The organism is Sphaerisporangium sp. B11E5 (assembly GCF_039871875.1).
Taxonomy (GTDB): Bacteria; Actinomycetota; Actinomycetes; order Streptosporangiales; family Streptosporangiaceae; genus Sphaerisporangium.
The window spans coordinates 1-55,549 of sequence record NZ_JBDPMD010000051.1; the positions used below are offsets into that span (position 1 = coordinate 1).

Consider the following 55,549-nt stretch of genomic DNA (forward strand, 5'->3'; position numbering starts at 1 on the left):
CCCACCACGACGTCCCCACCCGCGACCGCCCCCGCCGCCGCGCCCCCGTCGACCGGTTACGCCGCCGCGTCCCCGCCGACCGGCCCCACCGCCGCGTCCGCGCCGACGGGCCCCACCGCCGCGTCCGCGCCAACCGGCCACGTCACCGCGCCGCCGCCGGCCGGCCACACCACCGCACCTTCGGCGGCCGGCCCCGCCGCCTCCCCGCCGTGGGACGGCCACACTGCCGCACCCCCGCCGCTGCCCGGCGATTTCCCCGGCACCACGACCGTCCCCCCCGCGCCCGCGAAGGTGCTGCGGCTGGCCGACTTCATGCCCGATCCGCCCGACGACACCCCGATGCGGGTCTCCGGGATCGGGCTGCTCAGCGGCGAGCGCTACCTCGTCCCCGCCGAGGTCGTCTGGACGAGCGAACCCACGTCCCGCGTCGAACCCACCTTGGTCGGCCTGGTGGCCGCAAGCCGGAACGGCATCTCCGTCGCCATCGCGGACCTCCTGGCACACGACATCGTCACCCGCTGGTGGACGAACCCAAGAATGCCGTTGCTCCGCATGTCCCACCGCGTCCCCAGCATGCTCCCCCCCGGCATGCCCCAAGCACTCGCGATGCTCCGCCTAAGGGTGACCGCCTTCGTACTCCCCGCCCCCGACTTCCCCATCGCGATAGTAGGCGTCAGCGGCGACGGCACCACCATAGCCACAGCCGCCGCCCACTCCATCCACACCGCCGTCCGCGAAGCTTTCCTCCGCGCCATGGCCGCCCGAGCCCAACCCTGGCACACCCTCCCCACCGCCGACTCCCTACGCCGCCTGACCGTCTGGCACCGCGAAGCCGACTACCTGGCCCACCTGGACCGCTCAGCCGTAGACCCCACCCCCACCCCCCTGGACGAATCCGGCCCCCTAGGCTGGGCCGACATAGCCTGCCGAAGATTCGGCCACGAGCCCATCCTCATAGGCCCCAGCCTGAACACCCCCATCAAAGTCATCTGCCCCGGCGCCGCCTGCCACCACACCACCCCCTCCGGCACCTACCTCCCCTGCCCCGTCCCCTGACCCCAGCCGCCCCTCGAAACGGCGCTTTCGGCACTGTCCTTCAGGGCGATCCTCTGCCGGGTTCACACCACTCCATCGCGCAGGCAGTCCTTCGCCGGCGACTTCCCTGCATGCCTTCGCGAGGGCGGGGCCGGACTACGCAGACACCAATTGCTGCCACGTCCGAAGCGCACCTTTCCGACATCTACGTTCGAGTCATGTGCAGATTGTCCCGCACAGTCTTGGTGATGGGGTGGTCGTTGCCCAGCAGCTGTTCGCATTGGGTGAGTGTCTTTTCGTACAGCGGGATGGCCTGTCCCAGGTCGCCTGCCGCTTGGTAGGCACTGGCCAGGTTGTTGCGGGAGGCCAGGGTGTCAGGGTGGTCGTTGCCCAGCACGCGTTCGCGTTGGGTCAGTGTGGTTTCGAACAGCGGGATGGCCCGTCTCAGGTCGCCCGCCACTTGGTAGGCGTAGGCGAGGTTGTCGCGGGAGGCCAGCGTGTCGGGGTGGTCGTTGCCCAGCGCTCGTTCGTATCGGGTGAGTGTGGTTTCGTACAGCGGGATGGCCCGTCCCTGCTCGCCTGCCCTTTGGTAGGCGTAGGCGAGGTTGTTGCGGGAGGTCAGGGTGTGGGGGTGGTCGTCGCCCAGCGCTCGTTCGCATTGGGTGAGTGTGGTTTCGTACAGCGGGATGGCCTGTCCCAGGTCGCCCGCCGCTAGGTAGGCGCCGGCCAGACTGTGGCGGGAGGTCAGGGTGTGGGGGTGGTCATCGCCCAGCACTCGTTCGTATTGGGTGAGTGTGGTTTCGAAGAGCGGGATGGCCTGTCCCAGGTCGCCCGTCGTTTCGTAGGCGCCGGCCAGGTTGTAGCGGGAGGTCAGGGTGTGGGGGTGGTCGTTGCCCAGCACTCGTTCTCGCTGGGTGAGTGTGGTCTCGAACAGCGGGATGGCCCGTCCTAGGTCGCCCGCCACTTGGTAGGCGTAGGCGAGGTTGTCGCGGGAGGCCAGCGTGTCGGGGTGGTCGTTGCCCAGCACCTGTTCGCATTGGGTGAGTGTGGTTTCGTACAGCGGGATGGCCCGTCTCAGGTCGCCCGCCACCTGGTAGGCGTAGGCGAGGTTGTTGCGGGAGGTCAGGGTGTCGGGGTGGTCGTTGCCCAGCGCTCGTTCGCGTTGGCTGAGTGTGGTTTCGTACAGCGGGATGGCCTGGCGTAGGTCGCCCGCCGCTTGGTAAGCGCCGGCGAGGTTGTTGCGGGAGGTCAGGGTGTCGGGGTGGTCGTTGCCCAGCGCTCGTTCGTATTGGGTGAGTGTGGTCTCGTACAGCGGGATGGCCCGTCCTAGGTCGCCCGCCGCTTGGTAGGCGTAGGCGAGGTTGTTGCGGGAGGTCAGGGTGTCGGGGTGGTCGTTGCCCAGCGCTCGTTCGTATTGGGTGAGTGTGGTCTCGAACAGCGGGATGGCCCGTCCTAGGTCGCCCGCCGCTAGGTAGGCGCCGGCGAGGTTGTTGCGGGAGGTCAGGGTGTCGAGGTGGTCGTTGCCCAGCACCCGTTCTCGTTCGGTGAGCGTGGCGATCAGCAACGGGATGGCGCGGCTGAGATCTGCCAGGTCGGTCAGGTACTGTCCACACCACGCGCGCAGGGCCAGGAGGCGTGGGGGGATGCCGGTCGTGGTGGTGAGGGTGTGCAAGGCATCGGTCTGCTCCAGGAGGGTCTCCACCGCGGTGCGAGCGCTCCAGGTGTGGGCTCCGCCAGGGATACGGTTGTTGAACGCCTCCAGTACTTCGATCGCCTGGTCGATCGTGGCGGGTAAGTCGCCGTCGTAGGCGGACCGTTCGCGTATCACGCGTTGGATCAGGCGGTGCATCACTACCGCCGAGCCGTCCTCGCTGAAGCTGATCAGCGAGGTGTCGGCCAGCGTGGCCAGGCTTTCCTGCACGATGGTGACGGCGGACAGATCGGCCACAGGCACTTCGGAGTCGCCGGGGTCGATGCCGCCGGTCAGCAGGACAACGGGGACGCCGACGGGGGACAGCACTGCCAGGACCCGTAGTAGGTCACCGATGCCGTCAAGGGCCTGTTCGGCCTGGACCACCGACAGCAGGATGGCTTGCGCGGTGCCGGCCGGGTAGGGGTCATGCGGAACTCGGGGCAGGTAATCGCTCAACCAGAAGGCGGTCAGCAGTCGCCGGTAGGCGGTGTAGTTCAGGCGCCGGCGGGCGATCAAGGCGGCGGCTTGGGCCAGTGCCAGCGGCAGGTAGCCCAGCTCTTTGGCCAGCGCGTCGGCTTCGGCAGGATCCTCCAGGCCGGTGCGCTCCGCGAGGAAGCGGGCCGCCTGGGTGGGGGTGAAGGTGTCCACCTCGATCGGGGCGTACCGCTGGTGGAACGCCCGGTTGCGGGAGGTGATCACCACGCGGACGGCGCCGGTGGCCGGACACCACGCGGCGACCTGGTCCACATCGGTCGCGTTGTCGAACACCACAAGCCCTACCTGCCCGGCTGCCGACCGTGCCGACAGCCACGCCTTGGCCTTGCCCGCCGCAGTGGTGGCGTCGTCATCGAGGGCGCGCAGTCCCAGGCGGTGCGCCAGGCCGGCCAGGCCGGTGGTGATCTGGTCGTTGCTCTCGGCCGCCACCCACGCCACCACCGGCCAGCCCGCCTGCTGACACGCCCACGCGTAGGACGCCGCCAGCAGGGTCTTGCCCACCCCCGGCGTGCCGGTCACCGCCGAGACCACCGCCGTCCCGGCCGCACCCACCTGCGCATGTAATCGCTGCAGCAACTCCTCACGCAGCTGAAAACCTGGCGGCTGGGCGGGGATGTCACCTTCCACGATCTGCTCGGCGGGCGGACGCGGTTCGGCCTGGGTGATGGTGAGGTTCCCGGCGACGTGCGCGATCTGGAACAGGTCACGGCCCACCGTGGTGTCGGTCACCGACTGCAGTGGCCCCGGATCTGAGGTGTCGCCGGGGCCGCGCGGGGCGTTCACGAGCGTTCGATGGTCACATCGCCGCCCACACCGTCGATCTGCGTGATGGACCCACCCGCCTGCGAGCCACTCACCCGCTGACCGCCACCCGCCGCACCCGCGTCACCGGCCACCGTCCCGGCTGCGGGTGGCCGCATTTCTTGCGGCAGCCCGCCGGGCTCGGCCGGGCCCGGCTCCGAGGCAGGCGCTGACGGTGGCGTCTCCCGTAGCCGGACGTTGCCGGTGATGCCACGCAGCGAGTCGATGTTCCCGCCGGCCGTGCTGTTCTCCACCACCTGACCGGACGAGCCGGCAGTGGGCACTGCGGTACTGGGCGGGGCGTCACCCGGCGGGCGGGTCAGCCAGTAAGCGACCAGCGCGCTCGCCGCGGTCAGCGCCACGGCGATGCCGGTCCACCACCAGCTCCACCTGCCCTCGGTGAGAATCTGGTTGCCGGCCACCGCGACCCCAACGGCGAGTATCACCGAAAGCACACGCAGGACCCACCTGATCCACGCCGCCGTAGTCCGCACCCGTCCACGCATGTCGGCCATCATCGGTCACCTGGCAACATCGCACAACGTATATCCGTAATAACATTGCGAACGTGGCTGTGCCATCCGAGAAGTGGACGTTTCCCGGCGACAGTCCTGTATGACAGATCCCAGGATTTCCACTTGGCCGTCGAGCATCGATATCGGTGACTGGGACGTATTCACACGTCGTCAGGTGTCCCAGGTGGTTCGAGGGCCAGGGCCGCACGGAACTCGGCGACAGATGGCCGGGAGCGCTGGTCGCGAGGTACGGCACGTAGCACCATCTTTCCTGTCTCGATGACGTGCCGGCTGCGATAGGCCGGGGTGAGCGCGACGATCGTCGCCGCTGCTTGGCGTAGGCCCTCGTCGACACCACCTTGGACCACTGTGCACAACGCCCCGTGGAGTTGGATGTTGGCTCGGTACTGGTAGTCCCTGGCCAGCTTGAGCACGTGCTCCCGGGCGGCATCGGCCGCTGACTCGGCGCCGATGGCCGCGTACACCCAACTCTCCGTGAAATACACCCGGGAGGGGCTCCAGAACCCGTAGCGATCCGGGATCATGCCCTTCTCCGCCAGGCTGCGCAGGGTATTCAGTGTCGTCAGAGCCTCGTCGTGCCTGCCGAGCATGGACAGGGCCTTGGCCTGTGTAGTCATCAGGTCCACATCGGATCCGCCGGCGAGTCGCTGGGCTCGCTCCACCAAAGTGAGGACGGTCTCCGGGGCGCGCTGGCCGTACAGGCCATGTCCCGCCTCCTCTGCCCGGACGGCCAGCTCCAGTTCGAGGTCGCCTGCGGCGTCGGCGGCCTGCCGCGCGGTGCGCCACCAACGGATGGCGGCACCGTGGTCCCCCAGGCGGGTCAGCGCATTGGCATGGACGGAGGAGAGTACCGCCAGGAATCGTCGCAGCTCAGTGGTGTCGGCGGGAGTGGCCGTGTCGAGCTGACGGCGGATCGTGAGCAGATCGACAAGCAGGTCGGTGGCGACCTGAGTCGGGGGGCGGGTGCGCAGGGCGTGCATATGGTCGGCGCAACTCAGTTCCCACTCGTCGATGGCGCGGTACGCGTACCCCGTAGCCGCGTCGAGGAGCTGGCGAAGTGGCTCGCCAGTGATGCCGAGGGTGCCTAGTCCGGCGAGGAATTGGAGCGCGGCCCGGCGTTCCATATCGTCGTCTCCATTGCGATATGTGAGGGTCTCCAGCTCCATACCCGGGCGGAGTCGCTCTGATTCGGAGGCGGCCGTGAGGCGGACAAGCGTGCCGTAAAGGGCGGTCAGAATTCCCCGTGCGCGGTAGACCTCGTCCAGCCGGGAGACCATCTCGGGTGGCGGGATGCGTTCACCGCGTTCCCACTTGGCCAGGTTGGAGAAGTCCACGTAAAGATCGGACGCGGCGCGGCGCAGGCCTGTTTTCGGCTCGCTCTCGCGACAGCGACGCATCACGGCACCGAAAAGGTGCCACGTGGAAGCGTGTGGGTCGATCGGGTCTGCGGCCATGGACACCTCTCGTGCACGTGGTCGGTGCGGCCACGAGGGACCACGCCGTTGCGCTTCCACCTCCGTCGATCACTGTCAATGATTGCACTGCTACAGCACGTGGCGTACGGAATCGGCGGGACCCGCAGGCGAGCACAGCGTCTCCGGGTCCCTTGATCAGGAAGGTGGTCCAGACTGTGGCGCAGATCAGACGGCGGCGACGCCTGTTCGGGAGCCGTGGCCCCAATTGGCACGCCCGCCATGCCGTCGGGCAGCCCTATATTCCGGTCGAGCCAGGCAACCCTGACCCGCGTGCCCGTGCCACCGCCGTGCTGCTCGATCGGCTCGAACCAGCCTGGACGATCCTTTACGGGACATGGAGCCGGCGGTTCTACGCCATGGCGCTGTTCGCGGTGCCGTACCCGCTGACCGTGGAGGCCACCAGCGCGCAGGAGCTCACCGAGTTGATGCGCCAGGCCGAGCAGGAAATCCTTAGTGGCGGCACGGAAGAGTCGTCGCGCGTCAACGGATGGCACCGGGTATCCGTGGCGGTTGCAGCGTGACCCGGATCGGCGAGCGGACGGAGACCGCCGCGTTCCCCGCCACCGGGCCGTCCATCAGCGAGGCCCGGCGCTGGCTGGGTGAGCTCCTGGAAGGGCATCCCCGTCTCGACGATGCGGTATTGCTGTTGTCAGAGGCGATGACCAATTCCCTGGTGCACACCGACTCGGCCGCCATCGGTGTCACCATCACGACCGAACTCAACGGCGACGTCCGCATCGAGGTCTCCGACGAAGGTGCTCAAACCCTGCCGGCCCTCCACCCGCATTCCGACGACGAACCGTCCCCCTCCGGCCGGGGAATCCGCCTGATCCGCGCCCTGTCCTCCCGCTGGGGCTTCGCCGAGCAACGCCCTCAGTCCGTCCTCTGGTTCGTCCTTGGCCCACACAGTGAAGAGGAAATTTCCCGCACGCCTCGTGTCATGTCGCCCCCGGCGCTTCGCTGCACTTCAAGTAAATCGTGAACTTGGCCGTATAGCGGTGGGTACGGTGAGCCCGGCAGGCTCGGGGGTGCGGGGGTGTCCCCCGCATAAGAACAGCCCTTGCGCCTGCGCGCGGAGCGCGCTCTCGCAAGGACCTTTCGGCGGGCGTCGCCCACGCTGGGGTTTGACTGTGCGTCGTACGTGCCTGTCGTGGTCAGGCTACACGGTGGTGTCGCGGGCGTGGACGAGGCGCCAGAGGAGGGAGGTGAAGAGGGCGCGTTCGTCGGGGGTGAAGAGGGATGATCCCCCGGAGGTCTACGCTCGCCCGTGGCCTCAAGACCGTCGCGTGCTGTTACACCGCTATTTGTTGTACTGGGGTGCCCCCGACGTGATGTTCCGCCCTGTCGGTCTCTGATGCCCAAGCGGTAGGCCCGGTACGTCCTCGGCCGAGGCCACATGCGTCCGTCGCTCGTTCCCAGTACAGATGATGAGAGTTGCGCCTAGGGTGACGCGCAGTGGTCGTACGGCTTCACCGCGCAGGCCGCCGTGCCTCTGTCCGCGGTGGGAGTGCGTCCTACGTGGCGCGGTCGTGAGACCGGATGCTTTGTCCTTCGTTGATCCTGTTGCGTCAGGGGTTATCGTGGCCGGTGTGCTGAGCAGTTACGCGGAGATCCGGGACCGGATCTATCAGCTGGCTCGTCAGCACGGGCTGCGGGTCGACTGGCCGGAGAAGACGAAGAGCAGGCAATTGCTTCATCTCGTCGACGCCGATCAGGTCGTGGTGGCGATCACCACGGTGCCGGTCCGGGGGATCACCCGCGAGGCGCTGGAGCGCCTGGGCGCGGATTTGGAGCACCTGTTCGGGAAGGACTGGATGGTATGACCGAGCACACGCTGATCTTCAAGGTCATCCGTAGCCGGGCGCTGGACACGGGGACCGACGTGTGGGTGGCGCTGCCCGAGGGTGCCCCGGGCAGCGTCTCGGGTGACACGCTGGCCGAGTTGCTGGAGGAGGCCGAGGCGGTCAAGCATTTCGTGCTCGGGTTGTCCAAGGACGTTCCGGTGCGTGTCGAGTTCGTGTTCGAGGTGCCCGGTGTGCCGGTCGAGACGATCGACTCCTATCGGCAGGCTCGTGCGCGGCTGATCGATCAGCTCCGGCAGGCCGGGTTGTCGGAGCAGGACAGCGCGGAGCTGCTGACCTTGCCGGGCGGGCAGGCGCTGCGGCGGACCGCTTGATCGCCGTATGACGGCCTGTCCCTTGGATCGCTGTATGACCACCTGTCCCTGCCGGCGGGCCCCGCTGCCACGAGGTCGTCTTCTGGGGATCTGCCACTGAGGGGCGAGGACGGTCCCTCGGCGAGTCTCAGACCGCTCCGCGTCGCAGTGGTACGCGGTGAGCCCGGCGTGCGGGGGGCTACGGGGTGGTGTCGCGGGCGTGGACGAGGCGCCAGAGGAGGGAGGTGAACAGGGCGCGTTCGTCGGGGGTGAAGGGGGAGAGGAAGGTGTCGAGGGCTTCGAGGATGGCGGGGGAGAGGTTGTGGCGGACGAGGGTTTGGCCTTTGGGGGTGAGGCCTATGGCGTATTTGCGGCGGTCGTCGGGGTTGCGGGCGCGTTGGACGAGGCCTAGGCGTTCGAGGCCGTCCACGACGCTGACCATGGTGGTGCGGTCGATGCCGTGGGTGCGGGCGAGGTCCTGCTGGGACTGGGGGCCCAGGGCGTCGATGGCGGTGAGGACGATGAAGTCCTTTGAGCGGAGGCCGAAGGGCTCTACGGCGGACTCCAGGATTTCCACGAAGAGGTCGTTGGCCTTGGTCATGAGCAGGCTCGTGGAGCTGTACAGGACGTCCGCGGGGGGGTGATGGGTACTGGGTGAATCAGTGCTCACATCGTCCCCTTAAGTAGGCATATCTCGGTTAATGCGCAATTTGCGCGCGATTCCGCATGCCGCGATATGGACAAGAGTGTCACACGCGGCCATGGGGCACGCAACAGTGCGCGATCGTAAAATCGTCAGTGATACTGATTGACAGAAATGCTGATGGTCTGTGATCCTGATGGAGGCGTAGGGGGCGGTGTAGGGGTCCGGAGAGGGGTGTCCCGCGCCGCCGTACGGAGGGAGTTCGTGGTGGGTGAGGGTCGGGGTGGCGGGGACGCCGGGACAACGTGGGACGGTGTCTGAGGCATGGTGCGGAAGCGGGTGCCGGACGCCGGGGTGGAGCTGCTGGCCGAGTCGACCGGGTGGCTGCTCAACGGGGCGGCCCGGGAGTTGGTGCTGGAGCTGGAGCAGGCGCTCCGGCGGGACGATCTGCGGTGGCGGGACTACGGGGTGCTCGGCACGCTGGAGGCCGCGGGGCCGCTGTCGCAGCAGGAGATCGGGCGGCGGCTCGGGGTGGACCGGTCGACCATGGTGGGGGTCATCGACGTGCTGGAGGGCCGGGGGCTGGTCGCGCGGAGCCGGGACCGGGTGGACCGGCGGGCTTATTCCATAGAGCTGACCGAGGCCGGCCGTGCGTTGCTCGCCGAGGTGCTCCACCCGGTGACGGCCGAAGTGCACGAGCGGGTCATCGGGCGGCTGACCAGCGAGGATCGCGCCAGCCTCAACCGCATCCTGGCCGTGCTGGCTTCCGGCGAGTGATCGGCTGTCCGGTATGGGGTGGTTTACGAATCATCGTGTTCCCTGATAGTTTGTAATTCCACATATCCATGGGAGCCGGATGAGGGCGGATCAAATCCGTGGTCGCCCTGGGTGAGGACATGGCCAGGAGGCGAGCCATGGACGTATCCGTCATCGGCGTCACGGCCGAGGCCGTGGAGGTCTACCGTTATTTCCTCAGGCACCGCGGTGAGGGCGTCGGCTCGGTGCGGCAGGCCCTCGGGCTCGACCCCGATTCCATCGAAGCCGCGGTCGAGTCCCTCGGCCGCCTGTCCCTGCTCGATCTCACCGACAGGCACAAGGTCGTCGCGACCGAGCCCGCCATCGGCATCGAACGCCTCATCGAGCGCCGTCTCAACGAGCTCAACGCCGAGATCCGCCGCGTGTTGTCCGCCCGTGACGCCATCGCGACCCTGGTCGAGGACCAGAAGCACGGCGAGGCTGCGGTGTCCGTCCTTGACATCGAGCGGGTGGAAGGGCTGGACCGGGTACGCCAGCGGCTGGACGACCTCGGGTTCTTCTCCTACAAGGAGACCCTGTGCCTGCACCCGGGTGGCCCGTTGTCGCGCGGCGCCATCGAGACGGCGCTGCCTCTGGACACCCGGTCGCTGCGCCGGGGCCTCGCGGTCAAGGCGGTGTACCACCCCAAGGCTCTCGACGATCCGCTGATGGCGGCCTACCTGCGGGACGTCGTCGGCCTCGGCGGGCAGATCCACATCACCGAGGACCCGATGGACCGCATGGTGATCTTCGACCGCAGCGTGGCGGTCGTGCCGATCCATCCCAAGGAGAGCGCCCGGGGCGCGCTGCTGGTGAGGGAGCCGGGCCTGGTGTCCCAGCTCGTCACCTACTTCGACGGCGTCTGGGACGCCGCCGTCGACCTGCGTGAGTACACCGAGCCGAGCGACGACAAGCCGCACCTGTCGGAGCTGGAGCGGCGGGTGCTGTCGGTGATGGCCACCGCGGACAAGGACGAGATCGCGGCCCGCGAGCTCGACGTGTCGGTCCGCACCTACCGCAGGTACGTCGCCGATCTGATGGCCAGGCTCGGCGCCGTCAACCGCTTCCAGGCGGCTCTGCGCGCCAAGGAGGAGAACTGGATCTGAGAGGCGCCGCCCTTCAGACGACGGCCGGCCGGCCCCGGGTCAGTTCCACTGGGCCCGCTGGCCGTGGCGGCGGGCGGTCACCCAGTAGCCGAGCCGGGGGCCGCGGCCCACGCTGAGGGTGTGGCAGGTCACCAGCCGCCAGTGGCTGACCTCGGGGTTGGCGAGGACGGCGGCCACCTCGGCGCGCACCTCGGCGCTGGTGAGGTCCTCGTCGGTGTGCACCCGGATCACGATGTCGCCGGTGGCCTGCTTCAGGTCCTTGCGCCACCGCGGGGGCAGCAGCGCCAGGATGCGGATGCCGTCGATCGGGGACTGCACCGTCGCGCCGACCTCGGTGCGGCGCAGCGTCAGCTCAAACAACATGGCCGGCCGCTCCTGCCCTGCCTGGGACGGACGTGGTGGCCGCTCCCGCCTCGCGGGGGAGGGGCGTGGTCGCTGGACGCTGGGCCGCGTCCGCCCTGCGAGGGAGGGGCGTGGCCCGGGGGCGGCGCGCGGCTGCTGCCGGGGCGGGGGCGGACGGGGGCCGGGAGAGGCCGGGGGGCGTCACGCGGTGGCCGGGGGTGGGCGCACCGGGGCCCTCGGGGGCCCATTTGCCGGCGGTGGGAATTGAATCGACCGGCGGCATGACCGGGGTCTCCATTTTCTCAATCTCTTTTCCGTGGCGGTGGATTAGTTCTCCCGCGACCAACTTTCCGCTTTCCGTAGGGCCGCGACCAGGGACGGAGCAGGCAGCAAGTTGCCGGTGGGTGACCGCTTCCTGTCACGGACGGGATGCCGCCCCGCGGGGCGGTTCACCGCCGGGGCCGGGACGCTGAAAGCACACTCGGAGATGACACGGTCCGGCCACAGGCTTTTCACTGGGGTGAAATGGAGGTGATCGGATGCTGGTGACTGTGACGGGCGGCACGGGATTCGTCGGCGCCCATTCCGTCGCCGCCATCGTGCGCGCGGGCCACCGGGTCCGGGTCCTCGCCCGCGACCCCGCCCTGCTGGCGCCCGCCCTCGCCCCGTTCGAGGTGCCCCCGGGCGCGGTGGACGTCGCCGCCGGGGACGTCACCGACGAGGCGGCCGTGGCCGCCGCGGTGCGCGGCGCGGACGCCGTGCTGCACGCCGCCTCGGTGTACTCCTTCGACAGCAGGCGCCGCGCCGCGATGCGCGCGGTCAACGAGCGCGGCACCGAGGTCGTGCTGGCCGCCGCCCGGCGCGCGGTGGACGGCCCGGTGGTGCACGTGTCCACCGTCGCGGCGCTGTTCCCGGCCCGGGTGATCGGCACGGACTCCCCGGTGGGCCGGCCGCGCGAGGCGTACATGGCCACCAAGGCGGCGGCCGAGCGCGTCGCCCGGCGGCACCAGGCGGACGGCGCCCCCGTCGTGATCACCTACCCGCCCGCGCTGCTCGGCCCGCACGACCCCAAGCTCGGCGACCAGACGGGCCGGGTCAGGGACGTGCTGCGCGGCCTGATGCCGATCTGGCCGCTCGGCGGCTTCCCGATGGGCGACGTGCGCGACACCGCCGAGCTGCACGCGAGCCTGTTCACCGCCCCGCCCGTCACGCCGGCCCGGTACTTCGCGCCGAACCGCTACCTGACCACGCGGGAGTACCTCGCGGCGCTGCGCGAGGTCACCGGCCGTCCGCTGCCCGCCGTGCACCTGCCGGCCCGGGCCATGTTCCCGGTCGGGTGGTTCGCCGACCTGGCCCAGCACGTGTGGCCGTGGCACATCCCGGCCGAGTACGGCGCCCTGTACACCTGCGCCTGCGCCACCCGCGTGGCGACGCACGCGGACACGCGTGGCCTCGCCCCCCGGCCGTTCGCGGAGACCGCCGCCGACACGGTGCGCTGGCTGCGCGACGCCGGGCACCTGACCGCCCGCCAGGCGGGTGCCGTGGGTGCGGCGCCGTCCCCGGTGGCGGCGCGCTGATGGGGTCACCGCCATGAGCGAGCGGGTCGCGACCGGTCCGAGCCTTGACCATCACGGGGGAGAGGTCCCGATGCGCACAACCGAGATCGACTTCCTGCCCGTCACGATGCCCCGCCCCACCGGCGGCCCGCCCAACGGCAACGGCAACGGCCACGCCGGCGGCAACGGGTCCGCGAGCCCAACGTCCAACGGCCACACCAACGGCCACGCGAACGGCCAGGCCGGCGGCGCGAACGGCCAGGCCGGCGGCGCGAACGGCCAGGCCGGCGGCGCGAACGGGCAGGCGGAGCCCCCCAAGAGGCGTTCCATGGCGGCGTTGCGCGAGCAGGGCGAGCGGCTGCGCGGCCGGATCGCGGCCGGCAGGCGGGAGTCCGTGGAGCGGCAGCACGCGCTCGGCAAGCGCACCGCGCGCGAGCGCATCGACGCGCTGCTGGACGAGGGGTCGTTCACCGAGATCGACATGTACCGCCGCCACCAGGCGAACGGTCTGCGCATGGGGGACAACCGCCCGCACACCGACGGCGTGGTCACCGGCTCCGGCACCATCGACGGCCGCCGGGTGTTCGTGTACGCGCAGGACTTCACCATCTTCGGCGGCTCCCTCGGCGAGGCGCACGCCGCCAAGATCCACAAGGTGATGGACCTGGCCGTCTCCACCGGCTCGCCGATCATCGGCCTCATCGACAGCGGCGGCGCCCGCATCCAGGAGGGTGTCGTCGCGCTCAGCGGGTACGGCGGCATCTTCCAGCGCATCGTGCAGGCGTCCGGCGTGATCCCGCAGATCAGCGTGGTGCTCGGCCCGTGCGCCGGCGGCGCCGCCTACACCGTGGGTCTCGCCGACTTCGCCTTCATGGTGCGCGACACCGCGCAGCTCTACCTGACCGGCCCGGACGTCATCGAGGCGGTGAGCGGGCAGCGCGTCACCCACGCCGAGCTCGGCGGCGCCGACGTGCACGGCCGCCGCTCGGGTGTGGCGGCGTTCGTGCACGACGACGAGGAGAGCTGCCTGCAGGACGTGCGCTACCTGGTCTCGCTGCTGCCGAGCAACAACCTGGACCCGCCGCCGTCCTGGCCCGCCGTGGGCGCCACCGAGGACGTGCGGCCCGCCCTCGCCGAGATCGTGCCGGTGGAGCCGAACAAGCCGTACGACATGCGGTCGGTGGTCGCCGAGCTGGTGGACGACGGCGAGTTCCTGGAGGTGCACGAGTACTGGGCCACCAACGTCGTCTGCGTGCTGGCCCGCATCGACGGCGAGGTGGTCGGCGTCGTCGGCAACCAGCCCATGGTGCTGGCCGGAGTGCTGGACGTGGACGCCTCGCAGAAGGCCGCCCGGTTCGTGCGGTTCTGCGATGCCTTCGGCATCCCGCTGGTCACGCTGATCGACGTGCCCGGTTTCCTGCCCGGCACCGACCAGGAGCACGAGGGCATCATCCGGCACGGCGCCAAGCTGCTGTACGCCTACTGCGAGGCCACCGTGCCGCGCGTGCACGTCATCGTGCGCAAGGCTTACGGCGGCGCGTACATCGTGATGGACTCGCGGTCCATCGGCACCGACCTGTCGCTGGCGTGGCCGACCAACGAGATCGCGGTGATGGGCGCCGAGGGCGCGGTCAACGTCATCTTCCGCAAGGAGCTGGCCGCGTCGGTGGACCCGGCGGGCCTGCGCGCGGAGCTCGTGGAGGAGTACGTCGAGCAGCTCGTGCACCCGCACTACGCCGCCGAGCGCGGCCTGGTGGACGACGTCATCGACCCGGTGCGCACCCGCGCGGCGGTCGCCCGTGGCCTCGCGATGTTGCGCAACAAACGCAAGCAGGCGCCGCAGCGCAAGCACGGCAACGTCCCGCTGTGAAGGACCGCGCGTCGTTCCGCGCAACGGCACGAAGGCCGTCGCGTCGCTGGTGGCCGGTGCTCTGACCGCTCAGGTGCACCGGGGTGACCGGGCGGCCGCGCACCGTCACCCGGGCCCGGCACTGCCAGGTCGCGGTGGCCAGGCCGGTGGCGACGTGGCCGGCGAGGTCGCCGCCGGGGTCCTCGCGTGGGGTGAACCGCGGGCCGTTCGGTGTCCGCAACCGCAGCCGGCCCACCCGGAACGTGCGCCGGACCTCGCGACGTCCCATCCGACCAGATACCAGCGGCCTCGGCTGTGCGCGAGCCGGTGCGGCTCGACCTCGCGGCGGCCGGCCGGCCCGTCGTGGCCGGCGTAGTCGAAGCGGAGCCGCTCGTGGTCGCGGGAGGCGCGCCATCGCGGTAAGCACGGCTACCGGACGGCATTGCCGGTGTGTTTCGGCGGCCCATTTCCGGCCCAAATCGCGGGGCGTAAACAGGGGTGTCCGGAATCGGACAGCGTTACGCCAGAAAAACATAGCAAAGCAGGAGAAGCGCCTCAGGCGCCTTATGCGTCACAATGAGCTTCATGCTCGGCACTCCGTCCCTTATCCAGGTCGGAGCGTTCGTCGCGCCCTGACGGCGCGCAGGGCCACCCGGTCAAGAATCCGCGGGATCGAGGTTTGCGCATGGCCACCGAAATCACGTCGCCTGCGAGCGGCACGCTGGCACCCGGCATCAACGGCCGATACCACAAAATCGCCCTTAACACCTTCATGTTCATCGTGCTGGCCCACTGGGCGGAACACGTCGCCCAGGCGGTCCAGATCTACGCCCTCGGCTGGAAGCTCCCGGACGCGCGGGGCGTCCTCGGCGTGCCGTTCCCGTGGCTCGTGACCTCCGAGTGGATGCACTACGGTTACGCGCTGATCATGCTGATCGGCCTCATCGCGCTGCGCAAGGGTTTCGTCGGCCGGTCCCGCACCTGGTGGACCATCTCCCTCGGCATCCAGGTGTGGCACCACTTCGAGCACCTGATCCTGCTCATCCAGAAGCTGTCCGGCGTCTACCTGGCCGGCAAGCCGGTGCCCACCAGCATCCTGCAGCTGATCATCCCGAGGGTCGAGCTGCACCTGTTCTACAATGCCGTGGTGTTCGCGCCGATGCTGGTCGCGGTGATTCTTCACCTGCGCCCGCGTCCGGAGGAGCGGGCCGAGATGCGCTGCACCTGCGCCACGCCCGTGGGCGCGGCGGCCTGATGACACCATGACCGACGAGGCACACGACTTCGCCTTGGACCGCGAGCGCCCCCGGCGCCCGCGGTCCCCGGCGTTCACCGCCGCCCTGGCGCTCGTCGCCGTCTTCCTGCTGTACCTCGCGGTGCCCAACATCGGCCCGACGGTGCGCGCGGCCAGGGCCGACGGCGTGCCGGGGGTGTTCACCGCCCGCGAGCTGTACTGCATCCAGCACCCCGGGCACGAGAGCTGCACGTGGAGCGGCGACTTCCGGGCCGACGACGGCAGCGTGCGGCGGGCCGACGTCGCCATGTACGGCGCGGACCGCGAGATGCTCCACCAGGGTCAGCGGACCCAGGCGTTCGACGTCGGCCGGACCAACCAGGTCTACGGCCCCGGCGGCTCCAGCGAATGGGTCTTCACGTTCTCGCTGCTGCTCATCGGCGTCGCGCTGCTGGCGTACCTGTTCGTCCTGCCGCCACTGAGGGCCCGCCGCGCCCGTTCCCGCGACGGCGGCGGGGGTGTGCCATCGGTGGCGTGACCCCCCGCATCATGATCGTGGGGGACTCCATCAGCCACGGCGCCGAGGGCGACCAGACCTGGCGCCACCGGCTGTCGGAGCACCTCGGCGAGCGCGACGTCGTCGTCCGTTTCGTCGGCCCGTGGACCGGCACCTGCGTGCTCCCGGAACCGGCCGCGGGGGAGCTCGCCCAGTTCGCATCCGGCGTGCACACGCGGCCAGGCCGCTACCCCCGGGGCGGCGGCTTCGGCGACGGCCTCCACTACGCCCGCTGGGGCCGCACGCTGAACGAGGCGAAGACCGGCATCGCCGGCGCCGTGGCGTCCTGCCGCCCCGACCACCTCATGGTCGCCCTCGGCTTCAACGACCTCGCCTGGGGCGTCTCCGGCCCCGCGGGCCTGCTGGCGGACCTGGAGACCTTCGTACGGCGCGCCAGGCAAGCCCGTCCCCGGCTACGCTTCCTCGTCGCCGACGTCGTGCGGCGCACCCCGCTGGCGGCCCACCCCCACCTCGGCGCCCTCATCACCGCCTACAACCGCGCACTGCCCGCGGCCTTCGCCGCGATGTCCACCCCGGACTCCCCGATCACCCCGGTATGCCTGTCCCGGCTGTACGACCCCTACAGCGACGCCTACGACGGCCTGCACCCCAACCCCATCGGCGAGCTCAAGATCGCCGGAGCCTTCGCCGAGGCCTTCCTCGCCACGCGGGACGAGGCCGGCGCGCGGGGGCGTCCCGCCGAGAACGCGGTGGCACGGCTTCAGCGGGCACGCTCGACCCGGGCTTCGTCCCAGACCGGTTCGCTGCTCTCGTAAACGGTTCCGTCGGCACCGAAGACGAGGTAACGGTCGAAGTCGGCGGCGAACCAGCGGTCATGGGTGACCGCCACCACGGTGCCGGCGAAGGACGCCAGGCCCTGCTGCAGGGCCTCGGCACTGGCGAGATCGAGATTGTCGGTCGGCTCGTCGAGCAGCAGCAGCGTCGCACCCGACAGTTCCAGCAGCAGGATCTGCAGCCGGGCCTGCTGCCCGCCGGACAGGGTCTCGAACGGCTGCTCGGCGGCCGGTGCGAGTTCGTAGCGGGCGAGCGCGGCCATGGCTTCGTTCAACGTGAGAGCATGCCTGGACGTCACCAGCTCGGCGGGGGTGCGGCGGTGCAGGTCGGGCCTGGCGTGGGTCTGCACGAAGTGGCCGGGCACGACCCGGGCGCCCAGCCGTACGGACCCGCTGTGGCGTACCGAGGGCACCGCGCCGTCCGCCGCTTCGGCGAGCACTCGCAGAAAGTGAGATTTGCCTGAGCCGTTGGAGCCAAGGACGCCCACGCGTTCGCCGTACCAGATCTCAGCGTCGAAGGGCCGCATCAGACCGGTGAGTTCCAGGGCTTCGCAGATGACGGCGCGTTTGCCGGTCCGTCCGCCGCGCAGCCGCATCCGGACGTTCTGCCGTCTGGGCGGGCGCTCGGGCGGGCCCGCCTCCTCGAACCGCGCCAGCCGCGTGCGGGCGGACCGGTAGGCGGAGGCGACGGCGTCGTTGTTGGCCGCTGTCTGCCGGAGGGTCTGCACCAGGCGCCTGAGCTTGGCGTGTTCCTCGTCCCAGCGGCGGCGCCGTTCCTCCAGCCGGTCGATGCGGTTCTGGCGGCCCTGAGCGTAGGTGGCGAAGCCCGCGCCGTGGACCCAGACGCCGCGCGACTCCACGGTCACGATGCGGTCGGTGGCGTCGGCCAGCAACTGCCGGTCGTGGGAGACCAGCAGCACGGTCTTGGATGTGGCGCGCAACTGATCTTCCAGCCACAGCTTGGCGGGCACGTCGAGGTAGTTGTCCGGCTCGTCCAGCAGCAGGAGCTGATCCGGCCCGCGCAACAGGGCTTCCAGGACGACGCGCTTCTGCTCGCCGCCCGACAGGGTGCTCACCGGCCGCTCCCGGACCGCGTCGTACGGCAGGCCCAGGGCCGCTGTCGCGCAGGTGTCCCACACGACCTCCATGTCGTAGCCGCCGGCGTCGGCGTAGTCGCTGATCGCTTGCGCATAGGCCAGTTGCGTGGTCTCGTCGTCGCGTTCCGCCAGCGCCGACTCCGCCCGCTCCAGGTCCGCGGCGGTGGCGCGGACCCGGTCGGGGGCCGTCGACAGGAGCAGATCATGCAAGGTCCGGTCGTCGCGGACGCTGCCGATGAACTGCCGCATCACCCCCAGCCCGCCCGAGCAGACCACCCGGCCGTCTGCCGGTCGCAGATCTCCTGCGATCAGTCGCAGCAGAGTGGTCTTGCCCGCGCCGTTCGGCCCCACCAGCCCGGCCTTGACGCCGTCGCCGATGCGGAACGACACCTCGTGAAGAAGGAGCCGCCCGTCCGGCAGCACGTAGGTGAGACGGTCGACCTCGACATGTCCCGCCACTGTGGTCCTCTTCCGCCGATCGAGATCTCGCACCAGTGGACCGCTGTTCGAGCACCGGATCGTTGATCCGGTCCACGAACACCATACTAGACTCGCCCGTGCGAGGACGAGGAGGACCGCATTGGGAACGAGGCAGTCAGGATCGGCGGGAGACGTGTGGCTGCGGCCGCCCGCGCGGCCGGCGCGTGAAGCGCCGCCGCTCAGCCGGGACCGGATCGTGGAGGAGGCCATAGCGCTCCTCGATGAGGAAGGCGCCGGCTGGCTGACCATGCGGCGGCTCGCGGAGCGCCTCGGCACCGGGTCCACAACGCTGTACTGGCACGTGAAAACCAAGGACGATGTCCTCGACCTCGCCCTCGACGCCATCTTCGCGGCGGTCGAGATCCCCCGCGTCGACAGCCAGGGCTGGCGTGCCGCCATCACCGCGCTGATCGGCGGATGGCATGCCGTCCTGCTGGAACATCCCTGGTCGGCGGCGCTTCTCGGCCGTCCGATGCTGGGCCCCAATGTGCTCGCCCGCAGCGAGTTCCTGTACGCCACCCTCCTGAAGGCCGGGGTCGCCGAGCCCCACCTGACCGCCGCCGCGTACAGCTTGTCCAACTACGTCATCGGTTCCGCGCTCATGCAGGCGACCTGGACGGCCGGGGATGAGCCGGCCACGCGAGCCGCCGCCGCTCGCGATCACTTCCGCGCCAACCACGACCGGTACCCCGTACTCGCCACCCATGGCCCCCTCGTCGTGGACAGCGACTGGGACACCAGCTTCGCCTTCGGCCTCACCTGGCTCCTCGACGGCATCGAAGCCATCTGCCGGGCGCCTTAGTCCGCGAGGCCCGTGAGGAGGGAGACCAGGCGGTCGGGGGCCGAGATCATGGGCCAGTGGCCGGTGTCGAGGCTGTGGAAGTGCCAGGTGGGGGAGTGGCGGAGGGCGGTGACGTCGGGGGCGACGCGGCCGTCGTAGTGGTCCTTCTCGCAGACGACGTAGGTGGCGTGTTGCCGGTCCAGGGGGCGGGTGAGCACGGCGGGCTCGGAGAGGGTGTGGCCGGGGTGGCCGACGAAGCGCTCCACCAGCCACGCGGCCTGGAGGGGGGAGAGGTCCTGGCCCTCGGCGACCACCGTGACGTCAGGCACGGGCCAGCGGCCGCCGTTCTCGGCGATGAGGCGCAGCTCGGCGGCGCGCTGACGCTCGGGGAAGGCGTGCAGCATCGACAGGCCGTCGTGCGGCAGGAACGCCTCCACGAACACTGTGTGCGCCACGCGGTCCGGGAGGCGGTCGGCGACCTGGCCCGCGACGATGCCGGCATAACTGTGCGCCACGACGACGACGTCGCGCAGGTCCTCCTTCTCCAGCACGGAGACCACGTCGTCCACGTGGGTGGCCAGGCCGACGCCGGACACGTCGGCGTCCGGGCCGGCCAGCCCCGACAGGGTGACCGCCCGTGCCTGATGACCGAGGGCACGCAGGCCCCGGGCCACCGGTTCCCAGCCCCAGGCGCCCATCCACGCGCCGGGGACCAGGATGTACTGTCTTTTCACGGCGGGTCCGCTTCCTCTCCTTAACAGGACTGCCCAGAACAATACGAAAGAACACCTGTTAACAGCGCCTTTAGCCATAAGCGTTAACCATGGCTTCAGTGCCACTCCGGCCGTGACTTTCGGTAACATTCAACAGTCGCTTACACACCAGGTCAACATGGATGTCACGCCGCGATGCCGACGGCGGTGAATGGCATGCGGGCGACGTCCCCGACCTCGGATTCCATGACGGGCACCGGCCCGTCGCCGGTGATGGTGGCGATCATTCCGGCGTACCCGGGCCCCGGGTCGAGGGGGCGCAGCCGCACCTGGTCCACCGGGATGTCGAGCGGCCATTCCAGCAGCGCGGGCGGCTGGTGCGGGTGGCTGACGTGCACGTGCCGGGGCGGCACGCGCAGGCCGTGCCCGGTGGCCTTCAGCACGGCCTCCTTGATCACCCACATGCGGGTGAAGGCGGCGTGCTGGTGCTGCTCGGGCAGCGAGCGCACGATGTCCTGCTCGGCCGGGGTGAGCGCCGAGCGGATCAGCTCGTTCACCGGGGCGTCCGGGACCTGCTCGACGTCCACGCCGATCGGCCCCGCGGTGCTCAGCGCCACCGCGATGCGGTCGCCCGAGTGGGACACCGAGGCGTGCAGCGGGCCGGCGGGGTGCACGATGTGCGGCTTGCCGTGCGGTTTGCCGCAGTCGGGGCACCGCCGGTCGATGTGCACCTGGTGCGGGGCGAGGTCCAGGTGCGCCGCCGCGGTCATGCGCAGCAGCAGGCAGGCGGTGAGGAAGCGCCGCCGGTCGGCGTCGCGGTGGAAGCGCAGGGCGCGCTCCAGCTCGGGCGGGCTGAGCACACCGGAGACGGTGTCCGCCGGCGGTTGCTGCGGCCTGGCCCACCAGACGCGGCTGTGCCCGTCCGGGACGAGGGCGGTGGTCACGGTGCCTCCCTTCCTGGCCCGCCGCGGTGCGCCGGGTGACGGCGCGCGGTGCGCGGCGGCCGGGGTGGAAATCGGCGCGGAGGAAATGCTCACGGGACGGTGGAATTCGACGGTGGACGCGGTGGATTCATGGGATTCGTGCATTTCGTAATCTCGCCGGCTCGTGGTTCTTTTCGAGTACGCAAGGTCCACTGTGCGCCGCACGGACCGCACGAGCCATGAGATGGGGAGGCAGCATGCTGCGCCGGGCTGTCAGCTTCCTGCCAGCCCGGTCACGAGAGAAAAAGGATCAGCCGGAGTCGGCGTCGAAATGAAGTTCCGAGGTGACCCGGTACCGGTCGCCGCGGTAGATGGAGCGCACGAATTCCACGATGCGCCCGGCCGCGTCCCGGGTGGTGCGTTCCACGCCGAGCGCGGGGAAGTGCTGCGGCACGTGCAGCAGCTCGGCCTCGGTCTCGTCGGTGACCGTGGCCTCCATGGTCTGGACGGCGCTGCGCACGTCCACGCCGAACCGCTCGCGCAGCAGCCGGTAGAACGACCCCGACTCCATGTCGGCCGGCACGAGGCCCTCCACCAGGGCGTGCGGGAGCTGGATGCGCTCGATGGCCATCGGCTCGTCGTCCACGATGCGCAGGCGCACGACGCGCAGCACGAGGTCGGCGGGGGAGAGCTGGAGGCGGGTGGCGAGCTGCGGGCCCGCGGTCGCCGGGCCGAACTCCAGCACCCGGCTCAGCCAGTGACCCTCGGCGGGCGGGGCGTAGAACGAGCCGCCCGGCGTGGCCGACAACGCCTGGGTGACCCGCTGCGGGCCGGTGAAGGTGCCGCGCCCGTGCTCGCGCACCAGCAGGCCGGACCGCACCAGGTCCTCGATCGCCGCGCGCAGCGTGGGCCGTGACACGCCCAGCTCCTTGCACAGGTCGCGCTCGGACGGGATGGCCTCGCCCGGCCGCTTGTCGGCGATGAAGTCGAGCAGGAAGTCGCGCACACGATCGCGCTTGAGCCCGGCCCGCATGTTCAGAGTCACACCGTGACCTTACCAGCGACTTACCACTGTGGCCGGGGGATGCCGGAGATTGCCGGAGGGAAGGGTCTTGACGGGCCAACTGGTAAGGACCACTCTAGCTGCATCCGGGGGATTTGCTTACCAATAACTGACCAGTGGGAGTCCCTGTGAGGTATCGCCTTCTCGCCGCGACGGGAGTACTGGCGCTCGCCGCCGGCCTGAGCGGATGCGGATCCTCCGAACCGTCCCCCGGCGCGTCCGGGTCCGCCGCCCCGGAGAAGCTCACCGTCTGGATCATGCGCGACAGCATGTCCGACGCGCTCCTCGGCCGCTTCGAGTCGGGGTTCGAGGCGTCGCACCCCGGCGTCGCCCTCGACATCCAGATCCAGGAGTGGGACGGCATCGGCCAGAAGGTCACCAGCGGCCTGGCCAGCAACGACGCCCCCGACGTCATCGAGGTCGGCAACACCCAGGTCGCCGAGTACGCCGCGAGCGGCGGGGTGAAGGACCTCAGCGACAAGGTCGCCGACCTCGGCGGCGCCGACTGGCTGCCCGGCCTCGCCGAGCCCGGCAAGATCGACGGCCGTCAGTACGGCATCCCGTGGTACGCCGCCAACCGCGTCGTGATCTACAACAAGGACCTGTTCGCCAAGGCCGGCGTCGGCGGGCCGCCGAAGACCCGCGAGGAGTGGCTGGACGTCACCGCCAAGCTCAACAAGGGCGGATACCAGGGCATCTACCTGGCCGGGCAGAACTGGTACACCCTCGCCGGGTTCATCTGGGACGAGGGCGGGGACCTCGCCGTCAAGGAGGGCGAGGCGTGGCGGGGCACGCTCGACACCCCGCAGGCCCTCGCCGGCATGGACTTCTACACGCGGCTCCAGGCCCTCGGCAAGGGCCCCAAGGACTCCGACGAGGCCCGCCCGCCGCAGGCCGACGTGTTCGCCAAGGGCGACGTCGCGCAGCTCATCTCCACGCCCGGCGGCGCCGTCGCCATCGAGAAGGCCAACCCCGGCCTCGCCGGCAAGCTGGGCTTCTTCCCCATCCCCGGCAAGACGGCCGGCGAGCCCGGCGCGGTGTTCACCGGCGGCTCCGACCTGATCATCCCCGAGGCGTCCAAGCACCACGACAGCGCGTACGAGGTGGTCAAGGCCCTGGCCGGCGAGCAGTTCCAGCTCGACATGGCCAAGGAGATGAGCTACGTCCCGAACCGCGTCTCGCTGGGCGGCGTCCTGGACGGCGACGAGGGCACCGCGGCGATGGCCGCAGGCGCCGCCAACGGCCACGCCACCCCGAACTCCGCCAACTGGGCCGCGGTCGAGGCCAGGAACGTCATCAAGGAGTACATGACCAAGGCCCTCACCGGCGCGGACGCCGCCGCCGAGGCCCGCGCGGCGTCGCAGGTCATCACCTCCATCCTCAACACCAAGTCCTGACGCCCCGCCTTGGAGGAGAGCCGTGACCGTATCGCCTCCGGTGCCGGGCCCCCGGCGTGGCCCGGGCGCGCCGGCGTCACCGCCGGCCGGGGAGAGGACCGCACCGGCGAGGGACGGCCGGGGTGCGGCCGGGGGGCCCGCCGTCCCCGCCCCGGGCAGGGGACGGGGACGGCGGGGCGGGGCCTGGTGGCCGTACCTGCTGATCGCACCGACGGTGGCGGGGGCGTTGTTCCTGCTGGTGTACCCGGTGGCGCGCAGCGTGGTCATCTCGCTCCAGCACTTCAGGACGGGCGAGCTGATCCGGGGCGGCGCGGCGTTCGTCGGGCTGGAGAACTACCGCGAGCTGCTCGGGGACGCGGAGTTCTGGGAGGTGGTGCGGCGGACGGCCGTCTGGACGGCGGTCAACGTGGTGCTGATCATGGTGATCTCCACGCTGGTGGCGCTCATGGCGGCCCGCCTCGGACGGCGCACGCGGCTCGCCGTGCTCGGCGGGCTGGTGCTCACCTGGGCGACGCCCGTGCTGGCGGCCACCACGATCTTCCAGTGGCTGTTCCAGTCCCGGCTCGGGGTGGTCAACTGGCTGCTGGTGCGGCTCGGTCTCGACGGCTTCACGGACTACCCGTGGTTCGCCGACGGCACCTCGACGTTCGCCATCCTGGTCATGCTGGTCGTCTGGCAGTCGGTGCCGTTCGCCGCGCTCACCCTGTACGCGGGGCTCACCACGATCCCGGCCGAGCTGGAGGAGTCCGCGAGGATCGACGGCGCCGGCGGCCGTCAGGTGTTCACCGCCGTCACCTTCCCCATCCTGCGCCCCCTGTTCGGCCTGATCACCTCGCTGGAGGTGATCTGGGTGTTCAAGTGCTTCGCCCAGATCTGGGCCGTCAGCAAGGGCGGCCCGGACGGCGCCACCACCACCCTGCCCGTGTACGCGTTCCAGGTCGCCCAGTCCCTGCACAAGTACGACCTCGGCGCCGCCGTCTCCACCCTCACGGTGCTGATCCTCGTCGTCGCCCTGCTCGCCCACCTGCGCCGCGTCCACCGCCACGAGGGCGAGGAAGGAGAGGCCCGATGACCTCCGCACGACGACCCGGCGCGCTCGCGCGGCCCGTCCGCCGCGGCGCCCTGTACCTGGCGGCGCTCGGGGTGCTGGCCGTCTCGGTGTTCCCCGTCTACTGGATGGCGGTGACCGCGTTCACCCCCACCGCCGGCATCCAGTCGGAGACACCGAGCTTCTGGCCGGCCCACCCCACCCTTCAGCACTTCGCGACCGCAGTGAACGCCGACGGGTTCTGGCAGTTCTGGCGCAACAGCCTGCTCGTCACCGTGTCCGCGGTGCTGCTCTCGCTGGTGGTCGCGCTGCTCGCCGCGTTCGCGGTGGCGCGGCTGCGCTGGCGGGGGCGGCGGGCGTTCGTGCTGATGGTGTTCATCGCGCAGATGGCGCCCTGGGAGGCGCTGCTGATCTCGATGTTCGTCATCGCCAGGGACACCGGCATGCTCGACAAGCTCTCCATGCTGAGCCTGCTGTACTTCATGGCCACGCTGCCGTTCACCATCGTGACCCTGCGCGGCTTCCTCGCGGCGATCCCGCCGGAGCTCGAGGAGGCCGCGATGACGGACGGCGCCGGCCGCCCCGCCGCGTTCCGCCGGGTGGTGCTGCCGCTGCTCGCCCCCGGGCTGATGTCCACCTCGCTGTTCGGCTTCATCACCGCGTGGAACGAGTTCGCCTTCGCCAACGCGCTGATCATCAAGAACCAGGACGACCGCACGCTGCCGGTGTGGTTGTCGTCGTTCTCCAACATCTTCGGCACCGACTGGGGGGCCACCATGGCGGCGGCCACCCTGTTCATGCTGCCCGTGCTGCTGATCTTCCTCGTCCTGCAGCGCCGGGTCGCCACCGGCATGATCACCGGCGCCGTCAAAGGCTGACCCCACCCGTCCTCGTCGAGCCCAGCGCACCGCCCCGGGCCCGTCCCGGCGTGCGCGGAAAGGGAGAACCAACGTGATCATTCCGCGGCCACGCGAACTGGCCGTCCTCGGGGGCACCGTCGCGTTCCACCCGGATCTGGTGCGGTACGCCGCACGCGATCCCGGACTCGGAGAGGAGGGATACCGCCTCGACGTCGGCCCCGCGGGCATCGAGCTCACCGCGGGCGGCCGTGCCGGGTGCTTCTACGGGCTGCGGACCCTGGCGCAGTTCGGCGCCGCCGTGCCGTACGGCACCGTCGAGGACCGGCCCCGGTTCGGCTGGCGCGGCGTGATGCTGGACGTCGCACGGCACTTCATGCCGAAGACGTTCGTGTTGCGCCTCATCGACCTGCTGGCCGAGCACAAGCTCAACGTCCTGCACCTGCACCTCACCGACGACCAGGGCTGGCGCCTCTCGATCGAGCGCTACCCGCGGCTGACCGAGGTCGGCGCGCGGCGCGGCGGCCCGCAGGCGTTCTACACCCGCGACGACGTCCGCGAGATCGTGGCCTACGCGGCCGAGCGGTTCGTCACCGTGGTCCCGGAGATCGAGATGCCGGGGCACGCCCAGGCCGCCATCGCCGCCTACCCCGAGCTCGGCAACGAGCCGTCCCGCCGGCTGGAGGTCTGGTCGCGGTGGGGCATCAGCGAGCACGTGCTCAACCTGGAGGAGCCGACCGTACGGTTCTGCCAGGACGTGCTCGACGAGGTGGCCGAGCTGTTCCCGAGCACCTACATCCACGTCGGCGGCGACGAGTGCCCGCCCGCCGAGTGGGAGGCCAGCCCCCGGGCACGCCGCAGGCTCGCCGAGCTCGGGCTGTCCGGGCCGTCGGAGGCGTGCGGCTGGTTCATCGGCCGCATGGCCGAGCACCTCGAAGGGCTCGGCCGCAAGCTGGTCTGCTGGGACGAGCCGGACCGCGCCCCGACGCCCGGCACCACCGTCATGGTGTGGCGGGACGAGGAGGCCCTGCCGGACCGCACCGACATCATCCTCGCCCCCTACACCCGCACCTACCTCGACTACTACCCCTCCGACGCGCCCGGCCAGCCCCGCGCGCAGCCCGGGGTGGTCTCGCTGGCCGACGCCTACGGCTTCCGCCCCGACCCCGGGGTGCGCGGCGTGCAGTGCCAGTTGTGGACCGAGTACATGCCGACGCCCGAGCGGGTGGAGTACATGGCCTTCCCCCGCCTCTGCGCGTTCGCCGAGGTCGCCTGGGGCACCCCCGGCGACTACCCCGACTTCCTCCGGCGGCTCGACCCGCACCTGGCCCGCCTGACCGCCCAGGGCGTGCACGTCGGCCCGCTCGTCCCCTAGCAGCCGCCCGCGGCTCCCCGCCGCGCGGCGCACCACGAAAGGAACGACAGTGCGCAGGAAACTGTTGATCGGCGGGCTGGTGTCCGCCCTGCTCGCGGCCCTGGCCGCCGTGATCGCCGCCGGGCCGGCCGGCGCCGCGGTCTCGCTGCGGCTCCAGTACAAGACCAGCGCCACCGGGGCCACCGCCGACCAGGTGGAGCCGTGGTTCAACCTGATCAGCACCGGCACGACGGCGGCGCCGCTGTCCGGCATCAAGATCCGCTACTACTTCAAGGCCGACTCCTCCACCCAGCAGTACCGCTTCGCGTGCTCCTGGGCGGTGGTGTCCTGCTCCACGGTGACCGGCACGTTCGGCACCATCACGCCGGGCACGGCCACCGCCGACCGGTACCTGGAGGTGGGCTTCACCTCCGGCACGCTCGCCGCCGGGGCGCAGACCGGCGACATGCAGCTCCGTTTCCACCGGGCGGACTGGCAGCGGATCACGCAGAGCGACGACTACTCGTTCGGCGCGGCCCGCACCACGTACGCGGACTGGACCAAGGTGACCGTCCACCAGAACGGCACCCTGCTGTGGGGCACCGCGCCCACCGGCGGCGGCCCCACGGTCACGCCGACGGTCACGCCCACCGGCGGCGGCAACGCGGGCGTGGTGTTCGACGACTTCACCTACACGAGCGCCGACGACCCGAACATCGCCTCGCACCGGTGGACGGTCCGCACCAACTCCGGCGGTCCCGGCGTGCCCGGGGCGAGCTGGCCGAAGAACAACGTCAGCTTCCCCTCCATCGCCACCGGCAACCAGGCGCTCCAGTTGCGCGCCGTCAGCGACGGCACGTCCGGCGGCACGCAGCAGGCCGAGTTCCTGCACCAGCGCAAGTTCCTCGAAGGCACCTACGCCGCCCGGGTGAAGTTCTCCGACGCGCCCGTCAGCGGCCCCGACGGCGACCACATCGTGCAGACGTTCTTCACCATCACGCCGCTGGCCGCCGACCTCGACCCCGGCTACAGCGAGCAGGACTTCGAGTATCTGCCGAACGGCGGCTGGGGTGAGCCGTCCGCCATCATGTACGCCACGTCCTGGGAGACCTACCGCAACGACCCGTGGCTGGCGGTCAACGTGCACAACGAGGTGCGGGCCGGCTACGACGGCTGGCACGACCTGGTGCTGCAGGTGTCGGGCGGCACCATCAGGTACTACATCGACGGCGCGCTGTTCGCCGAGCACGGCGGGGACTACTACCCGGAGACCGTGCAGTCGGTGAACTTCAACCTGTGGTTCATCAGCGGCGGCCTGGTGGGCAGCTCCACGCAGCGGGCCTACCACCAGCAGGTCGACTGGTTCTACCACGCCAAGAACGAGGTGGTGTCCCCGGCTCAGGTGCTGAGCCGCGTCAACGCCTACCGCGCCTCCTCGACCCGCTGGGTGGACACCGTCCCGGCGCCCTGACCCCTTCCCCGCCCCCCCTTTCCGGTCGAGCCGATCCCCTTCCGGAAGAGGCCACGGCCCGCACGGCGACCGCCGCGCGGGCCGCGGGCGGGTGCCCGGTATCGTCCGTAGAACGGAGGGGAACAACAGCGTGGCGCGGCCCGGCGGGGCCGGCCACAGGAGAGGGGGACCGATGCGGCAGCTCAGCGCGCTCGACGCGCAGTTCCTCCACTTCGAGACCGAGACCAACGTCGCCAACGTCGCCGGGTTGTCCATCCTGGACGGGCCGCTCGGCCGCGAGGAGCTCGTCGCGCTGGTGGAGGAGCGGGCCCACCTGGTGGAGCCGCTGCGCCGGCGGCTGGTCAACGTCCCGTTCGGGCTCGACCACCCCTACTGGGCCGAGGACGACGACATCGACCTCGACTACCACGTGCGCGAGCTGGCCCTGCCCGCCCCGGGCAACGACACGCAGCTCGGCGAGCAGGTGGCCCGGCTGCACGCCCGCAGGCTGGACCGGCGGCGCCCGCTGTGGGAGATGTACCTGATCCACGGCCTTGAGGGCGGCCGCACCGCCCTCTACACCAAGATCCACCACGCGGCCATCGACGGCATGTACGGCGCGGGGGCGCTCGCCGCGCTGATGGACCTCTCGCCGGCACCCGAGCCGCTCGCCGTCGGGCAGAGCCGCGCCCCGCACCCCGACCGGGCCCCCGAGACGGCCGAGATGCTGCTGCGCACCGCGGGGCGGCTCCTCGCCAACCCCGCCCACCTGCTGCGCTTCCTCGCCGAGGCGATGCCCCGGCTGGACGAGATCCCCGTCGTCTCGCTGCTGCCCGGCGCCGGGCCGGTGTCGCGGGCCACGCGGTGGCTGACCCGCAAGCTCGGCGGGGGAGTGGAGGTGCCCGAGCTGCCGCGGCTGACGGTGCCGCGCACGCCGTTCAACGCGCCGGTGTCCGCGCACCGCCGCTTCGCGTTCGTCGAGTTGTCCCTGGACGACGTCAAGCAGGTCAAGAAGGCGTTCGGGGTGACCGTCAACGACGTGGTGATGACGCTGGCGGCCACCGCGGTGCGGCGCTGGCTCGTCGACCACGACGCGCTGCCCGCCGAGCCGCTGGTGGCGGGGGTGCCGTTCTCCCTGCGCACCGCCGGGGGCGGGGACGCGCCCGGCAACCAGGTCACCCTCATGATCACGCCGCTGGACACCCGGACCGAGGACCCGGCCGAGCGGCTGCGCGCCGTGCACGAGTCGATGAGCCTGATCAAGGAGCGCTTCGCCCTCGCCCCGGCGCGCTGGCTGCGTCACCTGAGCGAGAGCATGCCCGCCGCGCTGACCGGCCTCGCCGACCGCGCGGCGTTCGGCCTGGTGGCCCAGACGTCCCCGCCGATCAACCTCATGGTGTCCAACGTGCCGGGGCCGCAGATCCCGCTGTACGTGTGCGGGCGGCGGCTGCTGGCCCAGTACCCGGTGTCGGTCGTCACCGACGCCAGCGGCGGCCTCAACATCACCGCGTTCTCCTACGACGGGCGCATCGCGATCGGCATCGTCTCGTGCCGCCTGCTCGTGCCCGACGTGTGGACCTTCACCGACTACTTCCGCGAGGCGCTGGACGAGCTGAGGACACTGCCGGCGCCCGGGTGACCGGCGTCAGCGGGCCTGGCCGCGGAGGATCTTGAGCCACAGGCGCTCCGCCAGGTGGTAGCGCATGCGGACCGTCTCGCGGGGCGGGGCGCCCGAGCCGTCGGAGCAGCGGATGTGGGCGCGCCCTCCGCCGACCACGAGGTAGTACACCCGCGTGCGGCAGGCGCAGGTCCAGCGCAGCACCCGGGGACGGCTCTCCACGTTCATCGGCGGGTGCCAGACGATCTCCTCGCAGTCCTCGCGCGGGCGCGGGACGTGCGGGCCGTGGTCGGCGTGGCCCGAGGTGGAGGTCAGCGCCGTCGCCCCGCGGTCGGCGAGGTCATCGGTGTCCGGCTCCGGATAGCTCGTTGCCATCCTCACCCCTTTAGTGGCTACGTCAATCGGTTGACATATACGACAATGGCGAGACGATAAGGTGCGTGTCAACCTGTTGACACGAGCTGGGACCCCCGGCAGATGGGACGGCACGCACTTGCCTGGTCACGCCTACGAGCATGTGGCCGCCGAACTGCGCGGCGCCATCCTCGGCGGCGAACTGCTCCCGGGCACCCGCCTGCCCCGCCACGCGGACCTCGCACAGCGGTACGGCGTCTCCGAGATCGTCATCCGCCAGGCCATCGACGAGCTGAAGAACGCCGGCCTCGTGGACACCCGCGGCCGCGGCGGCACCTGGGTCCGCGAACGCCCCGTGGTGCGCCGCGTCTCCTCCAGGCGCTACCAGGCCGACCTCGCCCCGCAGACCGAGCCGCGCACGTCCTTCACCGACGACCAGGGCATCGCGTGGTCGCAGTACCGCCTGGACCGCGCGTACCGCTGGATCGAGGCTGACGACCACCTGGCCGCGCTGTTCGGGGTGCGTCCCGGCACCCGTGTGCTGGAACGCCGCTTCGTCTTCTACGCCGCCGGCGTCCCGTGCCAGATGTCGCGCCCCTTCCTGCTGGCCTCCGACGTGGAGGGCACCCCCGTGGCCGACCCCGGCAACGAGCCCTGGCCCGGCGGCACCATCAACCAGCTCCGCAGCCTGGGCATCGAGGTGGACGACATCACCGAGTCCGTCGGCACCCGGATGCCCACCCCCGAGGAGACCGCCACGCTCCAGCTCCGCCCCGGCGTCCCGGTCTTCGCCATCACCCGCCTGATGTACTCCGCCGGCCGCGTGGTGGAGGTGGCCGACCCCATCGTCATCCCGGGCGACCGCACCATCCTCGATTACCACGTCCCCCTCCATCCCCCCACCGCCTGACCTCACACCCTCCCGGCCCTCGCCGACTTCCTCACTCCCGGCGCCTCGCCGGGACAACGGGCACCATCCCTGCGAACGGGGTGAAGACGTGCACATCCCGGGCGGGCCGGATGAGAGCGGGGAACGTGGGAAGTCCTCGTTACGAGGCGCCGGCCGTCGCGAGGCCGGGTGAGGAGGCGGAGGTGATCGGATGAGGGCCGGGGGACCGGGGCGGCCGGTGCTGGTGGTGCTGCGCGGGCTCGGGCTCGGGGATCTGCTCACGGTGGTGCCGACGCTGCGGGGGTTGCGGCGGACCCACCCCGGGCATCGGGTCGTGCTCGCCGCGCCGGCCGCGCTGGCCGGCCTGCTGCCGCTGATCGGTGCGGTGGACGACCTGATCGACGTGTCGGGCACCGGCCCGGTCCCGTGTCGCGAACCGGACATCGCGGTCAACCTGCACGGTGCCGGTCCGCAGAGCACCTCGGCCCTCCTGCGGACCGGCCCCGGACGGCTGCTCACCCACGCCCATCCGCTGCTGCCCGGCGTCCCGGGCCCGCCGTGGGACCCCGGTGCGCACGAGGTGACCCGCTGGTGCGCCCTGCTCGCCTGGCACGGCATCCCGGCCGACCCCGCCGACCTGTTCCTGCCCGTCCCTCCCTCCTCCGCCGCGGGCCACGTCGTCGTCCACCCGGGTGCGGCGTACCCCTCCCGCCGCTGGCCGCCGGAACGGTTCGCTGAGGTCATAGCAGCCCTGACCCGTTCCGGCCATCGCGTGCTGATCACCGGTGGCCCCGCCGAACGCTCTCTTGCGGACAAGGTGGCCGCCCTGGCGCACGCCGCGGGTGCGCCGCCGCAAGCCGGGGCCGCAGCGGTACGGCCGGACGGCGTGCCCGTGCCGGGGGTGCAGGTCGTCGCAGGGGACACGGACGTGGCCGGGCTCGCCGGGCTGGTCGGGGCGGCGCGGCTGGTGATCTGCGGGGACACCGGTGTGGCGCACCTCGCCACAGCGCTCGGCACCCCCTCGGTCGTGCTCTTCGGCCCGGTCTCCCCCGCGCTGTGGGGCCCGCCCGCCGGCGCCCGTCACATCGCCCTGTGGGCCGGCCGCTCCGGCGACCCGCACGGCGACGCCCCCGATCAGGGGCTGCTGCGGATCGGTGTGAGCGACGTCGTCAACGCGGCCCTCGGCCTGCTGGCACGGGGAGAGGCGAACAGGCCGGCGGGCGAGCGCGTCACGATGACACCGTGCGAGGACGGGCCGCTGCTGGTGCGCGGTGCGTTCACCATCGAGACGCAGGACGGGCGGACCATCGACCCCGGCCGGTCCACGGTGGCGCTGTGCCGGTGCGGGCGCTCGGGCGTCAAGCCGTTCTGCGACGGCTCGCACAAGGCCACGGGGTTCCGGGCGCCGGGCGGGCCCGCCGAAGACGCCTGACCGGGTGGGCCGCCACCCGCAGCCGTCGCCCGTGGTACGGCACCCCGCCGCGCAGCCGGGCCGCCAGCGCCACCCAGGAGCACACGGCCCGTTCCAGCACCCAGACCGGCGCGAACAGCGAGCAGGTGGCGGGGAACACCCGCCGTCCCCCGTCCCGGCGGCGGCCGGCCTCCGCCAGCCCGGCCGTCGCCGCGGCGGCGAGGAGGATCGCCGCGACGGCCCGCCCCCGCCGCGGGCGGGCCGCCGCGGCGGCGAGGACGGGCAGCACGGCGAGGAAGAGCGCCATGCGCGCGGGCTGCGCCAGGTCGTCGTACGCCTGGCGCACGCGCTGGGACCAGAAGCGCCGCACGCCGGGCGGCAGGCGGCGGACGTACAGGTCGCCCGCCCGGCACTCCCGCCCGCCGTGCGCGCGGACCGTGCGGATCAGCTCCAGGTTCTCGAACAGCACGTCGCCGTCGTAACCGCCCATGCGCTCGAAGAACGACCTGCGTATCCCGAAGGTCCCGGGATAGTCCGCCCCGCAGGCCCTGTTCAGCAGCGTGCGGGCGGTGTCCCAGCGCGCGTGCCAGGGCATCGGGTCGAAGTGGTTCTGCGGCCGGACCAGATCGGCGCCCTCCAGCAGCGCGCGCAGGCGCGAGAGCCCCGCCGGGTCGTACCGCACGTCGTCGTCCGCGACGACGACGTACTCGGACCGGGCCCGGCGCAGCCCCGTGCGCACCCCGGCCACCTTGCCGTTCCCGCACCGCAGATCGGGGTCCGGACGCAGGTGGCGCACGAAACCACCCCAGAGCCGGGCGTGCCGGGCGAACACCGCGGGCGGTGACCCGTCCACCACGACGACGTCCACCCGCCGGCTCAGCCCGCGCAGGTAGGCGGTCAGCTCCGGCAGGCCGTCGCCGTCCCGCGCCCATCGCAGCGGCAGCACGTAGTCCACGCCGGTCAGCGCCCCGCCGGCACCGCGTGCGGCTCCCGCAGCGACGAGGCGCCCGAACGCCACCGGTCCATGACGTGCTCGGCGAACAGCCGGTCCAGCGTCAGGGCGCACGCCGCGCCGTAGAGCACCTCCCCGCCGGCCCCGGGGTCGCCCGCCGCGAACCGCCCGCACATGTCCCACACCGCGATCTGCTCGTGCACGGCGTCGGCCTGCACGTGCTCGTCGTAGTAGCGCCGGGCCGCCGCGCTCCCGCCGAGCAGCCTGCCGCGGTGGCGCCGGTGCAGCCCGAACATCGACATCGCGTTGTCCACCGCCAGCGTCACCGCCGGGACCCGGTCGGCGTAAGCGCCGTAGGCGTCGTCGAGGCCGAGGGCGCGCATGGTGCCGCGGAACAGCTCCGAGTGCATGCGCCCGGCCCGGCCGCCGCCGTACTCGTCCGCCTGGATCTCCACCAGCGCGGCCTTGACGGGCCCCCGCAGCCGCGGGATCGCCCACGTGTGCGGGTCGGCCTCCTTCAGATGGTAGAGCGACCGGTGCACGACGAACTCCCGGAACCGGTCGAGGCAGGCGTCCTTGTGCAGGTAGTCCGCCAGGGGCCACGGGCCGCCGCCGGGGACCATCTCGACGAGCAGCCGCGGCACGTCCCGCGCCGGCGCGGCGGGCGGCCGGGGGACGGCCGCGGCGAGGGCCCGCTCGAAACGGTCCTCCAGCCGTTCCCGCACCGCCAGCACCGAACGGTTCCACTCCCATCGCTCGTCGACCTCGTCGAACCCCTGGTAGTGCATCTCGTAGCAGGCGAACAGCGCCACCTGGACGTCCTCGTCGGCCACGCGCGGCTCGGCGGACGGTCCGGTGAGCGGCGGCGGGAGGCCGAAGGCGTGGGGCGGCCGGGCGAGCTCTCCGAACAGCCGTTCGCTGATCGGGCCTCTGGGTACGGGCAGCCGCATGGTGTCCCCCCGAGAACGCGACGCTCTCAGGCTAGGCCGCCGTCGCGAAGCGGGGGAACCGGGCGGTGGTAAAGCCCCGCACCTCGTTGCGGCAAAGCCCGTCCCGCGTCAGCCGCCGTGCGGAGCGGGGGTACACGGGCCGCCGGTGGGTAGGTGCGGCCCATGGCGGCACAGCGTGGCGGGCGGGTGCGGGTCCCGGTGATGTACCACCACTGGGCGGACATCACGTTCATCCACTGGCGGTACCCCGTCGACCTGATCCAGGGGATGCTGCCGGACGGGCTCACCGTGGACGCGTTCGACGGCTCGGCCTGGGTGGGCCTGACCCCCTTCCTCATGCGCGACGTCCGCGCCCCCGGGATCCCGGCGCTGCCCTGGTTGTCGCGTTTCCCCGAGACCAACGTCCGCACCTACGCCAGGGACGCGAAGGGCCGGACCGGCCTGTGGTTCCTGTCGCTGGACGCCGCCCTCCTGCCCGCCGTGCTGGCCGCCCGCGCGGCGTACCGGCTGCCCTACCACTGGGCCGCCATGTCCGTGACGGGCACCGCCACCCGGCGCGTCTACCGTTCCCGCCGTCACCGTTCCGGCGCCGCGGCCGCCCACTGCCACGCCGAGGTCGAACTCGGCGCCCCGCTGACCGCCCCCGGAGAGCTGGCCGAGTTCCTGACCGAGCGGTACCGCCTGTTCACCGTGATCGCCGGCAGGCTCGCCCACGCGGAGGTCGAGCATCCCTCCTGGCCCCTGCACCAGGCCCGTCTTCTCCGCCTGGACCAGACCCTCGTCCAGGCGGCGTCCCTGCCGGCCCCCGGCGGCGCGCCGCTCGTCCACGCATCCAGGGGCGTGCACGTCCAGGTGGGGCCGTGGTCCTTCCAGTGAGCCCGGACGGCCGCTCCTCTATCCGCCCAGATGGGCGCGGGCCTCGTCGATCGACCGCATGACGCCGGCGGCCTTCGCGTCCGTGGCGAGGCCGGCGGCCTCGTCCAGCAGCGCCGCGGCGTCGGCGGGGCGGTCGCCGGCGGAGGCGATGTAGGCGAGGCCGACGAGGTTGGCGGCGACACCGGGAAGGAAGCCAAAGCCCCGGCGCAGGCGCGACGACTCCTCAAGGTGGGCCCGCGCCGTGTCGAGGCGCCCGGCCGAATGCGCGGCGATGCCGAGATGGCGCAGGGCGTACGACATGGTGAGCTCGTCCCCGGCCTCGGTGGCGAGCACGAGGGACCGTTCGAGCAGCGGCACGGCGGCCCCGTCGTCCCTTCGCACCACCTGGTGGTACATGGCCGTCCAGAACAGGGCCTCACCCTCGCCCCGCACGTCCCCGAGCACGCGGTACAACTCGGCCGCCCGCTCGAACAGCGTCCGCTCACGCGGATCCTCGGGCCCGCCCGCCATGAAGCGCCCGTGCGCCACCCGTCCCCGCGCCAGCGCCAGATCGGCCTCCACGGCGTCGAGTACACGGTCGGCTTCCGTCAGCGCGCCGGGATCGCCGTCGAAGACGGCGCGTTCGTACAGGATCCTGGCGCGTTCGACCCGTTCGCTCATGGTGCTCCGTTCGCCGGCGGGATGGAGGGGAGAAGGGCCATGCGGGCGGCGCCGACGAGGCCGGCGTCGCGGCCGAGGGTGGCGGGGTCGACGCGGAGGCGGCGGACGTAGGGCAGGTGGGTGTGCTCCGCCACGGCGCGGCGCAGGGGGGCGAACAGGGTGTCGCCCGCGGCGGCGACGCCGCCGCCGACCACCACCTGGTCGAGGTCGCAGATCGCGGCGACCGAGACGATGCCCCGGGCCAGGGCGTCCATGCCGCGGGCGAACGCGGCGAGGGCCACCGGGTCCCCGGTGGACGCGGCGGCGGACAGCCCGCGGGCGTCCGCGCCGGACCAGCCGTTCTCGCGGGCCCAGCGGACCATCGACGGGCCGCTCGCGACGGTCTCCACGCAGCCTGTGGCGCCGCAGGGGCACAGGGCGCCGCCGGGGTCCACCACGATGTGGCCGATGTGGCCGGCGTTGCCGGTCGGGCCGGTGAAGGGGAGGCCGCCCAGGACGAGGCCGCCCCCGATGCCGGTGGAGACCACGATGCCGAGCATGCCGTCGCGGCCCTGACCGGCTCCCCGCCAGTGCTCGCCCGCGGCGGCGGCCACGGCGTCGCCCACCAGCCGTCTCGGCACGCCGGGCACCACCTCGGCCACCCGGGCGAGGATCGGGTAGTCACGCCACGCCGGGATGTTGACCGGGCTCACGGTCCCGGCCACCGGGTCCAGCGGCCCGGCCGACGCGACGGACACCGCCGCGGGCGGCGCGTCCCCGGCCACCTCGTGCAGCAGCCCCGCCAGCGCGTCGCCCACCACGGAGGCCGCCCCCGGCGGCGCGGCCGGGGTGGGCACCTCCTTGCGCCGCACCACCGTGCCGTCTTCGGCGACCAGCGCCGCGGCGAGTTTCGTGCCGCCGATGTCGGCGGCGAGGACGTGCGGGCTCATGGTTCTCTCTCACTGGACGGCGGGCGGGCGGGGCCGGAGGAAGCGCTCGTCACCGGGCGGGGCCGGTGGGCGCGGGCGTCCTTGGCCGGCGCTCGCTGAGGCTACTCGCAAACACGTCCAGTGGGCGATCACCTCCAGGTCCAGAGGTGCCGGCCTCCGGGGGCCGGCACCTCACAGCGTCCTCCAGAGCGATGGCTCAGGGGTCCGTTGACTCGGTGAATCTCATCGCCTTACGTTCGGATCGCCGCTCGCCGCGGGGGGACCGGGAAAGGGTGACCGTTGCGCATCACCGCCGTCGAATCCACCGAGCTGTTCACCGAGGCGGGCCAGGTCGTCCGCGTCCACGTCGAGGCCCCGCCGGGCGAGGTCGAGTACCGGGTCACCGGCGAAGGCGTCACCGGCGCGCTGCGTACCGCCGACCGTCCCGCCGAGGTGCCCGTCACGACGGCCGCCGCCCCGGGCACCCGGCTGCCGGTCGGGGTGACGGCGGGCGAGGCGGCCGCCGAGGCCGAACTGGTGGTGTCCGAGCCCGGGTGGACGGTCTGGATGGTGCCGCACTTCCACTACGACCCGGTGTGGTGGAACACCCAGGCCGCGTACACCGCCACCTGGGACGACGCGGGCGAGGAGGCGCAGCGTTACCGGGGGGACCGGCAGAACGCCGGGTTCGCCCTGATGCGGGAGCACCTGGAGACCGCGCGCCGCGACCCGGACTACAAGTTCGTGCTCGCCGAGGTCGACTACCTCAAGCCGTACTGGGACGCCTGCCCGCAGGACCGCGCCCACCTGCGCGCCCTGCTCGCCGAGGGCCGCGTGGAGCTGCTCGGCGGCACCTACAACGAGCCGAACACCAACCTCACCTCCGCCGAGTCGACGATCCGCAACATCGTGTACGGCGTGGGGTTCCAGCGCGACGTCATGGGGGGCGACCCGGCGACGGCGTGGCAGCTCGACGTGTTCGGCCACGACCCGCAGTTCCCCGGGATGATCGCCGACGCGGGCCTCACCTCCAGCTCCTGGGCCAGGGGGCCGTTCCACCAGTGGGGACCCATGATCACCGGGCGGAACCTGGCCAGGGACGGCTGGGGCGACCCGTCGTCCATGCAGTTCCCCGCCGAGTTCGAGTGGGTGTCGCCGTCCGGCAGGGGCGTGCTCACCCACTACATGCCCGCCCACTACAGCGCCGGCTGGTGGATGGACGGCGCGGCCGGCCTCGCCGCGGCCGAGGAGGCGGTGTACCAGCTCTTCGTGCGGCTGAAGAAGGTCGCCGCGACCCGCAACGTGCTGCTCCCCGCGGGCACCGACTACTCGCCGCCCAACAAGTGGGTCACCGCGATCCACCGCGACTGGAACGCCAGGTACGTCTCGCCGCGGTTCGTCTGCGGCCTGCCCCGGGAGTTCTTCGCGGCCGTGCGCGCCGGCCTGACGGCGCCGGTCCCGCAGACCCGCGACATGAACCCGGTGTACACCGGCAAGGACGTGTCGTACATCGACACCAAGCAGGCGCAACGCTCCGCGGAGTCCCTGGTGGCCGACGCGGAGAAGTTCGCCACCGTCGCCGCCGTGACCACCGGCGCCCCCTACCCGCACGCGGCGCTGGACAAGGCGTGGCGGCAACTGGTGTTCGGCGCCCACCACGACGCCATCACCGGCTCGGAGTCCGACCAGGTCTACCTCGACCTGCTCACCGGCTGGCGCGAGGCCCACGACATCGGGCGCGACGTGCTGACCCGCTCCCTCGGCGCGCTGACCGCCCGCGTGGACACCCGCGGCGACGGGGAGGCCGTCGTGGTGTGGAACCCGTCGTCGTGGCCGCGCACGGACCTCGTCCGGGTGCGGCTGCGGCCGGGGGCGGCCGGGATCCGGGTGACCGACCCGGGTGCGGGCGAGATGCCGGTGCTGCTGGAGAACCCCGAACACGGCCCGGACGGCACGCTCACCGCCGTCGACGTCGTGCTCGTGGCCCGGGACGTCCCGCCGCTCGGGTACCGCACCCTGCGCGCGGAGCCGGTGGCGGAGCCCGCGCCGTCCGCCGTCTGGGCCGCCGGGGAGGGCGCCGCCATCGCGAACGGCACCCACCTCGTGGAGGTGGACGCGGCGCGTGGCGGGTGCGTGTCGGTGTTCCGCGACCTCGCGCGCGACCGGGACCTGCTGCCGCCCGGGCGGGTGGGCAACGAGCTGCTGGTGTACGACGAGTACCCGGCGCACCCGAGCTTCGGCGAGGGGCCGTGGCACCTGGTGCCGAAGGGTCCCGCCCTCGGGTCCGCCGGCCTGCCCGCCACGTCCGTCACCAAGGAGACCTGCGTCCTCGGCGAGCGCCTCACCGTCACCGGCCGGGTCGGGCCGGTCCGGTACACCCAGCGCGTCACCCTGTGGCACGGCCTGGAGCGGGTGGACTGCGTCACCCGCGTGGACGAGTTCGACGGCGCCGACCGCCTGGTGCGGCTGCGCTGGCCCGCCCGCGTGCCCGGCGCGCTGCCCGTCAGCGAGGTCGGCGACGCCGTGGTGGGCCGCGGGTTCGGCCTCATCGACGTCGACTCCGGCGCGCACCCCTGGACGCTGGACAACCCCGCGGGCCACTGGTTCGCCCTGTCGTCCACGGCCCGCGTCGCCCTGCGGGACGAGACCGGCACCCCGGCCGGCGAGCGCGCCATCGGCATCGCCGAGATCATCGCGGCGGACCCCGGGGGAGAGGTGCGGGAGCTGGCCGTCGCGCTGGTACGCAAAGGCGTGACGGCGACGTGTTCCGCCGCCACCGCGCCCCGGTACGGCGACCTCGCGGTGGACTCCAACCTGCCGGACGTCCGCGTCGCGCTCGGCACGCCGGAGGACAACCCGTTCGTCGCGCGGGTGCTCGCCGCCGCGGGCCCCGAGTACACGGACCTGCTGCGGCGCCGCCTGGCCGAGGCGGGCCGGGCACGGGTGTGGGTGCCCGCCGCCGAGCCGCTGGAGAAGGTGTGGGTGCCGGGCGCTGACCTCACCGGCCCGCGCGCCCTGCCGGTGCTGGTCGTCGCGGGTGACGGCGCCGCCGCCGAGCTGGCCGCCGACCTGGACGACGCCGTCATCGAGGTGACCCACCCCGCCGGCCTGCCCGCGCTGACCGAGCCGTCGCTGGACGACTACACCGTCGGCCTGGTCAACCGCGGCGTGCCCGGCTTCGCGGTGGACTCCGGCGGCGCGCTGCACCTGTCCCTGCTCCGTTCCTGCACCGGCTGGCCGTCCGGCGTCTGGATCGACCCGCCGCGCCGCACCGCCCCCGACGGCTCGGCCTTCCAGCTACAGCACTGGACGCACAACTTCGAGTACTCCCTGGTCACCGCGCCCGGCGACTGGCGCGCGGCCCGTCTGGCCGAACACGGCCACGACGTGAACCACCCCCTGGCCGCGGTCGCCGCCACCGCCCACGACGGGCCGCTGCCCCCCGCCCGTTCCTTCGTCGCGGTGCAGCCCGGCGTGGTCCTGACGGCGCTCAAACCCGCCGGCAACCCCCTCGCCTCCGGGCGCCCCCCGGGCCCGGTGGACGCCGTGACCCTGCGCGTGTACGAGGCGACCGGGGCCGAGGTGACCGCGGCCATCCGCACCACCCTCCCCCTGGGGGCGGCACACCGCGCCGACCTGCTGGAACGCCCGCTTTCCCCGCTGCCCCCCGAAGGCCTGCCGCTCACCGGCATGGAGATCGCCACCCTCACCGCCCCCGTGACGGCCCCTCCGGAGGCGGCCGGGCCCGGCACGCCGCTCGGCCCCGAAGGGGAGCCGTACCAGCCCGTCCACACCCGGTACTGGCTGCACAACACCGGCCCCGCCCCCGCGGGCAACATGCCCGTCGCCGTCCACCTGTCCGTCACCGACCTGGACCTGCCCGGCCCGGCCGAGCCGTTCGTCACCGTGGCGTCCGGTCTGACCGAGGGCGAGGCGGCAGGCGTGGTCACCCTGCTCGCACCGGCCGGCTGGGACTGCGAACCCGCCGAACGCCCGTACGTGCTGCCACCCGGCGGCCACACCGCGTTCCCGGTGCGCGTGACCCCGCCCCCCGGCGCCGAGCCCGGCGTGTACTGGCTACGTGCCCGCGTCTCCCACGACGGCCAGACCTACGAGGACGTGACCCGCCTGCACATCGGCGGCCGCCACGACCCCACCCTGACCGTCACCCTGGAAACCCCACGGTTGCGCCTCACCCCCGGCGCCCCCGCCGTCCACGCCGAGGTCACCCTCCACTCCCCGGCCCGCACCGAGGTATCGGTCCAGGCCCAGCTCATCTCCCCCTGGCACACCTTCGACCTGGCCCCCCGCTGGAACACCGGCACCACCATCCCCCCCAAAGGCGAGACCCGCCTCCGTTTCCCTCTGAGCGCCCCTTCAGGCGCCCTCCCCGGCCGCTGGTGGGCCGTGGTGAAGCTGTCTTGCGCCGGCACCCTCCACTACACCGACCCCATCGACATCGAGGTCACCACATGACCGACCGCCTCACGGCCCCCACGGCAGACACGTCGGACATGGCGGGCATGGGGGACGCCGTGGAGGTGGGGGAGCATGTCGCCGCGTGGGTCGGCGGGCGTGTCGTCACGGTTGCCGAGGTGGACGCTCGGGAGGCGGCGCTACGCGGCGGTCCGATGGCCGCGCGCCTGCCGTCCCCCCGTAGCCCTGAGGGCCGTAACCTGCGCCGCTGGGTGGCGCAGGTCCTGGTGACCGAGGAACTGATCGCGCAGGAGGCCGCCGCCCTCGGCCTGACCGCCCCCGCTGCCCCGCCGGCCCCGCTCACCCTCCCGGACGCCCTCCGCGCCGGAGGGGTCGTGGCGGCCGTGGCCGCCTCCTCCTCACTGGCCCGCGCCGTACGGGAGGCCGTCACGGCCGGCACCATGGTGCCCGAGGAGGAGGTGCGGGGGTACTACGACCGCAACCCCGACAGGTTCACCCACCCGGAGACCCGCCACGTCAGCCGCCCGGACGGCACCTCCCTGGGCCCCGTGCGTCGCGGCGAGATGGCGGGCCCCCTGGAGGACGCCGTCTTCACCGCCGCCGAGGGCGACGTGGTCGGCCCCCTGGACGGCCCCGGCGGCCCGTGGACCCTGCGCGTGGACCGCGTGGACCCCGGCGGCACCCGCCCGTACGAGGACGTCAGGGACACCATCGCCGCCGAACTGACCGAAGCGGCCACCGTACGCGCCTTCACCACCCTGCTGGACCACCGCTACGCCGGACAGGTCCGCCTCCACCGCGGCTTCGAACACCCCGCCGACCCACGTCACCCCGACGCCACCCACCGCCATTGACCCCGTCACTCACGGGTTCTTCGTCGGGCGGGCCGCCGTGCGGGGCGCCGGTCTCGCCGTGCCTCGTCTCGCCGTGTCGGCGCGGGAGAGCGGGTGGTGGACGTTGCCGTCGCGGCTCTTTCCGGGCACGTGGGGGTGCGGGTCCGGTGTGTGGGTGGGGGAGGGGATGCCGGTGGTGGGGAAAGTGTCGGGCAACTTTTTCGTGGCGGGGGAACATCTGGGAGGGGGGCGGGGTTACATTCCTCGTGACCGGTGTGTCCGGTGTCCCCGGGCCTCACCTATTGCCTTCGCGGAATACCGTTCGGCTGGAGCCGCGTTGAGCGTTTCGCCGAGAGGCGACCCGCACACCGGTTCGCACGCGTGGGACCCCGTCGGGCTTCGCCCGGCGGGGTTCCGCGTTTTCCGGAGAAGGGTTGTGAGGGTGCCGTGGCGGGGCTAGCGTTGACCGCGTGACTGGATTTCGAAATCAGTCATGAAGTCATGGAACGGCCTGCATGAGGGAGGCGCCGTGATGGTGGAAGACGTCCGGGTGCCTGTGGACGGCGCGAGGGCGGACCGTGGGCGGCGGGCCGGGCTGATCCTGGACACGGCCGCCGAGTTGCTGGTCGCCTGGGGGTACCGGCGGGTCACCATCGACGAGGTCGCCCGGCGGGCGGGGGTGGGCAAAGGGACGGTCTATCTGCACTTCAGCACCAAAGAGGAGCTGTTCCTGACCGTGATGATGCGGTCCCAGCGCACGATGGTGGAGCGCGTCCTCGCGGAGTGCCGTACGGACCCGTCCACCATCCTGTTCAGCGGGCTGGCCCGGCTCGCGTACCTCGCCGTGCACGACGACCCGATCATGCGGGCGATGCTCGTGGGCGACGCCGAGACGCTGGGGGCGCTCACCCGCGTCGCGCCGGACGTCGTGGGCGACCTGCTGGAGGTCAGGCTGCGTATGTTCGGCGACTACGTCCGGGTGCTGCGTGAGCACGAGCTCCTGCGGCGGGACGTGTCCCCCGAGCTGCAGTGGCACGCGTACGGCGCGATCATGACGGGGTTCCTGGTGTTCGAGCCGTTCCGGACGGGCGCGGCCGGCGTGACCGAGCGCGCGGACATGCTCCGACGCGTCGTGCGGTCGTCGTTCGAGACCGGCGCCCCGGCCGAGGCGGTACGGCAGGCGGCGCCGGCCGTCGTCGCCCTGTTCCAGGACTACCACCACCGGCTTCACCAGGAGATCGAGAAGCGCACACTCACTTAGCCTCGTTTCCGCACATCGCCCTCCACGACCACTCACCGCTCCGGACGGCACACAGCACCTGACCGGGAATCCTCGGGCTCGTGCGGAAACCAGGCCCAACCCGCAAGGAGGACGAGCATGAGCACGTCTGCCGGCCAGGACGCCCCCGGGGACACCGGTGTGGTCGACATGCTGGACCCCGAGCTGCTGCGTGATCCGTTCGTCGCCTACTCCCGTCTCAGGGAGCGGGCGCCGCTGGCCCGGGGGAGCCTCCTCGGGCAGGACCAGAAGATCTGGCTCGTCACACGCTACGACGACGTCAAGACCGTGCTCGGCGACCACCGCTTCGTCAACGACCCGGCGCACGTCCCCGGCGTCGACGTCGGCAACGTCCGCGAGAAGGTCATCGCGGCGCGCGGCATACCGCCCGAGTACGCCAAGTACGTCCTGGACAGCATCCTCGACACCGACGGCGAGGACCACCTGCGGCTGCGCCGGCTGGTGTCCCGCACGTTCACCGCGCGCCGGGTCATGGAGCTGCGCCCCCGGGTGGAGCAGATCACCGAGGACCTGCTCGACCGCCTGCCCGGCCACGCCGAGGACGGCGTCGTGGACCTCATGCCCCACTTCGCCTACCCGTTGCCGATCACGGTGATCTGCGAGCTGGTCGGCATCCCCGAGGAGGACCGCCCGTTGTGGCGGGACCTGGGCCGGCAACTGTTCAGCCAGGAGGGCATCGCGGGGGCGCTGCGCGAGCTCGTCGGGTACATCGAGGAGCTCATCGCGCGCCGCCGGGCCACCCCCGCCGAGGACCTGCTGACCGGCCTGATCCGCACCCACGACGAGGACGGCGACCGGCTCACCGACACCGAGATGATCACGATGGTGCTCACCATCGTGCTCGCCGGCCACGAGACCACCGCCCACCTGATCGGCAACGGCACCGCCGCGCTGCTCACCCACCTCGATCAGCTTGCGCTGCTCCGCGAGGACCCGTCGCTCATGCCGCGGGCCGTGCACGAGCTGATGCGCTGGTGCGGCCCCGTCCAGGGCACCCGCATCCGGTACGCCGCCGAGGACGTCGAGCTCGGCGGCATGACCGTCGCCAAGGGCGAGCCCGTCATGGCGATGCTGGTGGGCGCCAACTACGACCCCCAGGTGTTCCCCGACCCCGAGCGGCTGGACATCACGCGCGAGCCCGACGGCCGCAAGGAGACCCACGTCGGCTTCGGGCACGGCTTCCACTACTGCCTCGGCGCGGCCCTCGCCCGCCAGGAGGGCGAGGTCGCCTTCGAGGCCCTGTTCCGCAGGTTCCCCGGCCCGTCCCTCGCCGTGGACCCGGCGGACCTGGAGCGTGAACCCTTCCCGGGCTCCTGGCGCCTGGCCCGCCTGCCGCTGCGGCTCTGAGGTCCGCCGGCACCGGCCACCGGCGTCTTGCGGTGGCCGGTGCCGCGGCGCCTACTTCTCGCTGTCCAGCGTCGCGAGCGCGTGGGCCGCGTAGCGGTCGCCGGCCGCGGCGCCGGACGGGACGGCGCGCTCGATGGCGGCGAGGTCCTCGGCGGTGAGCTCCAGGTCGGCGGCGGCCAGGGACTCGGCCAGGCGGTCGCGGCGCCGTGCGCCGATCAGGGGCACGATGTCGTCGCCGCGCGAGGCGACCCACGCCACGGCGAGCTGGGCGACCGTCGCGCCCTTGGCCTCGGCGATCTCGCCGAGGGCTCGCACCAGCTCCAGGTTGCGCTGGAGGTTGCCGCCCTGGAAGCGCGGGCTGCTCGCCCGGAAGTCCCGGTCGCCGAGCTCGCGGTCCGGCGACCAGTGCCCGCTGAGCAGGCCGCGGGACAGCACGCCGTAGGCGGTGACGCCGATGCCGAGCTCGCGGGCCACCGGCAGGATCTCCGGCTCGATGCCGCGCGACAGCAGGGAGTACTCGATCTGCAGGTCGGTGATGGGATGCACGGCGTGCGCGCGGCGCAGCGTCTCGGCCCCGACCTCCGACAGGCCGATGTGACGCACGTGCCCGGCCTTGATCAGCTCGGCGACGGCCCCCACGGTGTCCTCGATGGGGACGGCGGGGTCCAGCCGGGCCGGCCGGTAGATGTCGATGTGGCCGGTGCCGAGCCGCTGCAGGCTGTACGCGGCGAAGGTCTTCACCGCCGCGGGCCGGCTGTCGTAGCCCAGCCAGGCGCCGTCCGGGTCGCGCAGCGCGCCGAACTTCACGCTGACGACCACCTTGTCGCGGTCACGCCCGGCCAGCGCGCGCCGCAGGAGCAACTCGTTGTGCCCCATGCCGTAGAAGTCGCCGGTGTCCAGCAGGGTGATGCCCGCGTCGAGCGCCGCGTGCACGGTGGCGATCGACTCGGCCTCGTCCGCCGGGCCGTACAGGTCGGACATGCCCATCAGCCCCAGGCCGAGCGCCGAGACGGCGGGGCCGGTGCTGCCGAGAGCACGAGTGCGCATGGTGGTCTCTCCTTGTTCCCGATGAACGCCCGCCGGTGCGGGCCTGTTCGCATCGCTGCTAATGCCATCACGTTAGCACTGCTAGCCTAACGCCGCTACCCGGTGGCTGTTACCATTGCTATATGACCGACCCCCTCCACGGCAGCACCAAGGACCGTGTGCTGCGCGCCGCCGCCGGCCTTCTCGCCGAGGGGGGCCGGGAAGCCGTCTCCACCCGCGCCGTCAGCGCCGCCGCGGGCGTGCAGGCACCCACGCTGTACCGCCTGTTCGGCGACAAGGAGGGCCTTCTCGCCGCGGTCGCCGGGTACGGCTTCGAGGAGTACCTCACCGGCAAGGCCGCCATGGGGGAGACCGACGACCCGGTCGAGGACCTGCGGCGCGGCTGGGACCTCCACGTCGAGTTCGGCCTGACCCACCCGGCCTTCTACACCCTCATGTACGGCGAGGCCCGCCCCGGCGGCGACATCCCCGCCGCCCGCGAGGCCGCCCGCCTGCTGCACCGCGGCGTCTCGCGCATCGCCGCCGCCGGCCGACTGCGTGTGGGTGTCGGGCTCGCCGCCGGCCTGGTCCACGCCGCCGGCGTCGGCGTCACCCTCAGCCTCATCGCCACCCCGCCCGAGGACCGCGACCCCGGCCTGTCGCGGTCGGCACGCGAGGCCGTCCTCGACGCCGTCATCACCACCCCCAAGCCCGCCCCCGACCCCGGCGACCCGATCGCCGCCCGCGCGGCGGCCCTCCAGGCGGCGCTCACCGTCAACCGGCCCGCGGACCCGCGCCTCAGCGACGCCGAGCACGCCCTGCTGCTCGAATGGCTGGAGCGCCTGTCCCGCTGACCCGGTGGGCGGCCGGGTGCGCGGAGAGCGGCCTCGGCGGGCGGCCGTCGCGCGGAACGGCCTTAGTAGGGGCGCGTGCGAGCGGCACCGGTGGAAGCCGGATGTGCGAGGCGGCCTCAGTGGAGGGCTGGGTGCGCGGAGCGGCCTCCAGTGGAAGCCGGGTGCGCGAGGCGGCCTCAGTGGGCGGCTGGGTGCGCGGAGCGCGTGTGTGACGCGCGGATGCGGATGACGGCGGGCAGCCGGTCGCTCTCCAGGGCCTGGCGCAGCCGGGCCACGCCCCACTGGGCGCGCCGCCCCGCCTCGGCGGGGTCCGCGTCACCGCGCACGGCCACGGTGAGCGCGAGCCGCGGATCCGCGGGGGCCCCGCGGAAGCCCGCGTGCACCCGTTCCCCGGACGGCCCGTGGTCCAGCTCCTTCTCGATGGCCCCCGCCGCGGCCCGCGCCCCGAGCCGCGTGGCCCCGTGTCCCGTGTCCGGCTCCAGGTCGATGTGCCTGATCCCCGCGGAAAGCCCCTGGAGGAACAGCCACCGCAGCGCCAGCAGCGTCACCACCAGCGCGACCAGGCCGGTCACCGGCCAGAACCACGGCTGCGCGACCACGTCCCGCGCCTCGCCCGGGATCAGCGGTCCACGTCCGAGCAGCCCGGCGGCACGCCCCAGCGCCGCGAGCCCGCCCAGCGTGAGCAGCAGCCCCACCACGGTCAGCCAGATCCGGTTCACCCGGGTGACCCGATCGTCCATCGACCCCCACCTCCCGTACCGGCCGCCTCTCAACGGCCCTTGCGACGCACGGCCACCCGCACCTTCGGCCGCCGCAGCGGCGCCAGCTCCTCCAGGTGGTGCTCCACCGCCCCGGCCACCCGCTCCCGCAGGTCGCCGGGCTCGCGCAGCGGCGTGCTGACGCTGACGTCCATCCGCCGGCGCCCGAGCCGCACCCGGGCCCGCGAGACCCCGTCCACGTCGTCCGCGACCGCCGCCATGTGCCGCCGCATCGCGCCCTTGGTGATGCCCACCGCCGAATGAGGATCGGGCGACGCCAGCGGCACCAGCCGCGGCCGCCCCGGCGACAACCCGCACCACAACAGGACCAACCCGACCAGCAGTGCCAGCGCGGACGCCGCCACCGTCGCCGGATCCACCCACCGCGCCGTCACCCAGTCGACGGCCCTGTCCAGCCCGGCCACCCGCACGGGGCTCCCGGGCGTGGACGCGACCGCCTGCACCAGCGTCAGGATGCCCGCCGCCGCGAGCAGCACCGCGGCCACCACCGCGGGGACCGTGCGCCGCGGCCGGAACACCCGGGCCCCGCGCCGCCACGCCCCGCGGTCGAACGTGCTCATGACCGCTCCCCGGAGGCGGGCACGTGCGCGCCCTCGCCGGGCAGGAGGCGGTCGACGTCGATGTCCACCTGGCGGACGTCCAGGCCGGTGAGCTCGTGGACGCGGCCGGTCACGTGGTCGCGGACGCGGCGGGTGACCTCGCGGACCGGTGCCGGGTAGGCCACCGAGAGGTGGACGCGCAGGACGGCGAGCCGGCCGTCGATGTGGCCGGTCACCCGCGGGGGCGCGGCCGTGGTGTCGTGGCCGACCGGGACGCCGAGGACGCGGCGGGCGGCGCGGCCCGCCTCGTCCACCTCGGCGGCGGCCGTCGCGGCGATGCGCTCGAGGACCCGGTCCGATATCCGGGTCCGGCCGCGTTCCTCCGGCGACCCCCGGACGTCCGAGGGGCCGATTCCGGTGTTCATGAGGCGCGTCTGCGGCCGAGTACGCCGCTCATGTCCATGCCGCCGGTCATGGCGCGCCCGGCCAGGAAGCCCAGCACGCTCAGCACCAGCACGATCAGGAACACCGTGAAGCCGCCGAACGCCCCGGCGAACCCCAGCGCCGTCCCCCACAGCAGGCCTGCCATCGGCCACCAGCGGGTCTCGTCCATGTCGCTCACCTTCCGTTGTGTCGCTGTGCCCACGGCCCGGAGGGATCCCGGGCGGTTCACCGCGGGCTCCCCGGCCGGGACGGCAGGCGCACGTCCTCGACGCTGACGTCCACGGGTTCACCGGGCATCAGGGGCTCGACGGCGTCGCGCACCCCGGCGGCCACCTCCGCGAGCGGCCGGCCGTACTCGGCGACCACCGCGACGCGCACCTCGTGCTCCCGTACGGAGACCCCGTGCACCGCCCGGCCCGGCAGGTGGGTGGCGACCGGCCCCCCGGCCAGCCCGGCCACCCCGGGGCACCCGCGCACGGCCCGCGCGATGCGCTCCGCCAGTTCTCCTGGCCGGTCCGCCGCGGCTGCGCCCGGCCGGCCGCGTCTGCGGGACGGCCGGGGATCGGGTGTGTTCATTGGACCCGGGACTCCTGGGGCTCGGGTTCCTCGCCCGGCAGGTGGAGGTCCTCGACGGCGATGTCCACCTCGGTGACCTCCAGGCCGCACATGTTCTCCACCGCGCTCACGACGTTGCGGCGGATGCCCGCGGCCACGTCGGGGATGGACACGCCGTACTCGACGATCACGTCGAGGTCCACGGCGGCCTGGCGTTCCCCGACCTCCACCGTGACGCCCGTCGTGGGGCTGGTGGCCCCGGCGATGCGCTCCCGGACGGCGCCGAGGGCGCGGGTCACCCCCTTGCCCAGCGCGTGGACGCCGGTCACCTCGCGCGCGGCCATCCCGGCGATCTTGGCGACCACCGTGTCCGCGATCGTGGTCCTGCCCCTGTCGGTGAGCAGGGTGGTTCCGCCCTCCCTGCTCCTCGGGCGCGGTACGGTCTCGTTCCTCTGCGTGCTCATCTCGTCCCCCGTTCCCGCAGGACCCTCCCGGGCCGCCCGGTGAGAGCGGACGGTGAAGGCACGACGGGCAGACACGCTCACACTTCATCAGGAGTTATGCCCTGATTTGTCAGGATTACCCGTTTAGTCCGGAGTTAACAGATCAGGCGGGCGCCGGCGTCTCCCAGCGCCCCATCAGATCCCGGTACAACGGCGAGGCGTCCACCAGCTCGGCGTGCGTGCCGTCCACCGCCCGGTTGCCGTCCATCACGAGGATCCGTCCCGCCCGCAGCGCCGACGTCAGCCGGTGCGCGATGACGATCAGCGTGCCGTCCCTGCGGGCGAACGCCTCCTCCGCCCGGGCCTCGGCGGCCGGGTCCAGATGGCAGGTCGCCTCGTCGAGCAGCACCAGCCGGGCACGGGACAGGTAGGCCCGGGTCAGCGCGACGAGCTGCCGTTCCCCCGACGACAGCGTGCCGGGGTCCACCTCGGCCGCGTACCCGCCGAGCCGGGCCGCGAGGTCCGTCATGCCGATGGCGTCCACGGCCGCGTCGAGCTCCCGCCGGCCGGGGGAGCCCGCCAGATACCCGAGGTTCTCGGCGAGCGTGCCGCGGAAGACGTACGCCTCCTGCGGGATGAGCACCCGCGCCCGGCTCAGCGCGGCACGGTCCAGCAGGTCCACCGGCACCCCGCCGATCAGCACCCGGCCCTCCTTGGGCCGCAGCAGCCCGGCCGCCAGCGCCGCCACCGTGGACTTGCCGATGCCGCTCGGCCCGACCACCGCCAGGTGCTCCCCGTCCCGCACCGTCAGGTCGAGTCCGGAGACCACCGGCTCGGCGCCGAGGCCGTACGCGAACGTCACCTCGCGCATGCGCAGCAGGCTGCCCCGGGGCGCGCGGCGCGGGTGGCCGGCCCGCGGGCCGTCGGGGGGAGCGGCCGCCGGGTGTCTCCCGCCGGCGGGCGGGTCGGCCGCCGGCGGGGCGCCGGTGGACAGGATGCGCTCCAGGGCGACCATGAGGCGCACGCCGTTCACCCCGACACCCTGGACCAGGCTGCCGAGGGCTGGGGTGAGGGACTGCGCGATGTACGTCAGCGTGCCGAGCACCACCCCGGCGGTCGCGCCCTCGCGGACCAGGGACGGGGTGGCGGCGAGCACCAGCAGGATCGGCAGCCACCCGCCGACGGCGAGGGAGAGGGTGCGGACGGCGGTGAGGCGGGCCAGGCCGGTGGCGGCCCGCGCCTGCTCGTCCACGGCCCGGCCGACCCGTGCGGCCACCCGGCCCTCGGCGCCGCACGCGCGCACGTCCCGCAGGCCGTCCACCATGGCGGCGAGCGACGACGCGGTGCCCTCCTCGGCGAGGATGGCGCGCCGCTGCCGGGCCGCCATCGCGGGCAGCGACATCAGGAAGAGCGCGAGCCCGGCGGCCAGCGGCAGCAGGACCAGCGGCAGCACCGAGCCCATCAGTGCCAGCACACCCAGCACCACGCCGGTCACCGAGAACACGAACGACCGGACCACCGCGATCACCGCGGCGAACGCGTCCCTGGCCAGCTCGGCCTGCCGGTTCAGCCGGGCCACCGCCGCCGTGTCCGGGCCCCGGCCCGAGCCCGCGGCGCGGTGCAGCGTGCCCGCCACCACGAGGCCGAGCAGGTCGTTGCGGAACGGTTCCACGATGCCGGCGATGGCGAGCAGCACCTGCCGGGCACCGATCGCCGCGGCCAGCCAGGCGCCGGCCAGGATGCACAACCACCCGAAACCCACCGAAGGCCGCCCGGCGGCGAACCCTTCGTCCAACGCGTGCGCGACGGCGAGACCGGACACGAAGGACGGCGCGGTCTCGGCGAACGACCACAACAGCAGCCGCCCCACGTGCCGCCGCTGCCGCCCCAGCGCCCCACGCAACACCCCGGGGACCGTCATCGCCGCTCCACGGTCCGTCACGGCACCTCCGTCAGGTCTCGGCAGGGAGGGGCTCACCGGTCTCCGGTTCACGGTGCCTCCCTCAGGCCCTGGCGGGTGGGGCTCACCGGTTTCCGGTTCACGGCGCCTCCCTCAGGCCCTTGCGAGAAGCGTTCGCCGGTTTCCGGGTCACGGTGCCTCCGGCAACGCGCCACCTTGACCGGTGGTCCGTCCTCATCCGCGGCACCCGGCCGGCCGCCGAGCGCCAGGAGCACCGCGTCCCGCGTGCCGGGCCCCGGCGCGTCCGTCTCCCCGGCGGCGCCCGCCGCGACGTCCAGCGGCGGGGTGTCCTCGATGTCCCTGTCCCCGTAGCGGGACCGCCGCAGGGGCGGGATGACCTTCGGCCGCCGGGCCGGGATCGCGGTCGGCGGCGCGTCGTCCATGGGGGGGAGGGGGTCCGCCACCGGTCCCGGGCTGGGCGGGATCGCGCTGGGCGATTCCAGGACCGGTGGCGGAGGTCCGGGGAACGAGCCGGCGGGGACCGCTGGGCCGGCGCTGACCTGCGGCGCGGCGGCGCCGGCGGCAACTTGCGGCGCGGCGGCGCCGGCGGCAACTTGCGGCGCGGCGGGGCCGGCGGCGACCTCCGGCGCGGCGGGGCCGGCGGCAACCTGCGGCGCGGCGGGGCCGGCGGTCGCCTCCGGTACGGCTTGGGTGGCGGTGATCTCGAAGATCGCGCGGTATTCGGGGTCCTTCCAGAGCTCGTCGTGCGTGCCGCGTCCGCGCACGCGGCCCCCGTCCAGCCATACGACGAGGTCCGCGCGGGACGCGGTGGCCGCACGGTGGGCGACGATCAGCCGGGTGCGGCCCCGCAGCCGCTCGGTCAGCGCCCGCGCCACCTGGTGCTCGGTGACGGTGTCCAGGCTGGAGGTGGCGTCGTCGAGGATCAGCACCCGCCCGCCGTGCGCGAACGCCCTGGCCAGCCCGATCCGCTGCCGCTCGCCACCGGACATGGGTGCGTCGTCGAGCGCGGTGTCGTACCCCCGGGGCAACCTGCGGATGAACGAGTCCGCCGCCGCCGCGGCCGCCGCCGCCCGCACGATCGCCGCTCCTCGCCGACGCCTCGCCTCCCCGCCGCTCTTCTCCTCGGCCCCGCTTTTCGCGCCCCTCGCGCTTCTCGCCTGGCGTTCGCCGTCCGCGCCCCTCGCGCTTTTCGCCTGGCGTCCGCTTTCCGCGTCCCTTTCACTTCTCGCCTGGCGTCCGCCTTCCGCGTCCCGCTCGCTTAGCGCCTGGGGTCCGCCTTCCGCGTCGCTTCTCGCCTCGCCCCTGCCGCCGGTGTCCTGCCCGCCCGCCGTGCCGGGGACCGGTCGCCGGTCGCCGGCCTCGCCCCGCATGGTGACCGGCCGTCCCGCCGCGATGGCGTCGGCGACGCTGGTGCCGAACAGGACGGGCCGCTCGAAGGCGTACGCCACGGCCTCCCGCAGCGCCGTGTGCCCGAGCCGCCGGAGCGGCACCCCGTCCAGCACCACCTCGCCGTGGTCCGGGTCCACCAGCCTGCCGGCCACCGCCGCCAGGGTGGACTTGCCGCTTCCCGACCGCCCCACCACGGCCACCGCCGTCCCCGCGGGGATCTCCAGATCCACCTCGCGGAGCGCGTCCCGCCCGTCCACGCAGACCCCGACGCCCCGGAACTCCAGAAGCCCCCCCGGGGTGCGCTCGGGCAGGCGGAGGTCGCCGTAGGCGGTGGAGGGGTGGGTGAGGACGTCGGTGACGCGGCGGGCGGCGGAACGGGCGCGGGCCAGGCGGTTGAGGTGGCCGAGGGCGGAGGCCAGGCCGGCGCCGAGCACGGTGTAGCGGGCGGCGGCGAACAGGTCGCCGGCCGTCAGGTGGCCGCCCGAGAGCAGGAACCCGCCCACACCGAGGACCGTGATCTCCAGCATGGGCACGACGATGGCGGCCTGGACGCCGGCGCGGGCGTTGACGCGCCACAGCGACATGCCGTGGCGGTAGAGGCGGGGCAGGGGCGTGAGGACGCGGCGGGTCTCCAGGTCCTGGGTGCCGGCGGCGGCGATGGTGCGGGCGCCGGAGAGGGCGTCGATCAGGCGGGTGGCGAGGTCGCTCTGGGCCTCCTGGTAGCCGGAGGAGACGGCGGTGGTCTCGCGGAGGAACGCGCGCAGGACCAGCGCGATCACGGCCAGGCCGGCCGCGAAGGCCACGGCCAGCCACAGGTCGATCAGCGCGAGGGCGATCAGGGCCCCGCCCGCGGGCACGAGCAGGGCGGCCGCGGTGATCATGGACTCCGGCGCGGTGCCCACCTCGTCGGCGTTCGCGCCGGCCCGGGTGACCAGGTCGCCGGCGGGGAACCGCCGCGACAGGCCGGGCCCGGTGACGAGGATGTGCCGCACCACCCGGCGGCGCAGCGCGCGGGCCGCCTGGGCGCTTCCGGCCCCGGCGGCGAGGACGGCCACCGCGTCGCAGGCCACCACGGCGGCGATCAGTATCGAGCAGGTGACGAAGGCCTGCCCCAGCCCGCCACCGGGAGTGACGAGGGCGTCCACCGCGCGGCCGAGCGCCGCGGGCAGGAGAAGCTCGACCACGGCCCCGGTCAGCGCGGTCGCCGCGTACACCCAGGGCCACGCGCCGCTGCGCCGCAGCACGTCCCCCAACAGCCGGTCACCGGTGCCCCGGCCGGCGGCGGGGATGCCGGTCACCTGGCCGCTCGCCGCCTGGGTGTCCGACATGGCAAAAGTTTCCCTTCACGGGTTCCGGGAATGAACATGCCTGGAGCGGCCGGGCAAGGGCCACTCCAGGCGGGTAGTTCAGCGGTGTGCTCTGCTCAGCTGCAGAGAACGCTCAGGCTGCTGTTCTCGTGCGGCGTGCAGCCGACCAGCGACAGGTTGCTGCCGCCGCCACCGCCACCGGTGGGGATGTCCATCGTCTGCAGGTCCAGAAGCGCCATGATGGTGCCTTTCGCTTGTTTCGGGTGGTGCTGGGGTGCTCAGCCTGTTGACGAGGCGAGCGGGAAGATCACTTGCAGAGGACGCTGAGGCTGCTGTTCTCGTGCGGCGTGCAGCCGATGAGGGACAGGTTGCTGCCGCCGCCGCCACCGCCGGTGGGGATGTCCATGGTCTGCAGGTCGAGGAGCGCCATGATGGTTCGCCTTCCGTCTTGGTCTTGCGTGGTCTGCTGGGAGTGACGCGGTACTGCGAGGCTGAGGGATCAGCTGCAGAGGACGCTGAGGCTGCTGTTCTCGTGGGGGGTGCACCCCAGGAGGGACAGGTTGCTGCCGCCGCCGTGACCGCCGCCGGCGGTCTCCATCGTCTGCAGGTCGAGAAGCGCCATGATCGTGCCTTTCTTACGGGTTGTGCGTGGTGCATCGGGAGTAACGCTGTACTGCGGGCTGAGGGATCAGCCGCAGAGGATGCTCAGGCTGCTGTTCTCGTGGGGGGTGCACCCCAGGAGGGACAGGTTGCTGCCGCCGCCGTGACCGCCGCCGGCGGTCTCCATCGTCTGCAGGTCGAGAAGGGCCATGTGTTTCACCTCCTTGAGGCGCTCGTCGGGTCCGCCGGCCCGGCGGGGGTGCCGGGCGGGGAGTCTGGGGGGAGGATGAAGGGAAGCCGTACCGGCCGGTCGTGCAGCGCAGCGCCCAGTGCGAAGAGCACTCCGGCGGTTCCGCTCCCGAGGTCCATCGAGAGGCGGAGCAACTGGTTGCCGGGGAACGCCAGCCCGCCGCGGTACGGCATGGCGTGCCAGGCCAGGCGCTTGATCTGGCCGGCGATCTCGGGCGCCGCGCGGTCCAGGCCGGGCCGCAGACCCGAGCACAGGGCGGCGATCATGCCGCCGCGGCCGGCGAACAGTCCGCACTGCACGTAGTAGTCGAGGGTGGCGACCGGGGCGATGGCCGCGAGGGACTCGCGGAACGTCTCGTCCTCGCGGTGCCGCAGGTACTGGGCGAGGACCAGCCCGATGCCGGCCGAGCCCTCGTCGACGTACGGGTTGGTGCGCCAGCCCTGCTGGACCTGGAGCTGCCCGTCCTCGCGGCGGGTGCAGCGCTTGAGGTCCTGCCGCAGCGCGGTGTGCGCCAGGTCGAGCAGGCTCGTGTCGCCGGTCGCCTCGTACATCCGCAGGAACAGCAGCGCGGGGCCGGAGGATCCGCGCATCAGACCGGCGTGCGGGTTGCCGCTGCCGCTCACCTCGGACACGCTGTCCACGTCGCCGAGCCGCTCGGCCACCACGCCGGTGACCTCGG

Annotated in this window: 54 protein-coding genes and 2 pseudogenes (1 of these 56 cut by a window edge); 27 read left to right on the forward strand and 29 right to left on the reverse strand. The window is 72.6% G+C overall.

Features of this window, described 5'->3' with window-relative positions:
* Positions 1–1,056: pseudogene (locus ABGB17_RS32040) on the forward strand (hypothetical protein); the annotation flags it as partial.
* A gap of 184 nt (positions 1,057–1,240) precedes the next feature.
* On the opposite strand, the gene fxsT reads toward ABGB17_RS32040, so the two are convergent.
* The 3 genes from fxsT to ABGB17_RS32055 form a co-directional block, all read right to left on the reverse strand.
* A complete protein-coding gene (fxsT, locus tag ABGB17_RS32045; RefSeq protein ID WP_347636815.1) occupies positions 1,241–3,952 on the reverse strand; it encodes an FxSxx-COOH system tetratricopeptide repeat protein in 2,712 nt (903 codons plus the stop codon).
* Positions 3,953–4,002: 50 nt separating this feature from the next.
* On the reverse strand, positions 4,003–4,479 hold the full coding sequence (locus ABGB17_RS32050) for a hypothetical protein (protein WP_347636817.1): 477 nt from the start codon (positions 4,477–4,479) through the stop codon (positions 4,003–4,005).
* 221 nt (positions 4,480–4,700) lie between these two features.
* A complete protein-coding gene (locus ABGB17_RS32055; protein ID WP_347636818.1) occupies positions 4,701–6,014 on the reverse strand; it encodes a hypothetical protein in 1,314 nt (437 codons plus the stop codon).
* Positions 6,015–6,190: 176 nt separating this feature from the next.
* On the opposite strand from ABGB17_RS32055, the gene ABGB17_RS32060 reads away from it, so the two are divergent.
* The 4 genes from ABGB17_RS32060 (at position 6,191) to ABGB17_RS32075 (ending at position 8,211) form a co-directional block, all read left to right on the forward strand.
* On the forward strand, positions 6,191–6,556 hold the full coding sequence (locus ABGB17_RS32060; RefSeq protein ID WP_347636820.1) for a hypothetical protein: 366 nt from the start codon (positions 6,191–6,193) through the stop codon (positions 6,554–6,556).
* Positions 6,553–7,017, forward strand: a complete 465-nt coding sequence (locus tag ABGB17_RS32065) for an ATP-binding protein (RefSeq protein WP_347636822.1) — start codon at positions 6,553–6,555, stop codon at positions 7,015–7,017. The genes ABGB17_RS32060 and ABGB17_RS32065 overlap by 4 nt, the downstream gene beginning before the upstream one ends.
* 598 nt (positions 7,018–7,615) lie before the next feature.
* The gene (locus ABGB17_RS32070; protein ID WP_347636823.1) at positions 7,616–7,858 is read left to right on the forward strand and encodes a hypothetical protein; all 243 of its coding nucleotides are present in this window, start codon (positions 7,616–7,618) and stop codon (positions 7,856–7,858) included.
* The gene (locus ABGB17_RS32075) at positions 7,855–8,211 is read left to right on the forward strand and encodes a hypothetical protein (RefSeq protein ID WP_347636825.1); all 357 of its coding nucleotides are present in this window, start codon (positions 7,855–7,857) and stop codon (positions 8,209–8,211) included. The genes ABGB17_RS32070 and ABGB17_RS32075 overlap by 4 nt, the downstream gene beginning before the upstream one ends.
* A 178-nt stretch (positions 8,212–8,389) precedes the next feature.
* Here the strand turns inward: ABGB17_RS32075 and ABGB17_RS32080 are convergent, their stop codons facing one another.
* The gene (locus ABGB17_RS32080; protein WP_347636827.1) at positions 8,390–8,860 is read right to left on the reverse strand and encodes a MarR family transcriptional regulator; all 471 of its coding nucleotides are present in this window, start codon (positions 8,858–8,860) and stop codon (positions 8,390–8,392) included.
* A 297-nt stretch (positions 8,861–9,157) separates the two neighbouring features.
* Between ABGB17_RS32080 and ABGB17_RS32085 the strand changes: the two genes are divergently transcribed.
* Together ABGB17_RS32085 and ABGB17_RS32090 are read left to right on the forward strand one after the other, a co-directional pair.
* Positions 9,158–9,610, forward strand: a complete 453-nt coding sequence (locus ABGB17_RS32085; RefSeq protein WP_347636829.1) for a MarR family transcriptional regulator — start codon at positions 9,158–9,160, stop codon at positions 9,608–9,610.
* A gap of 137 nt (positions 9,611–9,747) precedes the next feature.
* Entirely contained in the window at positions 9,748–10,734 is a 987-nt protein-coding gene (locus tag ABGB17_RS32090) for a DUF6879 family protein (protein ID WP_347636831.1), read from the forward strand.
* Between the two features lie 39 nt (positions 10,735–10,773).
* On the opposite strand, the gene ABGB17_RS32095 is transcribed toward ABGB17_RS32090, so the two are convergent.
* A complete protein-coding gene (locus ABGB17_RS32095; protein WP_347636833.1) occupies positions 10,774–11,097 on the reverse strand; it encodes a hypothetical protein in 324 nt (107 codons plus the stop codon).
* A gap of 518 nt (positions 11,098–11,615) precedes the next feature.
* Here ABGB17_RS32095 and ABGB17_RS32100 point away from each other — a divergent pair.
* Both ABGB17_RS32100 and ABGB17_RS32105 read left to right on the forward strand, forming a co-directional pair.
* Complete coding sequence (locus ABGB17_RS32100) at positions 11,616–12,653, forward strand: NAD-dependent epimerase/dehydratase family protein (protein WP_347636835.1); 1,038 nt, start codon at positions 11,616–11,618, stop codon at positions 12,651–12,653.
* Positions 12,654–12,960: 307 nt separating this feature from the next.
* On the forward strand, positions 12,961–14,502 hold the full coding sequence (locus ABGB17_RS32105; protein WP_347636918.1) for an acyl-CoA carboxylase subunit beta: 1,542 nt from the start codon (positions 12,961–12,963) through the stop codon (positions 14,500–14,502).
* Between the two features lie 148 nt (positions 14,503–14,650).
* Here the strand turns inward: ABGB17_RS32105 and ABGB17_RS32110 are convergent.
* Positions 14,651–14,889 (reverse strand): annotated as a pseudogene (locus ABGB17_RS32110) (WYL domain-containing protein); the annotation flags it as partial.
* A 277-nt stretch (positions 14,890–15,166) separates the two neighbouring features.
* Here ABGB17_RS32110 and ABGB17_RS32115 point away from each other — a divergent pair.
* Genes ABGB17_RS32115 through ABGB17_RS32125 form a run of 3 tightly spaced genes read left to right on the forward strand, consistent with a single transcriptional unit; the run spans position 15,167 to position 17,047 of the window.
* The gene (locus tag ABGB17_RS32115; RefSeq protein ID WP_347636837.1) at positions 15,167–15,736 is read left to right on the forward strand and encodes a hypothetical protein; all 570 of its coding nucleotides are present in this window, start codon (positions 15,167–15,169) and stop codon (positions 15,734–15,736) included.
* A 7-nt stretch (positions 15,737–15,743) separates the two neighbouring features.
* Positions 15,744–16,253, forward strand: a complete 510-nt coding sequence (locus tag ABGB17_RS32120) for a hypothetical protein (protein WP_347636839.1) — start codon at positions 15,744–15,746, stop codon at positions 16,251–16,253.
* Positions 16,250–17,047, forward strand: a complete 798-nt coding sequence (locus ABGB17_RS32125) for an SGNH/GDSL hydrolase family protein (RefSeq protein ID WP_347636841.1) — start codon at positions 16,250–16,252, stop codon at positions 17,045–17,047. Before ABGB17_RS32120 ends, ABGB17_RS32125 begins: the two co-directional genes overlap by 4 nt.
* Here ABGB17_RS32125 and ABGB17_RS32130 read toward each other — a convergent pair.
* Positions 16,993–18,621 (reverse strand): ATP-binding cassette domain-containing protein, encoded by a 1,629-nt coding sequence (locus ABGB17_RS32130; RefSeq protein ID WP_347636843.1) that lies wholly within the window; start codon positions 18,619–18,621, stop codon positions 16,993–16,995. The genes ABGB17_RS32125 and ABGB17_RS32130 overlap by 55 nt on opposite strands.
* A 217-nt stretch (positions 18,622–18,838) precedes the next feature.
* Here ABGB17_RS32130 and ABGB17_RS32135 point away from each other — a divergent pair, with 217 nt between their 5' ends.
* Complete coding sequence (locus ABGB17_RS32135; RefSeq protein ID WP_347636844.1) at positions 18,839–19,444, forward strand: TetR/AcrR family transcriptional regulator; 606 nt, start codon at positions 18,839–18,841, stop codon at positions 19,442–19,444.
* Here the strand turns inward: ABGB17_RS32135 and ABGB17_RS32140 are convergent.
* From ABGB17_RS32140 to ABGB17_RS32150, 3 genes are all read right to left on the reverse strand, one after another.
* Positions 19,441–20,157, reverse strand: coding sequence for an alpha/beta hydrolase (locus ABGB17_RS32140; protein WP_347636846.1), 717 nt, complete (start codon positions 20,155–20,157; stop codon positions 19,441–19,443). The genes ABGB17_RS32135 and ABGB17_RS32140 overlap by 4 nt on opposite strands.
* 164 nt (positions 20,158–20,321) lie before the next feature.
* Complete coding sequence (locus ABGB17_RS32145) at positions 20,322–21,080, reverse strand: 4'-phosphopantetheinyl transferase superfamily protein (RefSeq protein ID WP_347636848.1); 759 nt, start codon at positions 21,078–21,080, stop codon at positions 20,322–20,324.
* Positions 21,081–21,369: 289 nt separating this feature from the next.
* The gene (locus ABGB17_RS32150) at positions 21,370–22,104 is read right to left on the reverse strand and encodes a GntR family transcriptional regulator (RefSeq protein ID WP_347636850.1); all 735 of its coding nucleotides are present in this window, start codon (positions 22,102–22,104) and stop codon (positions 21,370–21,372) included.
* Between the two features lie 146 nt (positions 22,105–22,250).
* Here ABGB17_RS32150 and ABGB17_RS32155 point away from each other — a divergent pair, with 146 nt between their 5' ends.
* The 6 genes from ABGB17_RS32155 to ABGB17_RS32180 all read left to right on the forward strand — a co-directional run bounded on the left by ABGB17_RS32155 (position 22,251) and on the right by ABGB17_RS32180 (position 29,867).
* The gene (locus ABGB17_RS32155; RefSeq protein ID WP_347636851.1) at positions 22,251–23,519 is read left to right on the forward strand and encodes an extracellular solute-binding protein; all 1,269 of its coding nucleotides are present in this window, start codon (positions 22,251–22,253) and stop codon (positions 23,517–23,519) included.
* A 22-nt stretch (positions 23,520–23,541) separates the two neighbouring features.
* Positions 23,542–24,591 carry a sugar ABC transporter permease gene (locus ABGB17_RS32160; protein ID WP_347636853.1) on the forward strand — a complete coding sequence of 350 codons (1,050 nt, stop codon included), beginning with the start codon at positions 23,542–23,544 and terminating at the stop codon, positions 24,589–24,591.
* A complete protein-coding gene (locus tag ABGB17_RS32165; protein WP_347636855.1) occupies positions 24,588–25,445 on the forward strand; it encodes a carbohydrate ABC transporter permease in 858 nt (285 codons plus the stop codon). Before ABGB17_RS32160 ends, ABGB17_RS32165 begins: the two co-directional genes overlap by 4 nt.
* A 73-nt stretch (positions 25,446–25,518) precedes the next feature.
* A complete protein-coding gene (locus tag ABGB17_RS32170; protein ID WP_347636857.1) occupies positions 25,519–26,799 on the forward strand; it encodes a beta-N-acetylhexosaminidase in 1,281 nt (426 codons plus the stop codon).
* Between the two features lie 49 nt (positions 26,800–26,848).
* A complete protein-coding gene (locus ABGB17_RS32175; RefSeq protein ID WP_347636859.1) occupies positions 26,849–28,249 on the forward strand; it encodes a cellulose binding domain-containing protein in 1,401 nt (466 codons plus the stop codon).
* Positions 28,250–28,421: 172 nt separating this feature from the next.
* The gene (locus ABGB17_RS32180; protein WP_347636861.1) at positions 28,422–29,867 is read left to right on the forward strand and encodes a wax ester/triacylglycerol synthase family O-acyltransferase; all 1,446 of its coding nucleotides are present in this window, start codon (positions 28,422–28,424) and stop codon (positions 29,865–29,867) included.
* A 6-nt stretch (positions 29,868–29,873) separates the two neighbouring features.
* On the opposite strand, the gene ABGB17_RS32185 is transcribed toward ABGB17_RS32180, so the two are convergent.
* Positions 29,874–30,221 carry a hypothetical protein gene (locus ABGB17_RS32185; protein ID WP_347636863.1) on the reverse strand — a complete coding sequence of 116 codons (348 nt, stop codon included), beginning with the start codon at positions 30,219–30,221 and terminating at the stop codon, positions 29,874–29,876.
* Positions 30,222–30,297: 76 nt separating this feature from the next.
* Here ABGB17_RS32185 and ABGB17_RS32190 point away from each other — a divergent pair, with 76 nt between their 5' ends.
* Positions 30,298–31,110 carry a GntR family transcriptional regulator gene (locus ABGB17_RS32190; RefSeq protein WP_347636865.1) on the forward strand — a complete coding sequence of 271 codons (813 nt, stop codon included), beginning with the start codon at positions 30,298–30,300 and terminating at the stop codon, positions 31,108–31,110.
* A gap of 190 nt (positions 31,111–31,300) precedes the next feature.
* Complete coding sequence (locus ABGB17_RS32195) at positions 31,301–32,521, forward strand: glycosyltransferase family 9 protein (RefSeq protein WP_347636867.1); 1,221 nt, start codon at positions 31,301–31,303, stop codon at positions 32,519–32,521.
* On the opposite strand, the gene ABGB17_RS32200 is transcribed toward ABGB17_RS32195, so the two are convergent.
* Together ABGB17_RS32200 and ABGB17_RS32205 are read right to left on the reverse strand one after the other, a co-directional pair.
* Positions 32,448–33,518: a glycosyltransferase family 2 protein gene (locus ABGB17_RS32200; RefSeq protein ID WP_347636869.1), complete on the reverse strand. Its 1,071-nt coding sequence runs from the start codon at positions 33,516–33,518 to the stop codon at positions 32,448–32,450. The genes ABGB17_RS32195 and ABGB17_RS32200 overlap by 74 nt on opposite strands.
* On the reverse strand, positions 33,461–34,402 hold the full coding sequence (locus ABGB17_RS32205) for an iron-containing redox enzyme family protein (RefSeq protein WP_347636871.1): 942 nt from the start codon (positions 34,400–34,402) through the stop codon (positions 33,461–33,463). Before ABGB17_RS32205 ends, ABGB17_RS32200 begins: the two co-directional genes overlap by 58 nt.
* Before the next feature lie 162 nt (positions 34,403–34,564).
* Between ABGB17_RS32205 and ABGB17_RS32210 the strand changes: the two genes are divergently transcribed.
* Complete coding sequence (locus tag ABGB17_RS32210; protein ID WP_347636873.1) at positions 34,565–35,278, forward strand: DUF2071 domain-containing protein; 714 nt, start codon at positions 34,565–34,567, stop codon at positions 35,276–35,278.
* 18 nt (positions 35,279–35,296) lie between these two features.
* On the opposite strand, the gene ABGB17_RS32215 is transcribed toward ABGB17_RS32210, so the two are convergent.
* Together ABGB17_RS32215 and ABGB17_RS32220 are read right to left on the reverse strand one after the other, a co-directional pair.
* Entirely contained in the window at positions 35,297–35,938 is a 642-nt protein-coding gene (locus ABGB17_RS32215; protein WP_347636875.1) for a hypothetical protein, read from the reverse strand.
* Positions 35,935–36,867: an ROK family protein gene (locus tag ABGB17_RS32220; protein ID WP_347636877.1), complete on the reverse strand. Its 933-nt coding sequence runs from the start codon at positions 36,865–36,867 to the stop codon at positions 35,935–35,937. The genes ABGB17_RS32215 and ABGB17_RS32220 overlap by 4 nt, the downstream gene beginning before the upstream one ends.
* Before the next feature lie 279 nt (positions 36,868–37,146).
* Here ABGB17_RS32220 and ABGB17_RS32225 point away from each other — a divergent pair, with 279 nt between their 5' ends.
* From ABGB17_RS32225 to ABGB17_RS32240, 4 genes are all read left to right on the forward strand, one after another.
* Positions 37,147–41,322 carry an NEW3 domain-containing protein gene (locus tag ABGB17_RS32225; RefSeq protein ID WP_347636879.1) on the forward strand — a complete coding sequence of 1,392 codons (4,176 nt, stop codon included), beginning with the start codon at positions 37,147–37,149 and terminating at the stop codon, positions 41,320–41,322.
* Complete coding sequence (locus ABGB17_RS32230) at positions 41,319–42,137, forward strand: peptidylprolyl isomerase (protein WP_347636881.1); 819 nt, start codon at positions 41,319–41,321, stop codon at positions 42,135–42,137. The genes ABGB17_RS32225 and ABGB17_RS32230 overlap by 4 nt, the downstream gene beginning before the upstream one ends.
* 511 nt (positions 42,138–42,648) lie before the next feature.
* Entirely contained in the window at positions 42,649–43,377 is a 729-nt protein-coding gene (locus ABGB17_RS32235; protein ID WP_347636883.1) for a helix-turn-helix domain-containing protein, read from the forward strand.
* A gap of 117 nt (positions 43,378–43,494) precedes the next feature.
* Positions 43,495–44,763 (forward strand): cytochrome P450, encoded by a 1,269-nt coding sequence (locus ABGB17_RS32240; protein ID WP_347636885.1) that lies wholly within the window; start codon positions 43,495–43,497, stop codon positions 44,761–44,763.
* 51 nt (positions 44,764–44,814) lie between these two features.
* Here ABGB17_RS32240 and ABGB17_RS32245 read toward each other — a convergent pair whose 3' ends face one another.
* Positions 44,815–45,810, reverse strand: a complete 996-nt coding sequence (locus ABGB17_RS32245; RefSeq protein ID WP_347636887.1) for an aldo/keto reductase — start codon at positions 45,808–45,810, stop codon at positions 44,815–44,817.
* 122 nt (positions 45,811–45,932) lie between these two features.
* Between ABGB17_RS32245 and ABGB17_RS32250 the strand changes: the two genes are divergently transcribed.
* The gene (locus tag ABGB17_RS32250; RefSeq protein ID WP_347636889.1) at positions 45,933–46,643 is read left to right on the forward strand and encodes a TetR/AcrR family transcriptional regulator; all 711 of its coding nucleotides are present in this window, start codon (positions 45,933–45,935) and stop codon (positions 46,641–46,643) included.
* Positions 46,644–46,819: 176 nt separating this feature from the next.
* Here the strand turns inward: ABGB17_RS32250 and ABGB17_RS32255 are convergent, their stop codons facing one another.
* The 13 genes from ABGB17_RS32255 to lanKC all read right to left on the reverse strand — a co-directional run.
* Positions 46,820–47,383: an alkaline shock response membrane anchor protein AmaP gene (locus ABGB17_RS32255; RefSeq protein WP_347636891.1), complete on the reverse strand. Its 564-nt coding sequence runs from the start codon at positions 47,381–47,383 to the stop codon at positions 46,820–46,822.
* 29 nt (positions 47,384–47,412) lie between these two features.
* Positions 47,413–47,982: a DUF6286 domain-containing protein gene (locus ABGB17_RS32260; RefSeq protein ID WP_347636893.1), complete on the reverse strand. Its 570-nt coding sequence runs from the start codon at positions 47,980–47,982 to the stop codon at positions 47,413–47,415.
* Positions 47,979–48,386, reverse strand: coding sequence for an Asp23/Gls24 family envelope stress response protein (locus ABGB17_RS32265; protein ID WP_347636895.1), 408 nt, complete (start codon positions 48,384–48,386; stop codon positions 47,979–47,981). The genes ABGB17_RS32260 and ABGB17_RS32265 overlap by 4 nt, the downstream gene beginning before the upstream one ends.
* Positions 48,383–48,574: a hypothetical protein gene (locus tag ABGB17_RS32270; protein ID WP_347636897.1), complete on the reverse strand. Its 192-nt coding sequence runs from the start codon at positions 48,572–48,574 to the stop codon at positions 48,383–48,385. Before ABGB17_RS32270 ends, ABGB17_RS32265 begins: the two co-directional genes overlap by 4 nt.
* A 56-nt stretch (positions 48,575–48,630) precedes the next feature.
* Positions 48,631–48,981: a hypothetical protein gene (locus tag ABGB17_RS32275; protein WP_347636899.1), complete on the reverse strand. Its 351-nt coding sequence runs from the start codon at positions 48,979–48,981 to the stop codon at positions 48,631–48,633.
* Positions 48,978–49,424 carry an Asp23/Gls24 family envelope stress response protein gene (locus ABGB17_RS32280; RefSeq protein ID WP_347636900.1) on the reverse strand — a complete coding sequence of 149 codons (447 nt, stop codon included), beginning with the start codon at positions 49,422–49,424 and terminating at the stop codon, positions 48,978–48,980. Before ABGB17_RS32280 ends, ABGB17_RS32275 begins: the two co-directional genes overlap by 4 nt.
* A gap of 142 nt (positions 49,425–49,566) precedes the next feature.
* Entirely contained in the window at positions 49,567–51,345 is a 1,779-nt protein-coding gene (locus ABGB17_RS32285; RefSeq protein ID WP_347636902.1) for an ABC transporter ATP-binding protein, read from the reverse strand.
* A 47-nt stretch (positions 51,346–51,392) separates the two neighbouring features.
* Complete coding sequence (locus tag ABGB17_RS32290) at positions 51,393–54,041, reverse strand: ATP-binding cassette domain-containing protein (RefSeq protein ID WP_347636903.1); 2,649 nt, start codon at positions 54,039–54,041, stop codon at positions 51,393–51,395.
* A gap of 95 nt (positions 54,042–54,136) precedes the next feature.
* Positions 54,137–54,259: a SapB/AmfS family lanthipeptide gene (locus ABGB17_RS32295; protein WP_347636904.1), complete on the reverse strand. Its 123-nt coding sequence runs from the start codon at positions 54,257–54,259 to the stop codon at positions 54,137–54,139.
* 68 nt (positions 54,260–54,327) lie between these two features.
* The gene (locus ABGB17_RS32300) at positions 54,328–54,450 is read right to left on the reverse strand and encodes a SapB/AmfS family lanthipeptide (protein WP_347636906.1); all 123 of its coding nucleotides are present in this window, start codon (positions 54,448–54,450) and stop codon (positions 54,328–54,330) included.
* Positions 54,451–54,519: 69 nt separating this feature from the next.
* Complete coding sequence (locus ABGB17_RS32305) at positions 54,520–54,642, reverse strand: SapB/AmfS family lanthipeptide (RefSeq protein ID WP_347636908.1); 123 nt, start codon at positions 54,640–54,642, stop codon at positions 54,520–54,522.
* Positions 54,643–54,708: 66 nt separating this feature from the next.
* A complete protein-coding gene (locus ABGB17_RS32310; protein WP_347636910.1) occupies positions 54,709–54,831 on the reverse strand; it encodes a SapB/AmfS family lanthipeptide in 123 nt (40 codons plus the stop codon).
* Between the two features lie 5 nt (positions 54,832–54,836).
* A protein-coding gene (gene lanKC, locus ABGB17_RS32315) for a class III lanthionine synthetase LanKC (RefSeq protein WP_347636912.1) crosses the window boundary here: on the reverse strand, positions 54,837–55,549 show its end. The gene runs 1,903 nt beyond the window's last position; the window shows 713 of its 2,616 coding nt (coding positions 1,904–2,616); the start codon falls outside the window, past its right edge; the stop codon is at positions 54,837–54,839.

Excerpts from the sequence above, each read along its gene's own strand:
- ABGB17_RS32205 (WP_347636871.1), bottom strand. The coding sequence starts at position 34,402 with ATGCGGCTGCCCGTACCCAGAGGCCCGATCAGCGAACGGCTGTTCGGA.
- ABGB17_RS32120 (WP_347636839.1), top strand. The coding sequence starts at position 15,744 with ATGACCGACGAGGCACACGACTTCGCCTTGGACCGCGAGCGCCCCCGG.
- ABGB17_RS32165 (WP_347636855.1), top strand. The coding sequence starts at position 24,588 with ATGACCTCCGCACGACGACCCGGCGCGCTCGCGCGGCCCGTCCGCCGC.
- ABGB17_RS32180 (WP_347636861.1), top strand. The coding sequence starts at position 28,422 with ATGCGGCAGCTCAGCGCGCTCGACGCGCAGTTCCTCCACTTCGAGACC.
- ABGB17_RS32210 (WP_347636873.1), top strand. The coding sequence starts at position 34,565 with ATGGCGGCACAGCGTGGCGGGCGGGTGCGGGTCCCGGTGATGTACCAC.
- ABGB17_RS32270 (WP_347636897.1), bottom strand. The coding sequence starts at position 48,574 with ATGGACGAGACCCGCTGGTGGCCGATGGCAGGCCTGCTGTGGGGGACG.
- ABGB17_RS32090 (WP_347636831.1), top strand. The coding sequence starts at position 9,748 with ATGGACGTATCCGTCATCGGCGTCACGGCCGAGGCCGTGGAGGTCTAC.
- ABGB17_RS32085 (WP_347636829.1), top strand. The coding sequence starts at position 9,158 with ATGGTGCGGAAGCGGGTGCCGGACGCCGGGGTGGAGCTGCTGGCCGAG.
- ABGB17_RS32215 (WP_347636875.1), bottom strand. The coding sequence starts at position 35,938 with ATGAGCGAACGGGTCGAACGCGCCAGGATCCTGTACGAACGCGCCGTC.
- ABGB17_RS32105 (WP_347636918.1), top strand. The coding sequence starts at position 12,961 with ATGGCGGCGTTGCGCGAGCAGGGCGAGCGGCTGCGCGGCCGGATCGCG.
- ABGB17_RS32055 (WP_347636818.1), bottom strand. The coding sequence starts at position 6,014 with ATGGCCGCAGACCCGATCGACCCACACGCTTCCACGTGGCACCTTTTC.
- ABGB17_RS32235 (WP_347636883.1), top strand. The coding sequence starts at position 42,649 with ATGGTGGAAGACGTCCGGGTGCCTGTGGACGGCGCGAGGGCGGACCGT.
- ABGB17_RS32295 (WP_347636904.1), bottom strand. The coding sequence starts at position 54,259 with ATGGCGCTTCTGGACCTGCAGACGATGGACATCCCCACCGGTGGCGGT.
- ABGB17_RS32115 (WP_347636837.1), top strand. The coding sequence starts at position 15,167 with ATGGCCACCGAAATCACGTCGCCTGCGAGCGGCACGCTGGCACCCGGC.
- ABGB17_RS32250 (WP_347636889.1), top strand. The coding sequence starts at position 45,933 with ATGACCGACCCCCTCCACGGCAGCACCAAGGACCGTGTGCTGCGCGCC.
- ABGB17_RS32300 (WP_347636906.1), bottom strand. The coding sequence starts at position 54,450 with ATGGCGCTCCTCGACCTGCAGACCATGGACATCCCCACCGGCGGTGGC.
- ABGB17_RS32095 (WP_347636833.1), bottom strand. The coding sequence starts at position 11,097 with ATGTTGTTTGAGCTGACGCTGCGCCGCACCGAGGTCGGCGCGACGGTG.
- ABGB17_RS32275 (WP_347636899.1), bottom strand. The coding sequence starts at position 48,981 with ATGAACACACCCGATCCCCGGCCGTCCCGCAGACGCGGCCGGCCGGGC.
- ABGB17_RS32260 (WP_347636893.1), bottom strand. The coding sequence starts at position 47,982 with ATGAGCACGTTCGACCGCGGGGCGTGGCGGCGCGGGGCCCGGGTGTTC.
- ABGB17_RS32305 (WP_347636908.1), bottom strand. The coding sequence starts at position 54,642 with ATGGCGCTTCTCGACCTGCAGACGATGGAGACCGCCGGCGGCGGTCAC.
- ABGB17_RS32265 (WP_347636895.1), bottom strand. The coding sequence starts at position 48,386 with ATGAACACCGGAATCGGCCCCTCGGACGTCCGGGGGTCGCCGGAGGAA.
- ABGB17_RS32075 (WP_347636825.1), top strand. The coding sequence starts at position 7,855 with ATGACCGAGCACACGCTGATCTTCAAGGTCATCCGTAGCCGGGCGCTG.
- ABGB17_RS32290 (WP_347636903.1), bottom strand. The coding sequence starts at position 54,041 with ATGTCGGACACCCAGGCGGCGAGCGGCCAGGTGACCGGCATCCCCGCC.
- ABGB17_RS32100 (WP_347636835.1), top strand. The coding sequence starts at position 11,616 with ATGCTGGTGACTGTGACGGGCGGCACGGGATTCGTCGGCGCCCATTCC.
- ABGB17_RS32230 (WP_347636881.1), top strand. The coding sequence starts at position 41,319 with ATGACCGACCGCCTCACGGCCCCCACGGCAGACACGTCGGACATGGCG.
- ABGB17_RS32245 (WP_347636887.1), bottom strand. The coding sequence starts at position 45,810 with ATGCGCACTCGTGCTCTCGGCAGCACCGGCCCCGCCGTCTCGGCGCTC.
- ABGB17_RS32240 (WP_347636885.1), top strand. The coding sequence starts at position 43,495 with ATGAGCACGTCTGCCGGCCAGGACGCCCCCGGGGACACCGGTGTGGTC.
- ABGB17_RS32310 (WP_347636910.1), bottom strand. The coding sequence starts at position 54,831 with ATGGCCCTTCTCGACCTGCAGACGATGGAGACCGCCGGCGGCGGTCAC.
- ABGB17_RS32255 (WP_347636891.1), bottom strand. The coding sequence starts at position 47,383 with ATGGACGATCGGGTCACCCGGGTGAACCGGATCTGGCTGACCGTGGTG.
- ABGB17_RS32195 (WP_347636867.1), top strand. The coding sequence starts at position 31,301 with ATGAGGGCCGGGGGACCGGGGCGGCCGGTGCTGGTGGTGCTGCGCGGG.
- ABGB17_RS32185 (WP_347636863.1), bottom strand. The coding sequence starts at position 30,221 with ATGGCAACGAGCTATCCGGAGCCGGACACCGATGACCTCGCCGACCGC.
- ABGB17_RS32220 (WP_347636877.1), bottom strand. The coding sequence starts at position 36,867 with ATGAGCCCGCACGTCCTCGCCGCCGACATCGGCGGCACGAAACTCGCC.
- ABGB17_RS32280 (WP_347636900.1), bottom strand. The coding sequence starts at position 49,424 with ATGAGCACGCAGAGGAACGAGACCGTACCGCGCCCGAGGAGCAGGGAG.